Here is a 57671-nt window from a genome sequence, read left to right on the forward strand (position 1 = left end):
ACCTCTCTCTTTGGACTCAGGGTCAACATACAAGGAGCGAGCCTGCTCGCGATGGGTGCCAACGATAATGCGCCAAGCCTGACTGAACTCGGTGCCTGGACGTTCTTCGCCAGCAGGCTGGCTCTTACAGGGGTTAGCTGTGATTGGGCAATTTCAGCTGATATCACGCCGAACTCGCACCACTCCCATTTTCAAGCCAAACGGGCGGAACACAGCGTTCAGCGACTTCAGGGTCTGATTGCCTTCGCCGTGCTCGATATGCACCAACGTGCGCACGGAAATCTTGCACATTTTGGCAAATTGGGTTTGGTGCAAACCGGTGACTTCCGTGCGCAAACGCCGGACGGCTTCACCGATTTCGAGAGTGCCTTGCGCCAATCCTTCCTGGATGCTTTCGATCAACAGAGCCCGGGCGTCAATGGTAATGGTCATTTCAGCCCCCAGCTTTTCAAACGCTGCTCAAGGTTTCTCAAGGCAATAGCCGGATGGTTCATTGTGGCTTCGGGAAGGCCATCAGCGGCAAGCATATCGGGCAAAGCCATGAACCGGGCAGCGTCTTCCCGCAGGCCTTCATACAGTGCTTGCGGATCGCCAATCTGCGCCAATGAATCACACACTTCACGCCATTTCACTTCCCCCGCCACCTCAAGGCCTTTAGGCCACTTGGTCGTACGTGTGACACCTTCGTCGTCCATGACCATCGGCGCCAAATCGTAAATCGGTGCCAGACGGAAGGAATCGCTGCCGCGGATAATTGATGTATTGCGACCGTGGTTATCGGAATTGCCCAGAATCTTGTTGATCAAGTCTCGTCGCAAATATTCAGATATCAGCTCGGGGATTTGCTCTTCCTGCCCGGCCTGCGCCCAAAGTCGGGCCAGGAGCTGGATCACTTCCAGATGGTTCATGTAACTGCCTGGCACCACAACACCCGCCAGCGAGTAGATCGACTCCACTGCAGAGCGCTCAACCCCCAGATCATTCACACTTCGATCGAATCGCTTCATCCACAGGCTGGGTTTGGTCGCCTGCTCAAACGCAAGCCCGTCCAATGCGATCGTGTCGATTCCCAAGGCGTGCAATGCCTTGTAGTAGTGAAATTCGCTTTTGAGAATGATCTGATCGGTCTGAGTAGCCCGGTTGCGAGCGAACTTTACAAACCAGTGTTGCTCCACTTGATCGTCGCTCAATACAGCGTCTGGATACAGCAATCCATCCCGCCCCCGGGACATGAGCAGCTTGGGAGCCTCCCCTCCTGCGCCCGTCGCGCCACCAATGGCCGCACCCTGTTCATAGGCGTACTCGAGAAACGTACTGTCTCGAGCGATCACTTCGTCACGTCGAAATCCCATCGCGGGTCTGTCATCTACAGCCTCAGCAGACTCTTTGATACGCATGTTACCTATCGGCGCGGGAGTGCTGCGTCCCAGTAAAAACAGATCAGCGCTGATACCTTCAGGTTTGTCCTGACCTACCCGACTCATGAGAAACCGCTTGGCCGCGCCCGCCGGCGCTATATCGTGCAGGAAAGCCGGGGCTTTTTTCAGCGAAGCGCTTTCCCAGCTCAGCGGCAATCTGGCACTCACCGCTTTGTTGAAAGGCGAGTCGACAAATTCGAGATTATCCGCCACGTATCCAGTCTTGTAGCCAAACCGGCAGGGCCCCTCAAAACCTTTCTCTGGGTCCGCAAACACAAGCGTCATCGCATCTTCCCAACGACCCGAGGCATATAGTTGAAGCGTCACTGAATACATGGGATATCCGCAATTTAATGCACATTATTGCCAGTCAAATGCGCCTTGATTGCAATATAGTGCAGATTCTCTGACATCACGTAGAACTCATATGCAAAGAAATGCAGATTTTTAAAAAATGTAGCGGTAAATCTGCACTTAAATGCAGATCTCACTGCAAAGCCCGACATCAATTTGTAAAAACCCTCCGCTATACAGGACGCCCTGCTTATAACAAAAGGCCGTCCATCATGACCTCCCCGCCCCAGCATTTGGCACTTGTCATCAGCCTGGTGATCAGTACAGGCACCATTGCCGCGCCGTACAAAAACCTGCAGATCGACACGGCCACCACCACTGCGCAAACCCTCGGCGGTGCAGACACATTGACGATCTCCGCGCCAGGCAGCATTACCCATGCCGGCAAGGCCGTCAGCCTCAAGGACGGTACGGCCGGTGTCGGCGTGGTGATCGATAACGCGGGGCAGATCGTTTCTACCGGTGGACGGGCGATCGACAGCAGCGGCGACCTGACCCAGGCGCGCAACTACAGCATTTACAACCGCGCCGGTGGCCAGATTCTCGGCTTCAACGACGCGTTGCGCATCGACAGCAACTTCGTCAGTGGCAGCCTGTTGATCGATAACAGCGGCATCATCCGCTCGACAACCGGCCAAGGCCTGGACCTCGATGCACTGCGCAGCACCGGGGTCACGACCACCATCATCAACCGCGCGGGCGGGCTGATTCGTGGTGATGCCAGCGACGGCATGAAGACCGGCGCCAATGCGAGCATTACCAACTATGGCGAGATTTCCACCGGCGACTCGCACAACGCCGACCAGAAATTCGACGGCATCGACATCGACTCGGCCAGCGGCGTGACAGTGACCAACTACGGCACCATCACGGGGGGACGCCACGGCATTACCACCGATCTGGGCGCGACCCTCACCAACTATGGACATGTTACCGGGCGCAACGGCTCCGGTTTCGGTTCCGACGGCGATGGTACGGTGATCAACCACGGCACCATCACCGGCGCCTATTCCGGCCTGCAAGCCAATGGCGACGGCGATGGCGTAGACATCGACAACATCGCCCACATCGAAAACTACGGCACGATCCAGGGTGTTGGTGCCGGCGGTGTGGACAAGAACGGGTTCACCAACGGCAGCGAAGGGATCGCATTGGGCGGTGGTTATGTGCTGAACGCCCAAGGCGCGATGATCAGCGGTGCCACAAGTGCCATTCTGGTTGACGACGGCAGCGGCGGCTCGGGCCTCGCGGCAACCGCGCTGGAAAACTTCGGCACCATCCAGGGTCTCGATGGTTTCGGCGTGAAGTTCGTCGGCGAGTTCGCTGACAGCGTCGTCAACGGCGGCACCATCAGCGGCAGCAATGGCTTGGCTTTGGACCTTGGTGGTGGTAACGACAGCCTGAGCTTGCGCAACGGCAGCCGATTCATTGGGACTGTGGACGGCGGCAGCGGTTACGACCGTGTAGTGATGGACGATGCGTCGGGCGGCAGCTTCGGCAACAGTCGCCACTTCGAATGGCTGGAGGTCGAGCAAGGGGTATGGACCCTGAACGGCAGCGCAGATTTCAGTGACGGTGGTGCGATACGTAACGGCGCAACGCTGATCAACCAGGGTGGCATCAGCGGCAGCATGACTGTCGATGCAGGTGGCGTGTATGCCGGCGGCGGTTCGGTGGGCAACTTGATGGTCAATGGCACTCTGCTGACCAACAGCCAACTCGGCACTGCGACCGTCACCCACGACTTGACCATGGGTAGCGGCTCGACAATCGCATACGGCGTAAATGCAGATGGCAGCAGCGCACCGATCATGGTCGGCGGCACGGCCAATCTCAACGGCGCGACGCTGGCCGTAAACCCCGGCAGCGGCACCTATCCGTGGCAAAGCCATTACACCGTGTTGCAGGCAGCGGTCGTGAACGGCACCTTCGGCAATGTCACCAGCGATTACGCGTTTATCACGCCAACCTTGGCTTATACGCCAACCCGGGTCGACCTGACCTACACCCGTAACGATGTCGCCTTCAACGAATTCGCCGTCACCGGTAATGGCAGTAGCGCCGCCAACAGCCTGACCTCCCTCGGCAAAAACAATACGCTGTACAACGCCTTGCTCAACACCACCGGCGCAACCGCGGGTGCAGCCATCGAGCAGCTCAGCGGTGCCAGCAACGCTGACCTGGCCAGCGCAACCCTCGGTGTCAGTAACCAGATCGGCGCCAGCATGCTGTCGGCGATGCATCAGATGGGCGGCCGTTCGGCTTTGCTGGTGGGCCTCGATCAACGGGACATGCCGGTCCTCGCCGCGAACGGCGTCCCCCGTGATGCTCGCAACCTCAATGACCCGAATGCCCAAGGCCGACTCTGGCTGCAAGCCATTGGCGGCTACGGCAAACTCGACGGCGAACACGGCAGCAGCGGACTTGAACAACGCAGCAAAGGCACGGTACTGGGCGCCGATTGGGCGCTCGATGGGCAATGGAAACTGGGTGTGCTTGGCGGTTATTCAAAGACCGATCTGGAAGCCACAGGCGTCGATGGCAATGTCGAAAGCTGGCACGCCGGCGTCTATGCGTTGCGCCAAAGCGGCCCGTTGGCTCTGCGCCTCGGCGCGGCATATAGCGGTCATCAGGGTGAAAGCAAACGCACCGTGGCATTCAACGGTTTCAGCGACCGGCCCAAAGGTGATTACGACGCCGACAGCCAACAGGCATTCGCCGAACTCGGGTACGCCATGGGCAACGGTCGCCTCAGCGCCGAACTGTTCGCCAACCTTGGCTACCAGCGCTATCACCGCGACAGTTATGAAGAAAAAGGAGGCGCTGCGGCCCTGCACGTCGACGGTCAAACCGAGGACAACTTCAGCACAACCTTCGGCCTGCGCCTTGCGCACCTGAACAGCCTCGAGAACGGCATGAGCCTCACCCCGCGCATGACTGCCGGCTGGAAACACACCTACGGCGATGTCAGCAACTCGACACGCCAGGCCTTCGTGGTCGGTGGCACAGCGTTCAGTGTGGATGGCAGCTCACTGGATCGCGACAGCCTGGTGCTGGAAGCCGGACTGGATGTGGGCATTTCGGCACGCCATAGCGTCGGCGTTGGCTATTCCGGAGAAATCGGCAGCAACAGTCGCAACCATGGAGTGATCGGGCAGTGGCAGATTAGTTTCTGACAGCCCGCTGGCCGCACTCGTCCTGATTTTTTGTAAGAACAATCGTCTTCTTTCTCAGATAAATACAGCCACCTTTAGGTGGCTGTATTTTTTCTGCGCCCCATTCCGACATCAGCCGCAGCACCTGCGGATGCGCCTGACATCGATATTTTTCACTGCCTTTTAGAGTTTGGCTTCCTGTCAAAAGAGGCCGTACTCGATGCCCGTTCAACACAAATACCGACCGAAACATCTGGCGCTGGCGATTGCGCTCGCAGTGGGTTGCGCTGAAATTTCACTTGCCCAGCAAGTGTCCATCGATACCAGCATTGCTCCGGATGCAACACCGGAGCAGCTCATGGCGGCACTGGATGCATTCATCAATGATCCCACCACTGACAAACAGACCATTGGCAAAGCAGCGGATGGCGTTAACCGGACATTCGGCGATGGAAATGACCTGGTCATTGTATCTGGCCGAGGCGCCCTTTCCGGGTTGATTGACGGTGGTGGCGGGGACAATTTCCTGCAACTCGATACCGCGAGCGGTGGCACATTGGACGACAGTCGACGTTTTGCAGGTCTGGAGCTCAAACGCAGCACCTGGACCGTGAATGGCTCCGGTGATTTCAACATTGGGGTCTTGATTCGTTCAAAAGCAACGCTAATCAACGAAGGGCACATTCTGGGTGGGGCACTGACCCTGGGAACGCTGGTCAACAATGGGAAGATTGGCGGCGGCGCGACGGTGCGACCGGGAGGTTTCCTGAACAACCCGGGCTTTATCGAAGGCGACGTCGAGGTTGAAGAAAAAGGCGTTTTTGCGGGCAGCGGCTTGACCGGTTCCCTCACCGTGAATGGAAAACTTTCTGTCAACAGTTTGCACGGTGCACCAAAGTTCAAAGGTGACTTGAATCTCTCGAAAACCGCCGAGTTGAGCTACGAGATCGATGATGGGCTCAACAGTGAAACGATTGTGGTCGATGGCACCGCCAACCTCGGCGGCGCCACACTGAACATCGTGGCGGCATCGGGTGATTACCCGCTGATCAGCGAAAAAACCATCCTGGCTGCCAGCAAAGTCGAAGGCGAATTCGGGAAAGTTCTCAACAATCTTGCGTTCCTCACACCCAAGCTCGACTACCAGGACAAGACTGTAGGCTTGATCTTCGTCCGCAACAACGTGTCGATGGCCAATGCCGCCATCACGGATAACGGCAGGGAACTCGGAAACAGCGTTAACGATATGGAGCTCCAAACACCCTCTGCCGCAGAAGACCCGAATCTATCCACGGATGCCGATTCATCCGTTCCTGCCTTAATTCCAACTACTGCCGATGAGAATCTGTCGACAGCCGCGACGGCAACTACCACTGAACAGCCTGCCACAGCCGCAATACCCGCTGCCAATAACCAGATCGTCACCATTGCAACGGCATCTACCACTGACAAATCCGTCGCCTCACTACCAAAGGCACCCATCCCCACAAACGCTGCGGTCGCAGCCCTGCTCCGCGCTGACAAACAGACCGCATCTATTGCCATCGAGCAACTGGCCGCCAGCCAAAACGCCAACCTCGCGAAGGCGACCCTGAACAGTGACAGCCCAATCAGCGCAACCATGCTCTCAGCCATGCGTCAGCTGGACAGTGCCAGTGGCTATGGCAACGCCACGAGGCGCAATGCACCACGCCTGGCTGCCGGCAGCGAAGACAATGGTCGGGTCTGGCTGCAAGCATTGGGTCATGGTGGGACCCTGGATCGCGATTACGATGCTCTGAAACACACCACCCACGGGCTGGTAATCGGAGCGGACTGGGGTATTGCAGAGGACTGGCGGCTGGGTGTTATCAGCGGCAAATCCGACACGCGCCTGAACAGTCGCGGACTCGACGGCAATCTCGACAGCTGGCATGTGGGAGCCTACGCCCTGCGTCAAAACGGTCCCCTGTCAATGCGACTGGGTGCGACCTACAGCAGCCACGATGGCAGCACTAAACGACGGGTTGCCTTCAAAGGTTTCAGCGACCGCCCCGAAGGCCGCTACGATGCCAGCACCCAGCAGGCTTTCGCGGAATTGGGTTACAACCTGGGCCGGGCGAATGTCAGCATCGAACCGTTTGCCAGCCTGGGCTACCAACGCTATCAGCGCGATACCTTCACGGAAAAAGGTGGTGCAGCGGCACTGAAGGTACACGGTCAAACGCAGAACAATCTGAACAGCACATTCGGCCTGCGACTGGCGAAGCTCACCGCGCTGGATAACGGCATGCAACTGACCCCGCGGTTCAGTGCTGGCTGGAAACACATCTACGGGGACGTCTACAGCGATACTCGCCAACAAATAGTTACGGGTGGAAAAAACTTCACTGTTTCCGGCGTGCCACTGGATCGTGACAGCCTGCTGGTCGATGCCGGGCTGGACCTTGGATTTTCAGCGAAACACACGCTGGCCGTCGGCCTCACGGGTGAGATCGGCACCGACAGCCGCAACCACGGCGTTACAGGTCAGTGGCGAATGAGTTTCTGAGAGCCCAAACCCGAGGCGAAAAAAAGGGGAGCACATGCTCCCCCGAGGTTTAAAGCGGTAGATCGAGGCTGTTAACTCAGCCTTCGATTTCGATCAGGATTTCGCCCGGGTTCACCCGGTCGCCCTTGGCCACGTGAATGGCGGTGACTTTACCGGCGATGGCCGCCTGCACTTCGGTTTCCATCTTCATCGCTTCGGTGATCAGCACCGCTTGGCCAGCCTTGACGGAGTCGCCTTCCTTGACCAGCACATCGACGATGTTGCCCGGCATGGTGGTGCTGACGTGGCCCGGAGCTGTGGCTTGCTTGCGCTTGCTGCTGCCGCCGCCGACAAATTCGTTGAGCGGTTCGAACACCACTTCTTCCGGCATACCGTCGATGGACAGGTAGAAATGCCGCTTGCCTTCGGACTTGACGCCAACACCGGTGATATCGACGCGGTAGGTTTCGCCGTGCACGTCGATGACGAACTCGGTCGGTACGCCTTCGCCGCCAGCCGATGCAACACCACCGGCCTCAGGAATCGGCAACAGCACTTCAGGTGTCAGGGTGCCGGCAGCACGTTCCTCGAGGAACTTGCGACCGATATCCGGGAACATCGCGAAGGTCAGCACGTCTTCTTCGGACTTGGCCAATGCACCGATGTCAGCGCGCAGCTTGGCCATTTCCGGTTTGAGCAGATCGGCCGGACGAACGTCGATTACCTCTTCGCTGCCAATGGCCTGGCGACGCAGCTTCTCGTTCACGGTGCCCGGTGCCTTGCCGTAGCCACCTTGCAGGTAAAGCTTCACTTCGTTGGTGATCGTCTTGTAACGCTCACCGGCCAGCACGTTGAAGAACGCCTGGGTGCCGACGATCTGCGAAGTCGGGGTCACCAACGGAGGGAAGCCGAGGTCTTCACGAACGCGCGGGATTTCGGCCAGCACTTCGCCCATGCGGTTCAGCGCGCCCTGCTCCTTCAACTGGTTGGCGAGGTTGGAAATCATCCCGCCCGGCACCTGGTTGACTTGCACACGAGTGTCGACAGCGGTGAATTCGCTTTCGAACTGGTGGTACTTCTTGCGCACGGCGTAGAAGTACAGGCCGATTTCCTGCAACAACTCCAGGTCCAGGCCTGTGTCGAATTCGCTGCCTTTGAGCGCAGCCACCATCGATTCGGTGCCTGGGTGGCTGGTGCCCGAGGCGAAGCTGGAGATCGCGGTGTCGATGTGGTCGGCACCGTTTTCAATTGCCTTGAGCTGGCACATCGTCGCCAGACCGGCGGTGTCATGGGAGTGGATGAACACGGGAAGCGACTGTTCGGCTTTCAACGCCCGCACCAGTTCACCGGTGGCGTATGGGGTCAGCAGGCCGGCCATGTCCTTGATCGCCACCGAGTCGCAACCCATGGCTTCCATTTGCTTGGCTTGCGCCACGAAAGCATCAATCGTGTGCACCGGGCTGGTGGTGTAGGCGATGGTGCCCTGAGCGTGCTTGCCTGCGGCTTTCACCGCTTCGATCGCCACGCGCAGGTTACGCACGTCGTTCATCGCGTCGAAGATGCGGAACACGTCGATGCCGTTGACCGCGGCCTTGGCAACGAAAGCTTTGACCACGTCGTCGCTGTAGTGGCGATAGCCCAGCAGGTTCTGACCGCGCAGGAGCATTTGCAGACGCGTGTTAGGCAGTGCCGCGCGCAGTTGGCGCAGACGCTCCCACGGGTCTTCTTTAAGGAAACGTACGCAGGCGTCGAACGTCGCCCCACCCCAGCACTCCAGCGACCAGTAGCCGACTTTGTCGAGCTTGTCGCAGATCGGCAGCATGTCTTCGGTGCGCATGCGGGTCGCCAGCAGCGATTGGTGGGCGTCGCGCAGGATGGTGTCGGTTACATGGATCTTCTTGGACATTGTTCTATTCCTCACAGGCCTGCGTGGGCGGCGATGGCGGCGGCGATGGCCAGGGCCAGCTCTTCGGGTTTGCGCTTGATCGAGTAGTTGGTCAGTTCAGGGTGGCTTTCAACGAAGCTGGTGTTGAACTGGCCGCTACGGAATTCCGGGTTACGCAGGATTTCCTGGTAGTACGCGGCGGTGGTCTTGACCCCTTGCAGACGCATGTCGTCCAGAGCTCGCAAGCCACGGTCCATCGCCTCTTCCCAGGTCAGCGCCCACACCACCAGTTTCAGGCACATGGAGTCGTAGAACGGCGGAATGGTGTAACCGGTGTAAATCGCCGTGTCGGTACGCACGCCGGGACCGCCGGGCGCGTAGTAACGGGTGATCTTGCCGAAGCTCGGCAGGAAGTTGTTTTTCGGGTCTTCGGCGTTGATCCGGAATTGCAGGGCAAATCCACGGTGGTGGATGTCTTCCTGTTTCACCGAAAGCGGCAGACCGGAAGCGATGCGGATCTGCTCGCGGACGATGTCGATGCCGGTGATTTCTTCGGTGATGGTGTGTTCCACCTGCACCCGGGTGTTCATCTCCATGAAGTACACCTCGCCTTCAGCGAGCAGGAACTCCACAGTACCGGCGTTCTCGTAACCCACAGCCTTGGCTGCACGCACCGAAAGGTCACCGATATAGGCGCGCTGTTCAGGGGTCAGTTGCGGGCTCGGGGCGATCTCGATCAGCTTCTGGTTGCGGCGCTGGATCGAGCAGTCACGCTCGAACAGATGCACGACGTTGCCGAAACTGTCGCCCAGGATCTGCGCTTCGATGTGCTTGGGATTGACGATGCATTTTTCCAGGAACACTTCAGCGGAACCAAACGCCTTGGTGGCTTCGGAGATCACGCGAGGGAACGCCTGTTCGAGCTCTTCGCGGCTGTTGCAGCGACGAATGCCGCGGCCGCCGCCACCGGAAGTGGCCTTGAGCATCACCGGGTAGCCGATACGATCGCCTTCGGTCAAGGCTTCTTCGATGCCCGAGACGTTGCCTTCGGTACCTGGGGTAACCGGCACGCCAGCCTTGATCATGCTGCGGCGGGCTTCGGTCTTGTCGCCCATGCGGCGAATCACTTCAGCCGATGGACCGATGAATTTGATCCCGCGTTCTGCGCAGATGTCTGCCAGTTCAGCGTTCTCGGAGAGGAAGCCGTAGCCGGGGTGCAATGCATCACAACCAGTTTCCACGGCCAGGTTCACCAGCTTGCGCGGGTTCAGGTAGCCCGCCAATGGCTCGGCGCCAATGCTGTGGGCCTCGTCCGCACGCTTCACATGCAGGGCATGACGGTCGGCATCGGAATAGATCGCGACCGAGCGAATGCCCATCTCGGCGCAGGCACGCACGATGCGTACGGCAATCTCACCACGGTTGGCGATCAGGATCTTTGTTATCACTTGGAGGTTCCCTTGAGCCGGTGGTACCCACGACCTGCTAGACCAGGTCGACGCGTGACCAAATGTTTCAATTTGGTCGCAGCCCCACACTAGCGCCCACAAGGGATTAACAAAAATGAATAATTATTGGGTCATGCATAAGTAAAGACTTATAGTTGCTGCATCAGCCAGCGGCGAGGGGACTAATAAAATGCGTAAGTCATTGATGCGTATGACGTTGCGTCAGTTGCAGATCTTCAATGAAGTCTGCGATTTGAGGTCCTACAGCCGCGCAGCCGACGAAATGTCGCTCACACAACCGGCCGTAAGCCTGCAGATTCGCCAACTCGAAGAACTGGTTGGCCAGCCATTGTTCGATTACGTCGGTAAAAAACTCTACATGACCGAAGCGGCCGAAGCACTGCAACGCGCCAGCCGGGACATTTTCGGGCGCCTGGAAAACCTCGATATGCAGCTATCGGACATGCAGGGCTCCCTCCAGGGTCAATTGAAACTGGCGGTGGAATCGAGCGCCAAGTACTTCGTTCCGCACTTGTTTGCCGCGTTCAAGCGCCAGCATCCGGAGGTCAACCTGCAATTGACGGTGGTCAACCGGGGGCAGGTGATTCGACGCCTCTCGGACAACCGTGACGACCTGGTCATCATGTCCATGGTGCCACAGGACATGGGTCTGGAATTCCTGCCATTCCTGAACAATCCGATTGTCGCCGTGGCGCCACCGAATCATCCACTGTGCCACATGGGCCCCCTGCGCCTGCAGGATCTGGAACCTTATACCCTGCTGCTGCGCGAGCCCGGTTCGGGGACACGCCTGGCGTGCGAAGAGTACTTCAAGGAAAAGCGCGTGCACTTCAACCAGACACAGGAAGTGTCATCAGCCGAAGCTCAACGCGAATGCGTGCTGGCGGGTCTGGGCGTGGCGTTGTTGACGCGCCACGCCCTGAACCTCGAACTGGCGACCGGTGGGTTGATCGAGTTGCCGGTCGAAGAACTGCCGCTTTATCGCAGCTGGTGTCTGGTGCAAGCCAAGGCTAAACGGCTGTCACCGGTGGCTCACGCCTTCCTTGCGTTCGTGCGCAGCGAGCGGGTGCAGATCAGCGGCCTGGTTGAGCGCTTCGCCGGGAAGCTGTCGGCGCAGCCTGCCAATAATTGAGCTCGAAATCTTCAGGAAAATCGCCAATCTCGGCCAGAAGCTGACGGCGCTCGCAACGATCTTCAATAGCGCGGCGAAACTCCATGCGCCGTTGATCTTCTTGTTGACGACGGGTTTTGACAGCGCTGTTGCGTTCTTCGTAAGGCAGGGCCATTTCAAGTCTCCCAAGACGAGTACGGGAGTTTCAAGATAGACGTGGGGGATGACGGTTTGGCGGCTTGATGGTTACAGACCGATGAATGTTGTTTGGTCCTGTGGCGAGGGAGCTTGCTCCCGTTCGGCTGCGCAGCAGTCGCACAATTTTGGGGCCGCTTCGCGACCCAGCGGGAGCGAGCTCCCTCGCCACAGGGGGCCGCGCGGGCCTTGAAGTCAGTCGTCCAGCGCTTTCACCGATTTGGGCGACAACCGCAAGCTGCGCAAACTGCGTTTAACGCTCTTGAGGTGGTTGACCAGGCTCGGCCCGCGCGCCATTGCCACGCCCATCGCCAATACGTCGATTACCACCAAATGGGCAATACGCGAGGTCAGCGGCGTGTAGATTTCGGTGTCTTCGTGCACGTCGATCGCCAGGTTGACCGTCGACAACTCGGCCAACGGTGTCTGGCTCGGGCACAGGGTAATCAGCGAAGCGCCGCTCTCACGCACAAGATTGGCAGTGATCAATAGATCCTTGGAGCGCCCGGACTGGGAGATGCAGATCGCCACGTCTGTCGGTTTCAACGTCACCGCCGACATCGCTTGCATATGCGGATCGGAGTACGCCGCTGCGGTCAGCAACAAACGGAAGAACTTGTGCTGCGCATCCGCCGCTACCGCACCCGAAGCACCGAAACCGTAGAACTCGACCCGCTGCGCCTGGGACATCAGCGTCACTGCTCGCTGCAATTCCAGTGGGTCGAGCTTTTCTCGAACCTCCATCAGGGTATGCAACGTGGTGTCGAAGATCTTCAGGCTGTAGTCAGCCACCGAATCGTCTTCATGGATCGCGAATTGCCCGAAACTCGCACCGGCTGCCAGGCTCTGGGCCAGCTTCAGTTTCAGGTCCTGGAACCCGGAACACCCGATGGCGCGGCAAAAGCGCACGATGGTCGGCTCACTGATGCCTACGCTATGGGCCAGGTCGGCCATGGAGCTGTGCATCACAGCCGCAGGGTCAAGCAGCACATGATCGGCGACCTTGAGCTCCGACTTGCGTAACAGGTGACGTGACTGGGCGATGTGTTGCAGCAGATTCAAAGGGCTGGACTCTTTGTTATTGGCAGGTGCCGGGGATGTAGCACGCTTGTAGTTATACTACATGAATCGGCTTTTTGCCTGCTCAATGCGTTACCGAATCCCTCGATTTCTGGCGTCCGCGCCTCATGTAGCACTCATGACGCGGGGCCGAAACACTGGTTTTGAACTGGCAAATATTTACTTAGTTACTTGGCAATATATAAAACCAATGCGGCATGAGCACTCGATAACAACACACGCCGATTTACAAATCAAACTAACAAAATTCAACCAAAGCAAACTTCAGCTGGGTATATTAATTGCGCAGGAAGCGAATCAAAACTAAAGGAGCTACACATCATGACTATTAAAACCAAAGGCTGGACCGCACAGATCGACCGCATGCCAGGCGCCGCTTCGTTTCGCACCTATGGCATCGTAACCGTGGCGCATACGGGCATTACACCAAAGCTGGAAGTGAGCGAAGAGCAAGATAAATCCTATGACTTGCGCCTGGAACTTAAACTGGAAAACTCCAATGAAATTTCACTGCAAGTCGAAACCGACAAGTTTGTAGAATACAAAGTGCCGGGCAACTCTGATATTTGCAGCGTGAGCATCTTCTACGAAGGAAAGTTGCTGCACCATATCGATAAAGTATCGATCACCCACTAAGCATCAATTGCGCTTCCGGCAATTCAGGCGTCCCGCAGTCTCAGCTGCTGAGACCGGGACGCCTTCTACTCAACTGGCGGCCTGAGCATGCAGCAAGCCGGCCAGGGTTTCGGCCTCTACCGGGCGGCTGACCAGATAACCCTGCACTTCATCACAGTGTTCAGCCTTCAGAAACTCAAGCTGTTCGATCCGCTCGACGCCTTCCGCCACGACCTTCAATGCCAGGCCGTGCGCCATGGCGATGATCGCCCGAGTAATCGCCGCATCTTCGCTACCCTCCCCCAGGCCACGAATGAACGCTTGATCGATCTTCACGTAATCGACGGGAATCCGCTTCAGATAACTCAAGGACGAATAGCCTGTGCCGAAATCATCAATCGCCAGTTTCACGCCCAGATCACGTAATTGCTGGAACGTCGCAATGATGTGTTCGACGCTGTCCAGCAACTGGCTTTCGGTGAGTTCCAGCTCAAGGTAGCGCGGCTCCAGCCCGGTTTCTTCCAGGACCTGGCGCACCAGACTGACCAGCTTGCCCTGTCGCAGTTGGTGCACGGACAGGTTCACAGATACCCGAATCGCTTCAAGTCCCTGCCGCTGCCATTCACAGGCTTGCCAGCAAGCCTGACGCAGTACGAACTCGCCTATCGGACCAATCAGCCCGGTTTCCTCGGCCAACCCGATGAAATCCCCAGGAGGCACTCGGCCCATGGTCGGGTGATCCCAACGCACCAAGGCCTCGGCGGCATTCAACTTGCCCGTGGCAAGGCACAATTTCGGTTGATAAAACACCTTCAACTGCTTCTCTTCGACAGCCTTTCGCAGTTGGTTTTCCATTTGCAAACGCTCCAGCGTGCTGGCTTGCAAACTGTCGGTATAGAACTGGAAGTTGTTCCCTCCCAGATGCTTTGCGTGCTGCATGGCCATGTTCGACTGACTGACCAATGCCGAAATATCTCGGGCGCTGTCCGGCAATAAACTGATGCCCATCGACGCGCTGACCACCAGCTCATGCCCATCAATGGTCACCGGCAACCGCAACTTGCTCGCCAGACGCGTCGCCACCCGCGCCAGGCTCGACAGGTTGCCGTAAGCGTTGAACAGCACCGCGAATTCGTCACCGGACAGGCGCGCGATGGTGTCCGCTTCCGGCAATGCATTCACCAACCGTCGAGCCATCTTCTGCAACAACTGGTCAGCGATTTCATGCCCCAGGCTGTCGTTGAGCTGCTTGAAGCGGTCCAGATTGATGTGCAGCAACGCCAGGCTGCGATAACCGCCCTGACGCACCCGTTGATGCGCTTCGCTGAGTCGTTCGCGGAACATCGAGCGGTTGGCCAGGCCGGTCAGTTCGTCGTAATGCGTAAGATAACGCATGCGCTCTTCGGACTCTCGGCGCGCCGAAAGATCAGCGAAGAAGCCCACGATATGACTGACATTTCCCCGAGTATCGCGTACGGCGTTCAGCTGCAGCCATTGCGGATACATCTCGCCGTTCTTGCGGGTTTCCACCAGTTCGCCTTGCCAACTGCCCTGCTGTTCCAGCGCCTGGTGAATCGCCGCGTAATGCCTGCGCGCATCGCGGCTGCACGGTAATTCAACGACATTGCGCCCGATCATGTCCTCGATGTCGTAGCCGGTCACCCGACTGAAAGCCTGATTGATCGCGATAAGCTTGTAATTCGGATCGAAAATCACAATGCCTTCGCTGGCCGCTTCGAACACGGTCGCGGCCAGCTGCCGCTGCTCTTCCAGACCTTTGCTGACGCTGATGTCGCGACGGGTGCCGACCATGCGAATCACCCTTGCGTTTTCGCCACGCTCGACTGCCCGCCCGCGGTCCTCGATCCAGACCCAGTGGCCGTCGCCATGCCGCACGCGATATTCGATCTGATAGTCCTCGGTGCGCCCTTTCAAATGCTCGACCAGTGCTCTTTTTAGTCCGGGAAGGTCCTCCGGGTGCAGCCGCGGCTTGAGGTGACGCAAAATGCCCGTCACCTGTTCCGGCTCCAGGCCGAACAATTCCTGAATCTGCGTGTGGTGAACTTCGTCGGTTTGCAGGTTCCAGTCCCACAGCCCCAATTCGCTGGCCTTCAGGGCCAGCGCCAGGCGCGCTTCACTCTTGCTCAACGCCTGGCTGGCGGCGTCCAGTTCGAGGCTGCGCTGGGCAACACGGTTTTCCAGGTCGGTCTGGATTTCCCGCAATTCTTCTTCGGCACGCTGGCGTTGCTCAATTTCCTTGGCCAGCTTCTGATTGAGCTGGTCACTGCAACTTTGTGCCTGTTGCAGGTGTTCGATGAGCGCCTGATTCTGAAAACGTCGCATCAAGCCCCGATCGATCAAACGATTGACCTGCCAGGCAACCACGCTCAGTGCACCCAGCAGAATCAATCCAAACCAGCCCCAACCTTGCTGCTGCTCGTCTCCCCCCCAAAACATGTAAGCGATGGCCGGCAGCAGACAGGGCAAGGTGAACGAAAGAAAGGCCGGCAAACTGACCGCATAAGCCACACTGGCGGAAAGCGCCGCGGCACCGATGAGGCCGAAGACCCAGGCCTGCTGAATGAAGTTATCGGCGGGAACCAGGGCGATGCCGGCACCCGCCAGAGTCAGGCCGGTGAGGCCGGAGCCCAATAAAAACATGCGTAGCCAAATGGGGTGAGCCTGACGATTGGGAATGGCCGAATCGAAGGCGGCAACCTGAATCACCCGCAATGCCACCAGTGACAGCAGCCATACCAGCCAGACCGTGACCAGGAAGTAACGCTGCGGACTCCAGAGTAAACCGGCGCAGACCAGACCATTGATCAACATGAACAGCGTAGGCAGCAGAGAGCCCTGATACAGCAGACGCGTGCGTTCGACCGCCATCTCCATGGCGTATTGTTTACGAATAACCCGGGGCTGCGCAGTGGGGCCCGACAGGTCGAAGCTGAGGGTCATAGGCGATATTCTTGTTCTTATAATGATGAGCATGAGCCCGAAACGTCGACGGAGCATACACAAGCATCTGCCCTGACCAAACTGCTGCCGGTCAAAAAACAGACAAATCTGCCTGCCACCCGCCCCCGCGCAAATGCCGCCAGGCATGTAGCTGCAATGCTTACGGACAATGACTGACCGGTCGTCCCGCACATCTCTTTCATCGGCTAATGCAAAGCGGGATTTGCCCGGTGTGGCGCCGCCCCCTAGAATGCCCCGATGCGCGATGACCTCTCCCTTTTGCTGAACTCCCTCAACGATGCCCAACGTCAGGCCGTAGCGGCCCCCGTAGGCCGTCAGTTGGTCCTGGCCGGTGCTGGTTCCGGTAAAACCCGAGTGCTGGTGCACCGTATCGCCTGGTTGATCCAGGTCGAAAACGCGTCGCCCCACTCCATTCTGTCGGTGACCTTCACCAACAAGGCCGCTGCCGAGATGCGTCACCGCATCGAACAGCTGATGGGTATCAACCCGGCCGGCATGTGGGTCGGCACCTTCCACGGCCTGGCGCACCGCTTGCTGCGGGCGCACTGGCAAGAGGCAGGCCTGAGCCAGACCTTCCAGATTCTCGACAGTGATGACCAACAACGATTGGTCAAGCGGGTGATCCGCGAGCTCGGCCTGGACGAGCAACGCTGGCCGGCGCGTCAGGCCCAATGGTTCATCAACGGGCAAAAAGACGAAGGTCTGCGTCCGCAACACATTCAAGCCAGCGGCGACCTGTTCCTGGCGACCATGCGCAGCATTTATGAAGCCTATGAGGCTGCGTGTCTGCGCGCCGGTGTCATCGACTTCTCCGAACTGCTGCTGCGCGCCCTCGACCTGTGGCGCGATCATCCGGGCCTGCTGGCGCATTATCAAAAGCGCTTCCGGCACATTCTGGTGGACGAGTTCCAGGACACCAACGCCGTGCAGTACGCCTGGTTGCGCTTGCTGGCCAAGGGCGGCGACAGCCTGATGGTGGTTGGCGATGACGACCAGTCGATCTATGGCTGGCGCGGCGCGAAAATCGAGAACATCTACCAGTATTCCGAAGACTTCCCGGACGCCGAGACCATTCGTCTGGAGCAAAACTACCGTTCCACGGCCGGTATCCTCAAGGCTGCCAACGCCCTGATCGCCAACAACACCGGTCGCCTGGGCAAGGAACTGTGGACCGACGGCGGCGATGGCGAAGCCATCAACCTGTATGCCGCCTTCAACGAACACGATGAAGCACGCTACGTTGTCGAAACCATCGAAAGTGCGCTGAAAACCGGCCTGGCGCGAAGCGATATTGCGATTCTGTACCGCTCCAACGCCCAATCGCGCGTTTTGGAAGAAGCCTTGCTGCGCGAGCGCATTCCGTACCGCATCTACGGTGGTCAGCGCTTCTTCGAGCGGGCGGAAATCAAAAACGCCATGGCCTACATGCGCCTGCTTGAAGGCCGTGGCAACGATGCCGCGCTGGAACGGGTGATCAACGTACCCGCCCGCGGCATCGGCGAAAAAACCGTCGAAGCGATTCGCGAGCATGCACGCCACAGCGATGTGTCGATGTGGGAAGCGATGCAACAACTGGTAGCCAACAAGGGCCTTACCGGTCGCGCCGCCAGCGCATTGGGCGCATTTGTCGAGCTGATCGAAAACCTTGCCGCCAAGTGCATGGAAATGCCGCTGCACCTGATGACCCAGACCGTCATCGAGCAGTCGGGGTTGATCGCCTATCACGAAGCGGAAAAAGGCGAGAAAGGCCAGGCCCGGGTAGAAAACCTTGAAGAACTGGTCAGTGCTGCGCGTAACTTTGAAAACAGCGAAGAGGACGAGGACCTGACGCCACTGGCGGCATTCCTCGGCCACGCGTCGCTGGAAGCTGGCGATACCCAAGCCGACGAGCACGAAGACAGCATTCAGCTGATGACCCTGCACAGCGCCAAGGGTCTGGAATTCCCTTACGTGTTCCTGGTGGGCATGGAAGAAGGCCTGTTCCCGCACAAGATGAGCCTGGAAGAGCCTGGCCGTCTCGAGGAAGAGCGGCGCCTGGCGTACGTCGGCATCACACGCGCCATGCAGAACCTGGTGATGACTTATGCGGAAACCCGACGCCTGTACGGCAGCGAGACCTACAACAAGGTGTCGCGTTTCGTACGCGAAGTGCCAAAAGGTCTGATTCAAGAAGTGCGGCTTTCCAACAGCGTCAGTCGCCCGTTTGGCGGCAACCAGTCGATGAGCGGCGGCAACCTGTTCAGCGGCAGCGAGATTCCGCAGACCGGCTTCAGCCTCGGCCAGACCGTGCGCCACTCGATTTTCGGGGACGGCGTGATCCTCAACTTCGAAGGCGCCGGGGCCGCGGCCAGGGTGCAGGTGAACTTCAGCGAAGGCAGCAAGTGGTTGATGCTGGGGTATGCGAAGCTGGAAGCGATTTAAAGCAATTTTCTGTGGGAGCGAACCTGTTCGTTCCCACAGGGTTTTGCAACTTTCCTACAGAACTTATCCACTCTTCCTACAGACCAAAGTTAACAGGCCTTATTGCCCTGATTAAGCTGAACCCGACCTGTCAGGCAAAAGCCCGAAACACTCTGCCGCTAGCCAGTAACACTTCAGCTGTGCAACATGGCGCGCGTGCCTTCCACAAATGGGAATTCCCTCTATGAAACGTTTTCTTAGCATCGCCATGGCGTTGTGCATCGGCCTGACGATGAGTCTCGACGTCAATGCCGCCAAGCGCTTCGGTGGTGGCAAAAGCGCAGGCGCTGCGCCAACTCACCAGACCAGCCAGATGGCTCCTTCTTCTCCAGGCATGGGCGGCGCTGCGGCGACCGCTGGTGCTGCCGGTGCCGCTGGCGCCGCTGCCAAGGCCGGTGGCGCTTCGCGCTGGCTCGGCCCACTGGCCGGTATCGCCGCCGGTGGCCTGCTGGCGTCCATGTTCATGGGCGACGGCTTCCAGGGCATGCAGATCTTCGACATCCTGATCATGGCGGTCATCGCGTTCCTGGTCTTCCGCTTCATCGCCGCCCGTCGTCGCAAGCAGCAGGAGCAGTTCGCACCAGCCGGTCACGCGCCGATGCAGCGTGAAGCTTTCGAACACAAGCCTGCCGGCGGTTCGATCTTCGGCGGTTCTGCAGCACCCGTCGCCGCTCGTCCGGTCATCAATGCTCCAGCCTGGTTCAATGAACGCAACTTCATCGAAGCAGCGCGCAATCACTTCCAGTCCCTGCAACAACATTGGGACGCGAACGAAATGGACAAGATCGCCGAGTTCGTCACCCCGCAGATGCTGGAGTTCCTCAAGCGCGAACGTGCCGATCTGGGCGACGGCTTCCAGTCGACCTACATCGACAACCTCAATGTGCAACTGGACGGTGTGGACGATCGCGCCGACAAGACCATCGCCACCCTGACCTTCAGCGGCGTGTCGAAAACCTCGCGTTTCGACCAGGGCGAAGTGTTCAGCGAAAGCTGGAACATGGAACGTGCACAGGGCGAAAACCAGCCTTGGCTGGTCGCAGGTATCCGCCAGAACGGCTGATTACCCTCCGCGCTTCACTTGCGGTAATAAAAACCCCAGCCTCGGCTGGGGTTTTCTATTTCGCGGTTGCATCTATAGCGAGCTACTGTATAAACCGCCCCATATAAACCGCGCCATACAAGCAAGAGGATCCCGGACGTGGAAGAAATCATCGAACAACTGCGTGAAGCCAATGAACCGGTACCGGTCCCCTTGGAGTTGCCTGACGAAGACCTGCTGGTGGAAATTGAAGAACAATTGTTCATCGACATTCCGTTCGTCTTCAGAGAGTTTTTGCTGACCGTCAGCGACGTGGTCTACGGCAGCCTGGAGCCGGTGACCGTCACCGACCCGCAATCGCACACCTATTTGCCGGACGTTGCCGCCAACGCCTGGGATGCCGGCGTGGATCGCAGCCTGATCCCGATCTGCCAGGACGGCGACGACTACTACTGCGTCGAAGAAGACGGCACCGTGGTGTTATGGTCCGCCGAAGAAGAGCTGGTGACAGAAGAAACCTGGGAATCGGTATGGCATTGGGCGCGGGACGTCTGGCTGGAAAGCTGAGTCAGCTAACGCCCGGCCGGGTCAGTGCCCTGGCGAATCCTTGTGATTGTCCAGCGTATCCAGCAAGGCTACCTGCATCCGCGTGTGGACGCGGATGAACCAGCGCCACAGCAACGCCGCCACAGCGGCCGCAACCACGGCAATCAGTAGCAGCAACTTGTTGGTCGGCAAAATACTGGCCGACAAGGCTGCCAATAACAGAAAAATCACCAGCAGCGAGAGAATCGGGATCACTTCGGCGATCACCCGACGCACTCGCTGCGTGTGGCGCCCCGCCATCTCCGGTTTCACGCCCATCTCAGCCAACAGCATCGACAGCGCCTTGAGCTTGCGATACGCGGCAATCAGGAATGGCAGCGACAACAGCAGCGCTCCTCCCCAGATCAATGCCTTCTGCCAACTCGGATCACTGATCCAATCCTGCAGATAAGTGGAAATGCGTTCGGCAAAGTAAGCGCCCGCGAAGAAGATCGCCACCACCAACGCCAGATTGACCCCCACTTGCAGCAAGATCCTTCGGATCATCGACGCCAGCAGCGCTCCCTGGCCCTGTGGCTGGATGCTGCGCAGCCATTCGCCATACATCCCCAATACGCGTCCCAGTCGCTGCGGCATCACCGCCGCCAGTTTGATCGACAGCGGATCGGCGGCACGAATCAGATACGGCGTCAGCAACGTAGTGATCACCGATACCGCTACCGCCACCGGATAGAGGAAGTTACTGGTGACCTGCAGGGTCATGCCCAGCGAAGCGATGATGAAAGAAAATTCGCCGATCTGTGAAAGGCCCATCCCGACGCGCAGTGAGGTACGTCCGTCATTGCCGGCGATAAAGGCACCGAGCCCACAGGACAGCATTTTGCCAAGAACCACTGCCACGGTGATGACCGCAATCGGCCAGGCGTATTGCAGCAGGATCAGCGGGTCGAGCATCAACCCGATGGCAACGAAGAAAATCGCGCTGAACAAGTCGCGAACCGGCTCGATCAGGCGCTCGATTTTCAGCAATTGCCGGGATTCAGCCATGATTGCGCCGATCAGGAATGCGCCGAGCACCATGCTGTATTCGAGCTTGACCACCAGCAGACAGAAGCCGAAACACAGGCCCAGCACGGTAATCAGCAGCATTTCGTTGCTTTCGAATTTCGCCACATAGGCCAACAACCGCGGCACCAGCAAGATGCCGATCACCAGGGCGACGATCATGAACAGCGAAAGCTTGCCAACCGTAGAAAACACTTCGCCGGAGCTGACCGTGCCACTGACTGCGATGCTCGAGAGCAATGCGATGATGCCGATGCCGAGGATGTCTTCAACGATCAGCACACCGAAGATCAATTGCGCAAAACGCTGGTTTTTCATCTTCAGGTCGTTGAGTGCCTTGACGATGATGGTGGTCGAGGAAATCGCCAGGATTGCACCCAGGAACAGCGAATCCATGGTGTTCCAGTCAAACCAGCGACCGATTTCGTAGCCGATCCAGATCATCAGCACGATTTCCAGGAACGCCGCGATAAATGCCGTGGCGCCGACCTTGAACAGTTTGCGCAAGCTAAATTCGAGGCCCAGGCAGAACATCAGGAAAATCACCCCGAGTTCCGCGAGGGTCTTGATGGTTTCTTCGTCATGGATGAGGCCGAACGGCGGGGTGTGCGGGCCAATGATGAACCCGGCAACGATGTACCCCAGCACCACGGGCTGTTTGAAGCGGTGGAAAAGAACGGTCACCACACCTGCGACCAACATGATCACTGCCAGGTCCTGAATAAAACTGATGGCATGCATGGTGTGAGGCTCCTTGGGTGACGCTGCTCATACATCGGGCGTGGGAATCGTCCGAGCGAGCAGAATGAAAATCCGCTATCCGCGTAGGCATTTTGCCCTTGGGGATGGGCTTTTGAAGGGTAACACCGCGACTTCCAACCGAAAGGCGGTGCAATATATGGAAACAGATCGATCCGGCGTGACGGCGATCAGCCGCCCGGCGTCCCGATAACTGTTGGTTTGAAAAAACCGCCGAGGCACCCGTAGAGGTGCGTCCCCTCAAACCTGGCCTTGAACCGTGAGAACGCTATGGAACCCGGAAACGCCCAACTGTCGATGACAGTATTGATGACCCCCGACATGGCCAACTTCTCTGGCAATGTTCACGGCGGCACCCTGCTCAAATACCTCGATGAAGTGGCCTACGCCTGCGCCAGCCGTTATGCAGGTCGCTACGTGGTGACCCTGTCGGTGGACCAGGTGATTTTCCGTGAACCGATCCATGTCGGCGAACTCGTGACGTTTCTCGCCTCGGTCAACTACACCGGCAACACGTCCATGGAAGTGGGCATCAAGGTGGTGACCGAAAATATCCGTGAGCGCTCAGTGCGTCACACCAACAGCTGCTTCTTCACCATGGTCGCGGTGGATGACCAACGTAAACCCGCCCCGGTGCCGCCACTGCAACCGCAGAACAGCGAAGACAAGCGTCGCTATATGCAGGCGCAGCAACGCCGCCAGATTCGCCAGGAACTGGAAAAGCGTTACCAGGAAATCAAAGGCGACGCGTAAAGCAAAAAAATCGCAGCCTGCGGCAGTTCCTGCAGAGGAATTCAGATCCCCGCAGGCTGCGATCTTTTTTGCACTTCGATCAAAGGCTGATCGATGTCGCCTCGAACCGCACCCGCGGATGGGCAATCCGATCCTGCGCGCGCACCAGCTCCAGCTCATAGCTGGCGCAGGCCTGAGTCTCGAGCAACACCTCGTGCACCGCCGATGCGGCGAACTCGAAAGCTGCCAGCAGGCTATCGCCCAATAGCACACGCGCCAGGAACAACCCGGACGTCAGATCACCAACGCCCACAGGTTGGCGCGGAAACGCCAACAGCGGGCGTTGCAGGTGCCAACTGCCTTGCGCTGTCACCAGCAGCATTTCGAAGACGTCCGGGTTTTTTCCCGGGTAGTCCAGATGTTTGACCAACACCGCCTTCGGCCCGCGTGCCAGTAACAAGCGCGCCATCGCCAGGCAATCAAACAGCGATTGCGGCTTGCGCCCCGAGAAGCTGTCGAGTTCCAGTTGGTTCGGACACATGAAGTCAGCCACGGCGGCGGCTTCTTCCAGCAGAAAATCGCTGACTTCCGCGGGCACGCTGCAGCCCTTCTCCGGATGACCCATGACCGGATCACACAGGTACAGCGCGTTGGGATTCATCGACTTGATCCGCTCCACCCCTGTGAGAATCGCCCGGCCCTGCGCCGCGCTGCCGAGATAGCCCGAGAGCACTGCGTCGCAATTGCCCAGCTCGCCAATCGCCGCGATGCCTTCGACCAGATCAGGGATCTGGTGCGGCGCCAGCACGTCACCGGCCCACTGCCCGTACTGTGTGTGGTTGGAGAACTGTACGGTGTTCAGCGGCCAGACATTCACCCCGACCCGCTGCATCGGGAAAACCGCGGCACTGTTGCCAGCGTGACCGAACACCACGTGGGACTGGATAGCGAGCAGATGGGGTGTACGTTTCATGCGGTGAGATTTCCGTAAAACGATTGAAATTCGAGCGGCGCAGTATGCGACTAAACGCAGCCTGTACGACAGACCGGCGACGCAGTTAAGCTGACACTATCTTGTTGGAGCGCCCTGTTGATGCTGACCCTTGGAAATATTTTCGTGCTGATGCTGCTCGCCACTGCTGGCGCCTGGCTTTGGCACAACCACGGCTTGCGCGAACGTGCGTTGGAGCGGGTCAAGCAGCATTGCAGCAACCTGGGGATCGAGTTGCTCGATGGCAACGTGGCGCTGAAAAAAATGGGCTTCATCAAGGATGCCGCTGGCCGGAGACGTCTGGCCCGTGTGTATAACTTTGAATTCACGGTCACCGGCGAAACGCGGCATAACGGCACCATCACTCAGTTCGGTGCCCACAGCGCGCAAATCGAACTGGCGCCGTACCCGATGCCGTTTGACAACACGCCCCCTGTGGTCGATGTGGTCAAGCCAAGCGCTCAGGTGATCGAGCTGAATCATTGGCGGCAGGAACACAACAAGTGGCGGTCGTGATCTTCAATGCCTCCGGCAGTTGGCCAGGCCTCTTTGCAGCACTTCGAGGTCTTGCGGCGCACTGAAAATCAATTCAATCCGCGAATCCTTACGCCATTCACTCGGTTGCCACGCCACCACGGAATTATCCAGCGCGTTGGCCGATATCCAGCCTTTGTCACTGTGAATAACCAGCTTCGCACGCCGCCAGCAATGGCTTTCAAGCCAGCGCGCAACGAGAGCGGCCTCAAAGACCTGGCTCGGATGCCAGCGCCAGCCGATGCTCCAGCCCCCCTCCTGTTCCTGGCTTAAACAGATCGGCAGAACCGGGTCGCTCCAGATCGCCGCGAGCTGCGCCAGACTTTTCGGCATCACAAAGTTATCCACACCCGCCACCGCTCGCGAAACCAGTCCGGGCAACTCACTCAAAGACAGCGCAGCTTGTTGCGTCCAATGCAGTTTACGCATCGGCAACGTGGCGGCAATTCGCTGCCGGTCCGCTTGCGCAAGTCCTTCAGACTTGTTCATCAGCAACAATCCCGCACTGTTCAGCGCCTCCTGTTGGGCCTCAGGCAGCGGCTTACCCGCTACAAGCGCTTGCGCATCGAGTACCAGCACACAGGGTTGCAGACTCAACACGCCTCGCCATGGCGGCTCGCTCAACTGCTTGAGCAAATTCATCGGATGCCCCAAGCCGGAAGGCTCGATGAACAATCGATCCGGCCGCGCCTTGCGCAGCAAACGCCCGAGACCGACCTGAAATGGCGCACCGTTGACGCAACACAAACACCCCCCGGCCACTTCCCCCAGTGCGATACCATCGTCTTCCTGGGTGAGCAGTGCAGCGTCGATGCCAATCTGACCGAACTCGTTGATCAGCACTGCCCAGCGTTCATCCGCGGGACGTTGCGCCAGCAGGTTCTTGATCAGGCTGGTCTTGCCGGCCCCCAATGGCCCGGCGATGACATGGGTGGGAATATTCTGCAACATGATCGAAGGTTTCTGAGGAGGTAAGGATGCGGTGGATTGGATTGGCGTTTCTGCTGACGCTTGCCAGTGGTGAAGCGCTGGCGCAGGCCTGCGTTGTCCATAGCCAGGCGGAACGACTCGACGTCAAAGTCTGCCAGCAGAACCGCAACATCCCGCAAAAACTGTTCGCCGACGGCTTCTGCCAACCGAACCTGGCCGGGCAGAAGGTCGACGTGCAATACGTCGACCAGTGCCCTGCAGGAGCGTTCGGCGTGTGCAGCAACGCTCAAGTCGCCAATATGCCTTACCGGCAGGATATTCACTATTACGGCGTGGCCACCGATGCGGCGTATTTGCAGCCGTACTGCGAAGCGCAAAGCCAGGGCACCTGGCTGAAGCCTTGAGCGGCGTGCTGCTCCAGCGTTGTTAAGCGACAGCAGCAACCCACGACTTCTGAACGGGGTCAATGGAAAGCTCAGGCGGCCTCTTCATGCCAAGGGCCAAAGGGGTCCGGGAGCATTCGCCAGCCTTGGACTCCCAGCGCCATTTCAGCGTCTGTCAGCAAGCAATCGTCGAGCTCTGCAGTGAGTTGTTTGAAGTCGATGTTCTGACCGATGAAGACCAGTTCCTGGCGGCAATCTCCTGTGTCGCTGGTCCAGTTTTCCATAATGGCGGCTGTGCTTTCCTCTTCCTGCGGCCATTGGTTGTTCGGCACAAAGCGCCACCAGCGCCCGGCGAAACCATGGCGCACCAATCCTCCCGCCTGGGACCAGCTTCCGGCATCCATATGTTTGCTGGCCAGCCAGAAGTACCCCTTGGAACGCAGCAGTTTGCCATTGACCCATGGCCGGTCAATGAAACTGAAAAAGCGTTGCGGATGAAAGGGGCGACGTGCCCGATAAGCGCTGGAGGCAATGCCGTACTCTTCAGTTTCAGCAACATGTTCGCCGCGTAACTCACGCAACCAGCCAGGCGCTTGAGCGGCTTTGTCGAAGTCGAAGCGACCGGTATTGAGGATTTTGCCAAGCGGTACTTCGCCCATGACCATTGGAATGATCTCAGCCTGGGCGTTGAGCCGTTTCAGGATCGCCATCAGCTCATCCCGATCGCCACTGCTGATGAGGTCGATCTTGCTGATCAGGATCACATCAGCGAACTCCACCTGCTCGATCAGCAGGTCGGTGATCGCGCGTTCATCGTCTTCTCCCAGCGTTTCGCCTCGGGATGCGAGGCTTTGCGCGGCTTGGTAATCGATCAGGAAATTCATGCCATCGACCACGGTGACCATGGTATCGAGCCGCGCAATATCCGTGAGGCTTTGCCCGTTTTCGTCGCGGAACGTGAAGGTTTCCGCGACGGGTAGCGGCTCGGAAATGCCCGTGGATTCGATCAACAGGTAATCAAAGCGTCCCTCATTGGCAAGCTTGCCGACCTCCTCCAGCAAATCCTCACGCAAGGTGCAGCAGATGCAGCCATTGCTCATTTCAACGAGTTTTTCTTCGGCGCGATTAAGGCTGACATCGCGCTGCACCTCGCCGCCGTCGATGTTGATTTCACTCATGTCATTGACGATCAACGCAACCCGAAGGTTTTCTCTATTACGTAGTATGTAATTAAGAAGTGTACTTTTTCCGGCCCCTAAAAAGCCCGACAGGACCGTGACAGGTAGGCGATTTGCCATCAGTTGCTCCTCATAGAAAGCCCGGTCAACCCTCGGGGCTTGCCAAACATGAAAAATTCTTCACGAATAACGATCGCGATAATCATGTTATACCATAACATTGTGATGGTGTTTCGATGATGGGCTCGCTCATGAGGGGCTAACCCTGCCTGATTGGGTAAGGCGAAGCATCGTTGCGATACCTCATAGCCAATCCCGGCATTGGGCAATTGAGCCTGCTTTCGGATGACCATCCGGACGAATCGAACCTCGACAAATGTCTACATGACAGCGGACGGGATTTGGTTCTATGGTTAAACCGCTAGCGCGTGTGATCGAAGTATTCGAGAACAATAATCATGATCCAGATCACCCTGCCCGATGGTTCATTGCGTGAGTACGACCAACCACTGACCGTGCATGAAATCGCCGCAAGTATTGGCCTGGGGCTGGCCAACGCGGCGGTGGCCGGACGCGTCAACGGCGTCTTGGTGGATTGCGAATTCCTGGTCGCAGCCAATGCCCGGGTCAGCATAGTCACGCCGCAGGAGCCGGACGGCCTGGAGATCCTGCGCCGGTCCTGCACGCTGATGCTGGCGATGGCCGTCAAACAACTTCATCCGCATGCGCAAATGCGCGTGGGCTCGGCACTGGGTGACGGGTTCTTTTGCGAGTTTGCCGTCGAGCGAGCCCTCGCCGCGACCGATCTGCCGCTCATCGAAGCGCGCATGCAATCGTTGGCAGCAACCAACCATTCAATCCGCCGCAAGGCGACATCGTCGTCGGAAAGTCTTTCGCTCTATCGCCTCGGTGAAACCGAGTACTGGACCACCGGCCCGCATGTCCCAACCACCAGGGTACTGCAGGCATTCGCCCTGGATCACGTCAGCGGCACCTTGCAACAACGGGTCTATGGAACGTGCTGGTCCAGTCATCAGGAGCTGCAGTATTGGCGCCTGCCAGCGCATGTGATGGTCGTCAGCATGGATGATCGCCAGGCCCACTACGCGCACACCGTTACCGAGACGTTACGTCGTGGCGGCGTTCGCGCCCTGTCGGACCTGCGTAACGAAAAGGTCCGCTACAAGATTCGCCAGCACCGCCAAACCGTGCCGTACCTGGTGGTCGTGGGGGAAAAGGAAAAGGCGGGTGGCTTTGTCAGTGTGCGCAGTAACAGCGGGGAGGATTTTGGCAGGATGAAGGTTGAAGCGGTGTGTGAATGGCTGAGCTCCACCGGCATGGCCGGTGGTTGAAGCTCCCAAGGGCGTGACCCGTGGGAGCCTGCACCCCGCGAATTTTTTATGCCCGAGGTTTAACTGTGCCGCAATCCTGCCCCAGCCATACAGCGCGGGTATCGAGGCTACCCTTTTGCTGAATGCCGGTGGCATTGAACGTGCCATTGACCTTGGTGGTGAACTCACGGTCACTGAGGAACGTGGCGACACCCGCGCCCTGCGCTTTTGGACAGCTGAAACGGAATTTCCACTGATTGCCGGTGCGCTCGGTGATTTCCTGCTTGCAGCCTGATTGCGGATCGGTCAGCGGAATATTGTCGGTCTTGACCTGTTCCGGCGTCAGGCACGCGCGAATGCCTTTGCCCCCCATGGTGATGCCCTGTTTTTCCAGCTGTGCCCGTTGTTCAGGGGTCATCTGGCTTTGTATCTGACCGAGGATCAGTTGCAGATCCGGCAGGTTCTGGTCATCGACCTTCATGTTGCTCGAGGTCAATTCCCACAAACCCGGTTGCAGCATCTGCGCCTGAGCGGCCACAGGAAGTGCCAAACCCAGCGTGATGGCCAAACCCAGCAGACGAACGTTCATCGTGTAACTCCTGATCATTGGTGGCCGTTAGACGTCAGCCGCAAGCTTCGGTTCATGGGCCAATTAAATAGCGACATTCTGCCCGGAACATGGTCTGTTAAGCATTGAATCTTCAGGAGCAAGGCTGCCCCCATGGATTATTTCGGACCGCATATTTTTGGCTACACCATCGCCCTGCTGCACTCCCTGGGCACGATTGCAGCAATTCATGCCGTGTTGACCGTTCGAACCGCTCAGGGATCGATTGCCTGGGCGCTGTCACTGGTCTTCATGCCTTACCTGACACTCATCCCCTATCTGGTGTTCGGTCGCAGCACCTTCGATGGTTACATCAAGGCCCGACGTCAGGCCAACGAAGAAATGCGCAAGGCAATTTCTGAGCTCAACTGGCGGCCGTGGGTTGAAGAGGCGCTAACCGCTCGTGCTTCCACCGCTTACGCGTCGTTAAGGGCCATGCCCAAGCTGGGGCGCATGCCGTGCCTGGCCAACAACGACGTACGACTGTTGATCAATGGCCGGGCAACGTTCGATGCGATTTTCGATGCCATCAGCCAAGCCCGGGAAGCGGTGCTGATCCAGTTTTTCATCATTCACGACGACCGTCTCGGCCAGCGCCTGCATAAACTGTTGTTGGAAAAAGCAGCTGAAGGCGTGGCGATCTATCTGCTCTATGATCGAATCGGCAGCCACTCTTTGCCACACAGCTATGTTCAGTCACTGCGTGACGCCGGTGTCGAGGTCAAAGCCTTCGCCACTCGCAGCGGCTGGTTGAATCGATTCCAGGTCAACTTCCGCAACCACCGCAAGATCGTGGTGGTCGACGGCGTTATCGGCTTCGTCGGGGGGCACAACGTGGGCGACGAGTACATGGGGGAGAAACCACCCTTGGCGCCCTGGCGCGATACTCATGTACAGGTGCGTGGACCGGTAGTGGCCTGCATGCAGGAATCCTTCGCCGAAGACTGGTTCTGGGCAGCCCGTTCGTTGCCGCCGCTTATCCTGCCGGAGGTGTACCCGGACGACGGCGTACTGTGTCAAATGCTCGCCAGCGGCCCGGCGGATCCCTACGAGACCTGTTCGTTATTCTTCGTCGAGGCCATCCACGCGGCGACAGAACGCGTGTGGATCACCAGTCCCTACTTCATACCCGACGAAGCCGTCTTCGCCGCCCTGCGACTGGCGGTATTACGTGGTGTCGATGTGCGAATTCTGTTGCCGTCGCGGCCTGACCACCGAATCGTCTACGCCGCCTCCAGCCTCTATGCCTTTGAAGCCGTGCGCGCCGGCGTACGGGTTTTCCGCTATGAGCCGGGTTTCCTGCATCAGAAAGTGGTGTTGATCGACAGTGAGATCAGCGCCATTGGCAGCGCCAACATGGATAACCGCTCGTTCCGGTTGAATTTCGAAGTGATGTTGCTGACGGTCGACAGCACATTTGCCGGCGAAGTGGAGCAGATGCTCAACGATGACTTTGCCCAAGCCCACGAAATCGCCAAAGAGGAAGGCCGGGAGACTCGCCACCTGCAACAGGTCGGTATGCGGGTCGCCCGGCTTATTTCACCGATACTTTAAGGATTGTAGATATCGTCCCGCGTCCATGGCAGTTCATGACTGCCATCGGCATGCGCCTTCACCGCGAGAATCTGGTGCAGATTGATCCAGCCGCGAGCGAAGGCATAGGCGCACCCGGCCAGGTATAGACGCCAAATGCGTAACGCCTGTTCAGGCACCAGTTTGGCGGCGGCTTCAAGGTTGTCTTCCAGGCGTTCGCTCCAGTGATCCAGCGTGCGCGCGTAATGCAGGCGCAGACTCTCGACATCGACGATCTCCAGACCCGCTTCACTGATCTCGGCAGAGATCATTGCCAGGTGCGGCAACTCGCCGTTGGGAAATACGTATTTTTCGATGAATTCTCCAGCCCCCCGTCCTACCGGGCGCCCGTCGGTGTGTTTGGCGGTGATCCCGTGGTTCATCACCAGGCCACCCTCCTTCACTGCGCCGAACAGGGTTTTGCAGTATTCGGGAAGATTCGCGTGCCCCACGTGTTCGAACATGCCAACGCTGACGACTTTATCGAATCGGCCGTCCTGCGGCAGGTCGCGGTAGTCGAGCAATTGCAGTTCGACCAAATCCTCCAGGCCTTCAGCCTTGACCCGCTCCCTGGCCAGCGCGAGTTGTTCCTTGCTGAGCGTGATGCCGAACACCTTCGCGCCGAATTCACGGGCCGCATAACGTGCCAAACCACCCCAACCGCAGCCGACATCCAGAAGATACTCGCCAGGTTGCAGTCGCAACTTGCGGCATAGATGACGGAATTTTGCTTGTTGAGCCTGCTCCAGCGATTCACTGCCGGTCTCGAAGTACGCGCAGGAATACGCCATGTCGCTGTCGAGCCACAGCTGATAAAAAGCATTGGAGAGGTCGTAATGGTAGGAGATCGCCTTGGCGTCAGTTTCCTTGTCGTGGACGGTACGCACAGGCTGGCTGCCATCGTCCTCATCCAGCAACGCCTGACTCCATTCATCGCAGACGCGGATGACGTCGCTGATGGCGCCTTCCAGCTCCAGTTTGCCTTCGACAAATGCCGCGCCAAGCGCATCCAGGCTGGGATGGGTGAACTGGGTAACCATTTGTGGGTCCTTGACCACAATCGTGACGCTGGGCGTCGGCCCCAGATTGAACTCATGGCCATCCCAGAGTCGCAGGCGTAGCGGTAACTGCAGATTCTGTAAGGCCGGTGGAAGTTGCGCGAGCATGGAGATTCCCCCCTTGTTTCAGACGTCTGATCAGAGGGTAGACCATCTTGGAAAAATAGCAGGCTACACAATTAATCGCCGTTTTCCATGATTCGCGCCGTAATGACTCATAGGGAGCGAATGCACAAAATGCCGTGCCCTCACTTAAATGACTACGGCCACGACGGACAGTTCTAACAATTGTTACCCGTACTGCGCTAGTGGATGAAAATGTTCTCAGCCCAGCATTTGTTCCACGTGGAACCACACTGAATTCTGCGCAGCGAAGGCGAAGCCTTGACCGGAATGCCTCGGACGCACATATTACGCTCGTAATTTTACTCAAAGGCTACGGTTACCCCTCCGATCCCTTTCAATCCAGGAGAAGATCCATGAGCACTTACGACGTCGTGATACTCGGCGGTGGCCCCGGCGGTTACAACGCAGCGATTCGCGCGGGTCAACTCGGTTTGAAAGCGGCTTGCGTGGAAGGGCGCGCCACCCTTGGTGGCACCTGCCTGAATGTTGGCTGCATGCCGTCCAAGGCATTACTGCATGCCTCCGAACTCTACGACGCAGCCATGGGCGCAGAATTCGCCAACCTCGGCATCGAGGTCAAACCGAGCCTCAATCTCGCGCAGATGATGAAGCAGAAAGATGAAAGCGTGACTGGGCTGACCAAGGGCATCGAATTTCTCTTTCGCAAAAACAAGGTCGACTGGATCAAAGGTTGGGGCCGAATCGACGGGCCGGGCAAAGTCAGCGTCACGGATGCTGCTGGCGGCACGACCGAACTGAGCGCCAGGGACATCATCATCGCCACGGGCTCCGAGCCGACTCCCCTGCCCGGTGTCGAGATCGATAACAAACGCATCCTCGACTCCACGGGTGCCCTGTCGCTGACGGAAGTACCGAAACACCTGGTGGTCATCGGCGCCGGCGTGATTGGCCTGGAGCTTGGCTCGGTATGGCGGCGTCTGGGCGCGAAGGTGACAGTGGTGGAGTTCCTCGATCGAATCTGCCCTGGCGTGGATGGTGAAGCAGGTAAAACCCTGCAACGCTCCTTGAGCAAACAGGGGATCAGCTTCAAGTTGAGTTCGAAAGTGACGAGCGCAACCACATCTGACACAGGTGTGCAGCTCAACGTCGAACCGGCCGCTGGTGGAACCGCCGAAGTGCTCGACGCTGATTATGTGTTGGTGGCCATCGGACGCCGACCTTATACACAGGGCCTGGGCCTGGAGAACGTTGGCTTGGCCACGGACAAGCGCGGCATGCTCGCCAACAAGGGTCACCGCACCGAAGTCGCTGGCATTTGGGTCATTGGTGACGTGACATCAGGTCCGATGCTCGCGCACAAGGCTGAAGACGAAGCCATGGCGTGTGTCGAGCAGATCGTTGGCAAGGCCGGTGAGGTTAATTACGAGCTGATCCCCAACGTGATCTACACCAAACCGGAACTGGCCAGCGTTGGCAAAACCGAGGAACAACTGAAGGCCGAGGGTCGTGCCTATAAGGTTGGCAAGTTTCCCTTCACCGCCAACAGCCGGGCGAAAATCAATCACGAGACCGAGGGCTTTGCCAAAGTGCTGGCCGATGAGCGCACCGACGAGATCCTCGGCGTGCATCTGGTAGGCCCGAGCGTCAGTGAAATGATTGGCGAATATTGCGTGGCCATGGAGTTCAGCGCGTCAGCCGAAGACATAGCCCTGACCTGCCATCCGCATCCGACCCGTTCTGAAGCCTTGCGACAGGCCGCGATGAATGTGGAGGGAATGGCAACCCAGATGTAACAACATCAAAAGCTCGCAGCCTGCGGCAGGCGGCGAGCTATTCACTTCAGCCAGGCAAATGCGTCAACGGAAGCGGGCCCGGTGCTTTCACCGTATGGATCGCAAAGTTACTGCGGATATCGCTCACACCCGGCAACTTCAACAGGCATCCGGTGAGAAAGCGGTCGTACGCGCGCAGATCCGGCACCACCACTTGCAACAGAAAATCCGATTCCCCGGACACCAGAAACGCCGAGATCACCTCAGGCAAAGCCGTGACCGCCAGGCGAAACGACTCGGCCTGTTCGTCGTTGTGACGCTCGACCTTCACGCCAACAAACACCGTCAACCCAAGACCGGCTTCATCGCGATCGAGGTTGGCCTGATAACCGCGAATCACCCCGGCTTCTTCGAGCATGCGTACCCGTCGCAAACAGGGCGACGCCGACAGGCCGATCTCTTCGGCCAATTGCACGTTGGTCAAGCGACCATCGCGCTGCAGTGCAGCGAGAATCTTGCGATCGTAGGCATCCAGTTTCATGTTTGGCAGATTCCGATGGTCATGTGTTCTGTTCATGGCAGATTATGCCAACAAAGCCCAATCTTGAAGCAAACTACGCAAGCACCTGCCCTGCCCTTGCGCCCTACACTGGCCCTACCAAATCGACAACAAATGGGGTGCAACATGGCAGGACTCTGGCTGTTTTTCATGGCACTGGCCGTGGTGTATCTGTTGCCTGGTCCTGACATGATCCTGCTGTTGCAGACCGGTGCTCGTCAGGGAAAAGGAGCGGCACTCGCCACAGCGGTGGGACTCGCAGTAGCCCGCGGCTGTCACGTTGTACTGGCGGCGCTGGGGCTGGCGGCATTGTTCAAAGCGGCGCCCTGGACATTCGACGTGGTGCGACTGGCGGGTGCCGCGTATCTGCTGTGGATCGGCATTCAATGCCTGCGAACGACGATGCTGCCGGCCTTGCACAGCCATCAACCGATACAGAAAGCCCGCTGGCGCGAAGCGATCCGTCGCGGTCTGTTGACCAACCTGCTCAACCTCAAGGCGCTGCTGTTTTGTTCCGTGTTACTGCCGCAATTCATCAACCCACAGGCCGGGCCGGTGCTCGCGCAATTTGCAGTGTTGGGTGGTGTGCTGGTCGGCGTCGGTTTGCTCTTCGACAGCACCTATGCCCTGATCGGTACAGCGCTCGGCCGCTGGTTGCAACGCAGCCCTTCGGCCCAGCGCTTGCAGCAATGGTTATTCGGTAGCCTGTTGATCGGTTTCGCCGTACGGCTGACCTTTGTGCAACAGGCTTGAACCTTACTGCGCTTTACGGCGGCGGCGATTGATCAGCAACAGTGCCGCTGCCGTGACCGCAACAACGCTGCCCACCTGCAAAGGCGTCTTGTATGGACGCAATGCAGAGCGAGCGGCATCGGTAACCTGGGTGACATAGCGTTTATCGGCGTTCTCGAAATCGGGATACGGGCATTGGTTGCCAAAGTCCGCCGCCCATTCCACAAAAGGCCCGTCTTTGACATAGCGTTGGTAGAGCGCACTTTGATCTGCAAGGCTGCTGTTCCAACCGGCCGCTTCACAGAGCACAGCAGCAAATGCCTGACTGGTATGCGGCAGATTATCCGCAGCGCGATTGGCCAATTGTGTGGCGACAAAGCGGTAGTGATAACGCTGATCAGGCTGGGCAGCGCTGGCCTGCTGACGCTTCACTTCGTCTTCGGCCACCAGCGGCCCGACTTTCAACTCAGTGCTTTCAAGGCTGTAGTTGCCGGCGAAGGTGGCGAAATCCGGGGCCATCTCGTAACCGAGAATATCCATCCCCCACTCACGTGCAGTCCACGCAGCGTTGAACAGAGCGGCGGCGCGGCGGGTCGGCCACCAAGCGGCATCGGCCGCCAGGCGTTGCTCGCCATACAGCCTGGCCTTGTGGCGCAACCCGTCGTTATCGAAATAGGCGGGCGCATCTTCATAATGCCCTTCGCGTAACAACCGACGGCCCAGCAAATTGCGCAGGCTCGCTGCCACTGGCAAGGGCACATAGTTGTCGCGGTCATGCTGGCTGAGCGGGGGTGGCGCTGGAACCTGGGTGTCGACGTAATGCTTGAGTTCGTCGAGCGTCAGCACACGTTCGGCCACCGTCGCCGCGTCAAACCAGTAGATACTTTGGCTGCGATAAAGCTGGTCGAACGCTTGTAGATAATCCCCGCGTTGCAGGGCCAGAATCGCGCTTTCGCCATCAACCCGACATTTGGGTTGCAGCGTTTCATAATCGAAGTCCGGCGTTCGCCGATCGCCCCAGGATTCATTCTGAGGAAAGGCCTGCGCCGCCTTGGCATACGCCGCGGCCGCAGCAGTTTTATCACCATCACGCAGCGCCAGCTTGGCGCGTAACCACCACGCCAGCCCACCATCACCTGCGTGTTCAACGAATGCCTTGGCGCTGGCGAAATCGCCCTGTTGATAATTTACCGCCGCCAGACGATCCGCATTATCGAGGCTGCCCAGCGTGCTGTTTTGCAGCAATTTAATCAGCTTCAATTCGTTTGCCGGTTGTTCACCGAACGACCAGCCCAGTCGACTGATCAACGATGCTGTTACCAGTTGCTGTACCGGTTTGCCCTTGAGCCGTTCGGCCAACTGCTCTTCGGGCATGGCCGCCAAGTCAGCCACCAACAGCTTGAGTGAGGTATAGCCCACCGCCGAACCGTGCAGGTTCTGCGTGGCATAGAGTTCGATGGCCGTGTTCCAGTCGCCGGCGGTGCGGGCTACGCGGGCCTCTTCGCCGAGACTGGCCACACCCAGTTCCAGCGGATCACTGAAGCCGTCGATACTCAGTTGCCGTGTTTGCTCAAAAGCCTTGCGAGCTTGCGCCAGCAGATCAGGAGCCGCACCGGCCCCGGCACTCATGACGAATCGCGCCCGGCCCAGCGAGTACGCTGCCCAGGTACTGCGCAAAGCGCGTTGATCCGCGGGCAGCGCCAGCACTTTTTCGAAGTATTCGGCTGCCAGCCCATGGTCACCCACGTTGAACGCCACCGCACCGGCCAGATAAAAACGGATTTCGTCGGGCAAGTTCGCGCCCTGTACTTCAACCTGCGAGGCATTGGTCAGGCTACGCAGCTGCTTTACCAATGCCTGCTGCGCCGGCGTCAAACCCGCCTGTTCAGCCTGGTTGCGTTGCTCTGAGTAGTCTGGCCCATCCATGCTGTAAGTGGTTGCGCTGACGTTATTCAAACCGGCAATCCGGTGCCCGAGTCGGCTGATCTCGAAGTTGAAGTTGCCCTCCGGCAGCTCCGCCAACGATTGACCACGGTTATCCAGCAGGCGCATCGGGAAATCCGGCCCGCATGCCAACGCCGAACCCAGTGGCAGGCTGAGGCTCAGGCAGAGCAGATGACGCGGCCAGTTACGGGTGAACATTCGAAGCTCCTTGATCAATATTGCTGCAGCGAGCCCAACCAACGGCGCGTTGTCCGCCGGCTGCAATCCGCCCCTCACGCAAGCGGGTGAAGGTAAGCAGATCCGGGCCTTGTTGCAACGTATAACCGGCGAGTGCATCGGCGCCATCACAGCCTTGCACTGCGACAGTGATGCGTTCGGGCCAGGCGCTGTCGAGGTTGCCCTGATTGATCAGGCTCACGTCATACAGGCCCTGGTGCTCCGTGAAACTCAGCGTAAGCCGACTATGGAGCGCATCTCCCCGCGACACGGCGCGCAAAGTAGTCAGGCTCCACGCCCGCCGGTCGTTGGCCAGCGGCAGGCGAAACCAGATCAATCCGGCCAGATGATTCGGAGGGTCGTTTCGCAATTGTGCAGCGAGTTGACTCAATTGTTGGGGATCGGCCAGCAACTCCTGACGCTTGCCGTCACGTTCGATTCGAGTTTCGCTTTCCACGACCGGCGCACCGCCGTCATTCGGCAACAACGCCACACCGTATGCCGGCAGCGCCAGATAGAAAGGTTTTTTGGTTATTCGGCTCCAGACGTTCGTCCATTGCCGGGCTTGGTCGGGGTCGAACAAACCACGGCGAGGATCGCTCACCGCGTGAACCTGCAACACACTGCTGTCGACAACGGATAACAATGCGGGCAGCTGCGCACTGCCGAGCCACGCCGGTAACGCGGTGATGCTCAGTGGCATTGCGGCCGGCAGCACCGTGCGCAAATGCAGGAGAAACTCTCGATAGGCCGAAAGCCGCGCATTGCCGGTGTCGTGATCGATCTCCAGACCTGCGACAGTCAATCCTTGTGTCTGCCAGTCGCTGAGCACCTGCTGAATCTGCAGCGTGACTTCGTTCTGATCCAGCGACTTGAGCTGGCCATCGAGGCGAATCACTGCGATCAGCGGCCGACCATCGTGCTTGAGCAGCTCAGGGTCAATCAGCGCCCGATGCCATTGGGCCTGGGGAAATACCTGCAATGCCAGCACACGCAGGGTGGAAAAATCTGCGCGACTGTCGCGCAGCGCTGCTTCATGGGAGGGGGTCCATTGTCGCTGCCAGATGTACAGCTGCTGATCGAGCGGGGGCGCCTCCCGCTGATCGCAGCCATTGAGCAGTGTCAGTGCAGTCAGCAGCGACACCAGCCGAACGAAAAAAACCATAAAGCTCCTGTGAGTTGAACCCGCTCCTTCGTAGAAGCCTTTGTCAGCAACTACAAATCAAGTACCAAAGGCTGCGCGCCCTGAGCCGGAATTGCACAGCAAATCAACACCTCGCCCTCCTCCGGTATCTCCGCTGGTGGTTGTGGATAATGCACCTGGCCGCTGATCAAACGGGTTTTACAGGTGCCGCAAGAGCCACCACGGCAACTGAATTCGGGCTGCAAACCACGACTTTCTGCCAGCTCCAGCAAGCTGCCGCCCTCGGGTTGCCAACGCGCCTCTTTGGCGGAACGCTCGAACACCACCGGCACCGACGTGGTGGCGGCCGGTGGTTGCTCGATCACTATTGCATCCGGATCGGGCTGGCGGCGCAACGTCGAAGGGCCAAAGGTTTCGGCGTGAATCCGCACATCGCGGACGTCCAACTCACGCAGGCCGTCATACATCGCCTGGGTAAAACTGCCGGGACCACACAAGACGAAATCCAGCTGATCGTAGTCTTCAACTTCAAGCAATTCCGTGAGCCGTGCGACATCGATACGCCCGATCGAATCGAAGTCTTCACCTTCCAGGGCGCCCGGCTCCGGTTGACTGAGCAAACGTATCACCTTGACCGCATCACCGGCGTGCTCGAGCAAGCGATCCACTTCCGCACGAAATGGTTGATCCGCCAAGGTACGCGAACTCTGCAAAAACAAGGTCGGACGAATCCCACGGGTGCGCAAGCCTTGGTAGACCACTTCACGCAACATCGACAGCAGCGGCGTAATGCCCACTCCGGCAGCCAACAGTACCAGTGGCCGACGCTCATTGGCGGCCACAGTGAAATGGCCTTGGGGTGCTCGGGCTTCAAGCAGATCACCGACGCGAATGTGTTCATGCAGGTGTGAAGACACCCGTCCATCACGCTTCACGCTGATACGGAAAAAATCATCCGATGGGGCACTCGACAGACTGTAAGTGCGGATATGCACGTCACCATCAATGTTGAACCGCAACGGTAAATGCTGACCGGCCTGAAACAACGGCAGCCCTGCTCCGTCAGCTGGCTCCATGTAAATCGAGCGAATGTTCTGGCTTTCCGCTTCGATTCGTACGACACGCAATGGCCGCCATTGATCACCTAAAGCCTTGGCTTGCAGGCGAGCTTTGGCTTGCTCCCAAGTACCTGTTAGCAGACTGGTGGGTGAAACGCCGTCGAAACGCCATCGCAATGCAAGAGCACCAGGTCTGCGAACAACATGTTCCACGTGGAACGTCCACAAACGTTCGGCACCTTGAAAGGCCTCTACCTGTGGTCCTTCCAGGATAATTTCGGTGCGCCCGCTGAGTTGCAGCAGGTCACCCGAATTGAAATCAATGAATAACAAACCGGCCTTTGGATTGACCCGCAAGTTGCCCAAAGTGTTGAAAAAAAGGTTGCCCGCAAAGTCTGGAATGGTCAGGCAATTCCCTTCGATGTGAACGAAACCTGCCTGTCCGCCACGGTGTGAAACATCCACCGAGCGAACGCCATCGACGTCCACATAGCTGGCGACAAAAAAGGTATCAGCCTCGGCGATCACAGCTCTGGCTGCTGCGTCCAGTTCATTGAGGTACTGCGCGGGACGCGTTGATGCATCCGCCAGCGGCACCGAGCGAAACTGCCGCAACTGTATGTACTGCGGGCAATTGCCATACGACTGATCAACCGTCACCGTAAAACCGTTAGCCGTCATTGCGCCGATATGACCGTTGATGCGGTTACGCCGCCGGGTGTGCAATTCAATACCCAGCAGGCCGATTGCCGCGCCGTCGCTCAATTGCGCCGGGTCTTCCGCTGCTGGCACGCTGTTGAACTGCAACAGTTGCGGCTCAGGTGAATGAGCAAAACCAGCCTCACCTTCAAGCACACTGGCCCACGGATTGTCGTTTGCATCCACCGCACCGTACAACATGAACGGCAATTGCTCGTAGAACGTGCGGTGCTGGTCCGGCATGTAATCGCGAATAACCCTGCGACCTACTGCCTCCATGCGCTCGCCAACTCCGATATGCGCCTGTAACTCTCTTTCGCCAGCATGCCACGGTGAACGGTCCATCACGGCTTCTCCCCTGCGCCAATGGCACAGCGTGAAGGGCCCGATCAGTCGGGCCACAAACGTCAGGCTGTTTTTTGCAGACCGGCAACCGTGCGCGGCATGCCGACAAAACCAGGCAAGGCTTCGACCCGTGCCAACCATGCGCGGATGTTGGCGTACTCGTCCAGCGACACATTGCCTTCCGGTGCGTGGGCAACGTAGCTGTAGGCTGCTACGTCGGCGATGGTAGGTTCGTTACCGACGAGAAATTCAGTGTTGGCCAATTCCTTATCGATGACCTTGAGCACGCTGTGGGCATAAGGAATCACCTCGTCAGGGTTATAAGGCGCACCAAACACCGTGATCAAACGCGCCCTGGCCGGACCAAAGGCGATAGGGCCAGCAGCGGCCGACAACCAGCGCTGGACTTTGGCAGCGCCGACCGGATCGGTGGGCAACCAACGACCATTGCCATATTTTTGCGCCAGGTAAACCAGGATCGCATTGGAATCCGCCAACACCACACTTTGATCATCAAGCACCGGAATCTGGCCAAAAGCATTGAGCGCCAGGAACTCGGGCTTTTTGTGTTCGCCTTTGGCGAGGTCGACCAAAATCAACTCGGTCGGCAGTTGCAGCAGGGACAGCATCAACTGCACACGATGGGCGTGGCCGGAACGGGGAAAATTGTAGAGTTTGATGGCTTGCATGATCGACTCCGCGCTTGAGTGGTGTTGTTCAGGGAGATCAGCACCTTGGGGGGCCATCTTCCATCAGTCACCAAAACAACAGAATAACCAACAAACGCAATCCATTATTTCATCCAGCGAAATAACGTATCAGACCTGCAGGGCTGGATGTTCCCTCAACGCCTTGACAGTAAAGTCGACAAAACTGCGAACCCGCGCCGCAGCCTTGCGTCCGCCCTGGTACACCACATGGATAGGCAAGGGAGGCATCTCGAAATTCGCCAGGACAATTTCCAGCTCCCCTGCCGCGACTTTGCGTGCCACTTGATAAGACAAGACCCGGGTGTAACCCAAGCCAAGGCAAGCCGCGGTGATCGCCGCCTGATTCGCCGTAACCACCAACCGGGGATCGGTGCGCACACTGATGGGCTCGCCCCCTTCCAGAAACGGCCAGCTGCGTAACTGGCCCGTCGCAGACGTCGCGATAACCGGTCCTCGAGCCAAATCCTGCGGGTGAGTCGGATGTCCATTAGCCGCCAGGAATGCCGGTGATACGCAAACCACCCGCCGCACCTCACCCACGCGAATGGCGTGCTGATTGCTATCCGGCAGCTCACCGATGCGCACAGCCACATCGATGCCCTCCTCCACCACATTCACCACACGGTCAACCAACAGCGCATTGATCGTGACGTCCGGGAACTGCGTAAGAAAATCCACCATCAATGGAGTGACAAACAATTCACCAAACAACACCGGCGCCGTGATTGTCAGTTGCCCACGCGGCTGAGCATGACTGCCTGCCGCTGAATCCTCGGCCTCCTGCACTTCGGCAAGAATTCTGCGACAGTCTTCAAGATAACGCTGGCCGGCCTCACTCAGATGCACACTGCGCGTAGTGCGTGTGAGCAACGGCGTGCCAATGCGTTTCTCCAGCGCCGCCACCGCCCGGGTGACACTGGCCGCCGACAACCCCAACCGCCGCGCTGCCGCGGAAAAACCCTGGTCCTGGGCGACCGCGGCGAAGACCTGCATTTCCTGAAAGCGGTCCATGGAGTGTCCTCGATTCAGATAAAAAAATCGCAACCCTTGGGCTGCGATTTTGGAGGTTGAATCAGCTGTGGATAACTTATTCCACAGTCACCGATTTTGCCAGGTTACGCGGCTGGTCGACGTCCGTACCTTTGAGTACCGCAACGTAATACGACAGCAGTTGCAGCGGGATGGTGTAGAGAATCGGCGACAGGATGTCGTGGATGTGCGGCATCTGCACAACATGAGTGCCTTCACCGTTGGTCATGCCAGCCTTCTCGTCGGCGAAAACGATCAATTCACCACCGCGGGCGCGAACTTCCTGGAGATTGGATTTCAGCTTTTCCAGCAATTCGTTGTTGGGTGCGACGGTCACCACCGGCATGTCGTTATCCACAAGCGCCAGCGGGCCGTGTTTCAGCTCGCCGGCCGGATAGGCTTCGGCGTGGATATAGGAGATTTCCTTGAGCTTGAGCGCTCCTTCCATCGCCACCGGGAATTGCGCGCCGCGACCGAGGAAAAGCGTGTGGTTTTTCTCGGCGAACAGCTCGGCGATTTTCTCGACGGTGCTGTCCATTGCCAGCGCCTCACCAAGGCGAGCCGGCAAGCGACGCAGCTCCTCGACCAGGGTCGCTTCGACGCCCGCGGTCAACGTGCCACGAACCTGGCCCAACGACAGGGTCAACAACAGCAGGCCCACCAATTGCGTGGTGAAGGCTTTGGTCGATGCCACACCAATTTCGCGTCCAGCCTGAGTCAGCAGCGTCAGGTCGGATTCACGCACCAACGAGCTGATGCCGACGTTGCAGATCGCCAGACTGGCAAGGAAACCCAGCTCTTTGGCGTTGCGCAGCGCTGCCAGGGTGTCGGCGGTTTCGCCAGACTGAGAGATCGTCACGAACAGCGAGTCTGGCTGCACCACGACTTTGCGATAGCGGAATTCACTGGCGACTTCGACCTGGCACGGGATGCCGGCCAACTCTTCAAGCCAGTAACGGGCAACCATGCCGGCGTGATAACTGGTGCCACAGGCGACAATTTGCACATTGCGTACTTTGGCGAACAACTCAGCGGCTTGCGGGCCGAAAGCCTGCACCAGTACCTGATTCTGACTCAAACGCCCTTCGAGAGTGCGCTGCACCACGGACGGTTGTTCGTGGATTTCCTTAAGCATGTAGTGACGGAACTCGCCTTTGTCGGCAGCTTCAGCGCCGTCGCTGTATTGCACGGTCTGACGCTCTACCGCTTGGCCGTTCACGTCCCAGATCTGCACGCTGTCGCGACGAATCTCGGCGATATCGCCCTCTTCCAGATACATGAAACGATCGGTGACCTGACGCAGGGCCAATTGGTCAGACGCCAGGAAGTTTTCTCCCAGGCCCAGGCCAATCACCAGCGGGCTGCCGCTGCGCGCGGCAACCAGACGGTCCGGCTGCTGGGCTGAGATCACCGCCAGGCCATAAGCGCCATGCAGCTCCTTGACGGTCGCCTTGAGGGCCACGGTCAGGTCGCGCAGCTCCTTGAGTTTGTGGCTCAGCAGGTGGGCGATCACTTCGGTATCGGTGTCGGAAGTGAATACGTAACCCAAGGCTGTAAGTTGTTCGCGCAGCGCCTCGTGGTTTTCGATAATGCCGTTGTGAACAACAGCCAGATCACCGGAAAAGTGCGGGTGAGCGTTGCGCTCGCACGGCGCGCCATGGGTGGCCCAACGGGTGTGGGCGATACCCAGACGACCCACCAGAGCTTCTTCGGCCAGTGCCTGCTCCAATTCGCTGACCTTGCCCGGGCGGCGCATGCGCTCGAGTTTTTCGTCATTGGTATAGACCGCTACACCGGCACTGTCGTATCCACGGTATTCCAGGCGCTTGAGGCCTTCGACCAGGATCGCGGTGATGTTACGTTCTGCGACTGCGCCAACAATTCCACACATGTTATTTCTCCTGACTGACTGCCGCGCAAATCAAATTGATGCCGCGGGCCTGAATCTGAACGCGTGCCTCCACCGGCAGACGATCATCGGTAATAAGGGTATGGACGCTGCTCCAGGGCAGTTCCAGGTTGGGAATCTTGCGGCCGATCTTGTCGGCTTCCACCATCACGACCACTTCGCGGGCGACTTCAGCCATCACCCGGCTCAGCCCCAACAATTCGTTGAAAGTGGTTGTACCGCGAACCAGATCGATGCCATCGGCACCGATGAACAATTGATCAAAGTCGTAAGAGCGTAGTACTTGCTCGGCAACCTGCCCCTGAAAGGACTCGGAATGCGGATCCCAGGTACCACCGGTCATCAGCAACACCGGCTCATGTTCCAGTTCGCTCAGTGCGTTGGCGACATGCAGGGAATTGGTCATGACCACCAGGCCCGGTTGTTGACCGAGTTCCGGAATCATCGCCGCCGTCGTACTGCCGCTGTCGATGATGATGCGCGCATGTTCGCGGATTCGCGTCACTGCCGCGCGGGCGATGGCTTGTTTGTATTTGGAGACAGGCTGGCCCATATCGGCCACCAATTCCTGGGGCATGGTGATTGCACCGCCGTAACGACGCAGCAACAGGCCGTTGCTTTCGAGTGCAGCCAAGTCCTTGCGAATCGTAACTTCAGAAGTCTCGAAGCGCTTGGCCAACTCGTCCACGCTGACTTCGCCCTGTTCATTGAGCAAAGCAAGGATGTTATGGCGGCGTTGAGGAGTGTTGCGCTTCGACATGGCTAGATAAGTTTCGATTCGAAAGATAACGGAAGCAATCAAAACCTATCGATGAGACTTCGTCAAGCGCGGCGCGATAAAAAGATCTGTGGATAAAAAGCTTCGCGGGCAAGCCTCGCTCCTACAGATTACTCACAACACTGTAGGAGCGAGACTTGCCCGCGAAGGCGTTTTCACGAGTTGTGGGTAACTCAGCTTTTCTTCACTTTCTCCGGCCGTTTCCAGCCATCAATGTTCTTCTGACGGGCACGGCCAACGGCCAGCTGAGATTTATCCACAGTCGACGTAATGGTCGAACCTGCCGCTGTGGTCGCGCCATCGAGGATATCCACAGGTGCCACCAACGAATTGTTGGAACCGATGAACACGTCCTCACCCAACACGGTTTTCCACTTGTTGGCGCCATCGTAGTTGCAGGTGATGGTGCCTGCGCCGATGTTGGTGCGCGCACCGACTTCCGCGTCGCCCAGATACGTCAGGTGACCGGCCTTGGCGCCTTCACCCAAGTGTGCATTTTTCAATTCGACAAAGTTACCCACATGCGCCCGCGCTTCCAGCACGGTACCCGGGCGCAAACGCGCAAACGGGCCGGCGTCGCTGCCTTCACCGAGAGTTGCGCCTTCGATATGGCTGTTGGCCTTGATCACCACGCCTTTGCGCAGGGTGCTGTCCTTGATGACGCAGTTCGGGCCGATCACCACGTCGTCTTCGATGACGACTTTGCCTTCGAGAATCACGTTGATGTCGATCAGCACATCCCGGCCCACGGTCACTTCACCGCGAACATCGAAACGTGCGGGGTCGCGCAACGTCACGCCTTGGGCCATCAAACGGCGACCGGCGCGCAGCTGATAGTGACGCTCCAGTTCGGAAAGCTGCTTGCGGTCGTTGGCGCCCTGCACTTCCATCGCGTCGTGGGGTTGCTCGGTGGCTACGACCAGGCCATCGCTGACTGCCATTTCGATCACATCGGTCAGGTAATACTCGCCCTGAACGTTGTTATTCGACAGACGCCCAGTCCAGTCGGCCAAGCGATCCGCTGGGACCGCAAGGATACCGGTGTTGCCTTCGTTGATGGCGCGTTGAGCTTCGGTGGCGTCCTTGTGCTCGACGATGGCAGCAACCTTGCCGTCAGTGTCACGAACGATTCGGCCGTATCCGGTTGCGTCGTCCAGTTCGACGGTGAGCAGACCCATTTGTCCTGGCACTACAAGCTTGAGCAAACGCTGCAGGGTTTCAACTTCAATCAATGGCACATCACCGTAGAGAACCAGCACGGTATCTGACTCAATGAACGGTACAGCCTGGGCCACGGCATGGCCGGTCCCGAGTTGTTTGTCCTGAAGGACGAAATTCAGATCGTCAGCGGCCAAACGTTCACGCACAGCATCGGCACCATGGCCGATCACCACGTGGATGCGTTGTGGATCAAGTTGTCGGGCGCTGTGGATAACATGGCCAAGCATCGAGTTGCCGGCAATCGGGTGCAAGACTTTCGGCAAGGCCGAACGCATACGCGTGCCTTGGCCAGCAGCGAGAATAACGATTTCAAGAGACATGACTGGCTACCAATCCTGGGTGGTCAGCGGCTGCGACCAAAGTTATAAACAACGGAAAAGAAAAAAGGGTAGCCGAGGCTACCCTTTTTAATCAATCACACAACAAGCGCAACCTTAGTGGCCGAACTTCTTGCGGATCTGCTGGACGGTGCGCAGCTGGGCTGCGGCCTCGGCCAGACGTGCGGCAGCAGAACCGTAATCGAAGTCCGCGCCTTTTTCATGCAGAGCCTTCTCGGCGGCCTTGACGGCCTCCTGAGCAGAGGCTTCGTCCAGGTCGGCAGCACGTTGCACGGTGTCGGCAAGAACCTTGACCATGTTCGGCTGAACCTCGAGGAAACCACCGGAGATGTAATACACCTCCTCTTCCCCGCCCTGCTTGACCAGGCGGATCGGACCTGGCTTCAGATTAGTGATCAGCGGCGCGTGACCCAGGGCGATACCAAGATCACCCAGTGCACCGTGCGCAATCACCATCTCGACCAGACCGGAAAAGATTTCCCCTTCCGCGCTGACGATATCGCAATGGACTGTCATAGCCATCTGATTGCCTCAACCTAAATTAGCGCCCGTTGCCGGGCGCCGGGATTACAGTTTCTTGGCTTTCTCGATCGCTTCTTCGATGCCGCCAACCATGTAGAACGCTTGTTCTGGCAGGTGGTCGTAGTCACCGTTGAGGATGCCTTTGAAGCCAGCAATGGTGTCTTTCAGGGAAACGTATTTACCCGAAGCACCGGTGAAGACTTCAGCCACGAAGAACGGCTGCGACAAGAAACGCTGGATCTTACGAGCACGGTTTACCAACTGCTTGTCGGCTTCCGACAGCTCGTCCATACCCAGGATCGCAATGATGTCCTTCAGTTCTTTGTAACGCTGCAGAACGTACTGAACGCCGCGAGCGGTGTCGTAGTGGTCCTGGCCGATCACGTTCGGGTCCAGCTGGCGCGAAGTCGAGTCGAGTGGATCGACCGCCGGGTAGATACCCAGGGAAGCGATGTCACGGGACAGAACGACGGTGGCGTCCAAGTGGGCGAAGGTGGTCGCTGGCGACGGGTCGGTCAAGTCGTCCGCAGGTACGTATACCGCTTGGATCGAAGTGATCGAACCTTCCTTGGTCGAAGTGATACGTTCTTGCAGAACGCCCATCTCTTCAGCCAGGGTCGGCTGGTAACCTACTGCCGAAGGCATACGGCCCAGCAGTGCGGATACTTCAGTACCGGCCAGGGTGTAACGATAGATGTTGTCGACGAACAGCAGAACGTCGTTACCTTCGTCACGGAACTTCTCGGCCATGGTCAGGCCGGTCAGTGCTACGCGCAGACGGTTTCCCGGCGGCTCGTTCATCTGACCGTAAACCAGTGCCACTTTGTCCAGAACGTTGGAATCCTTCATCTCGTGGTAGAAGTCGTTACCCTCACGAGTACGCTCACCCACACCGGCGAACACGGAATAACCGCTGTGCTCGATGGCGATGTTACGGATCAGTTCCATCATGTTTACGGTTTTGCCTACACCGGCACCACCGAACAGACCGACTTTACCGCCCTTGGCAAACGGGCAAACCAGGTCGATAACCTTGATGCCGGTTTCCAGCAGGTCGTTGCCGCCTGCCTGTTCAGCGAACGAAGGCGCTGCACGGTGAATGCCCCAACGCTCTTCAGTGGCGATTGGACCGGCTTCGTCGATCGGGTTGCCCAGAACGTCCATGATCCGGCCCAGAGTTGCTTTACCAACCGGTACGGAGATGGCTGCGCCAGAGTCGGTAACTTCCAGACCGCGCTTCAAGCCTTCGGTGGAACCCATCGCAATGGTACGAACCACGCCGTCGCCCAGCTGCTGCTGAACTTCCAGGGTGGTCCCGGCCGCGCTTTGTACAGTCAGCGCGTTGTAGATGCTCGGTACGCTGTCGCGTGGAAATTCCACGTCGATAACGGCGCCGATGATTTGAACGATACGTCCGCTACTCATAGCTGGATCCTCTGAATATTTGAACCGTTAAACCGCGGCAGCGCCGCCGACGATTTCCGAGATCTCTTGGGTGATCGCAGCCTGACGCGCCTTGTTGTAGACCAGCTGCAAATCGCTGATCAAATCACCGGCGTTGTCGGTAGCGTTCTTCATCGCGATCATCCGCGCAGCTTGTTCAGCCGCGTTGTTCTCGACCACCGCCTGGTAGACCTGCGACTCCACGTAGCGGACCATCAAGCCGTCAAGCAGCTCTTTGGCGTCCGGTTCGTAGAGATAGTCCCAGTGGTGCTTGAGGTCTTGATCCGGGGTTGCCACCAGTGGAATCAACTGCTCCACGGTAGGCTGTTGCGTCATGGTGTTGATGAACTTGTTGGACACCACGGACAGGCGGTCAATACGGCCGTCCAGGTAGGCATCCAGCATCACCTTGACGCTGCCGATCAGATCATTGATCGACGGCTCTTCACCCAGGTGGCTGATAGCTGCAACGACGTTACCGCCGAAGTTGCGGAAAAAGGCCGCACCCTTGCTACCAACGACACACAGATCGATCTCGACGCCGTTTTCGCGGTTTACCGCCATGTCCTTGACCAGGGCCTTGAACAGGTTGGTGTTCAAGCCGCCGCACAGACCACGGTCACTGCTCACTACGACATAACCGACACGCTTGATTTCGCGGTCGATCATGAACGGGTGGCGGTATTCCGGGTTGGCGTTGGCCAGATGCCCAATTACCTGGCGGATACGCTCCGCATAAGGACGGCTAGCAGCCATGCGCATTTGTGCCTTGCGCATTTTGCTGACCGCCACTTTTTCCATGGCGCTGGTAATCTTTTGCGTGCTTTTGATGCTCGCAATCTTACTGCGAATCTCTTTTGCGCCTGCCATGTAACACCTATCAGGTTAGCAAGCGGGAGCCTTGCGGCTCCCGCTGCGGCTTACCAGGTTTGGGTGGCCTTGAACTTCTCGATACCGGCTTTCATGCCAGCGTCGATTTCGTCATTGAAGTCACCTTTCACGTTGATCTTCGCCATCAAATCGGCGTGATCGCGGTTGAAGAAAGCAATCAGCGCTTGCTCGAAGCTGCCGATCTTGGCGATTTCAACGTCAGTCAGGAACCCACGCTCAGCGGCATACAGCGACAGCGCCATGTCAGCGATCGACATTGGTGCGTATTGCTTCTGCTTCATCAGCTCGGTAACGCGCTGACCATGCTCAAGTTGCTTACGGGTCGCTTCGTCCAGGTCAGAAGCGAACTGGGCGAATGCCGCCAGTTCACGGTACTGAGCCAGAGCGGTACGGATACCACCGGACAGCTTCTTGATGATCTTGGTCTGAGCGGCACCACCCACACGGGATACCGAAACACCGGCGTTCACAGCAGGACGGATGCCCGAGTTGAACATGGCCGATTCCAGGAAGATCTGACCGTCGGTGATGGAAATCACGTTGGTCGGAACGAACGCGGAAACGTCGCCAGCCTGGGTTTCGATGATCGGCAGTGCGGTCAGGGAACCGGTTTTGCCGGTCACTGCGCCGTTGGTGAACTTCTCTACGTATTCTTCCGAAACGCGGGATGCGCGCTCCAGCAGACGGGAGTGGAGATAGAACACGTCGCCTGGGTAAGCTTCACGGCCTGGTGGACGGCGCAGCAGCAGGGAAATCTGGCGGTAAGCCACTGCTTGCTTGGACAGATCGTCATAAACGATCAGCGCGTCTTCACCGCGGTCGCGGAAGAATTCACCCATGGTGCAACCGGAGTACGGTGCCAGGAATTGCAGCGCAGGAGATTCCGAAGCACTGGCAGCCACGATGATCGTGTTGGCCAGGGCGCCGTTTTCTTCCAGCTTGCGAACCACGTTGGCGATGGTCGATTGTTTCTGACCGATCGCAACGTAGACGCAGTAGATGCCGCTGTTCTTCTGGTTGATGATCGCGTCGATCGCCAGAGCGGTTTTACCGATCTGACGGTCACCGATGATCAGCTCACGCTGGCCACGGCCGACAGGGATCATGGCATCGACAGCCTTGTAGCCAGTCTGTACAGGCTGGTCTACCGACTTACGCCAGATCACGCCTGGAGCAACTTTCTCGACCGCATCGGTCTCGGTGTTGTTCAGCGGACCTTTGCCGTCAACTGGGTTACCCAGTGCGTCGACTACGCGACCCAGCAGTTCCTTACCGACTGGAACTTCGAGGATGCGGCCGGTGCACTTGGCGCTCATGCCTTCAGCCAGAGTCGTGTACGCGCCCAATACCACGGCACCTACAGAGTCTTGCTCCAGGTTGAGGGCCATACCGTAGACGCCGCCCGGAAACTCGATCATCTCGCCGTACATGACGTCGGCCAGACCGTGAATCCGCACGATACCGTCAGATACGCTGACGACAGTGCCTTCGTTACGGGCTTGGGAGGTCACATCGAGCTTGTCGATGCGGCCCTTGATAATTTCACTTATTTCGGAAGGATTGAGTTGCTGCATTGCTCTGCTGCCCCTTCAAACTCAAGATTTCAATGCTTCGGCAAGTTTCGCGATTTTGCCGCGAATCGAGCCATCGATAACCAGGTCGCCGGCGCGGATGACAACGCCCCCAATAAGGGATTTGTCTTCCTCGACTTGCAGGCGCACTTCCCGGTTGAGTCGTGCACTGAGAACCTTGGCGAGTTTGTCTTGCTGTTCTTGGTTCAATGCAAAAGCACTGGTCACTTCAACGTCTACCGATTTCTCTTGTTCGGCCTTGTACAGGTCGAACAGAGCGGCGATCTCCGGCAACAGCGGGAGACGGTCGTTTTCGGCAACGACGTGGATGAAGTTCTGTGCCTTGGCATCAAACTTGTCGCCGCACACGTCAATGAACGTGGCGGCCTTTTCTGCGCTCGTCAGTCGCGGGGCCTTGAGCACGCGCTGCATGGTGTCGTCTTCCGACACCGCTGCAGCCAGGCCGAGCATGGCTGACCAATTGGCCAGTTGCTGGTGGGCCTGAGCGTGCTCGAAGGCCGCCTTAGCGTAAGGTCGGGCCAACGTGGTCAGTTCTGCCATGATCGCCCTCGCTTAGATTTCAGCAGCCAGTTGGTTAACCAGCTCTGCGTGCGCGTTTTGATCGATTGTGGCACCCAGGATCTTCGCAGCACCGCCAACGGCCAGGCTACCCACTTGGGCGCGCAGCGCGTCTTTGACGCTGTTCAGTTCCTGTTCGATCTCGGCCTGAGCCTGAGCCTTCACACGGTCAGCTTCGACGCGAGCCTGTTCACGGGCTTCGTCGACAATCTGGGTACCGCGTTTCTTGGCTTGCTCGATGATTTCAGCTGCCTGAGCTTTCGCTTCGCGCAGTTGCTGACCCGCTTTCTCTTGGGCCAACTCCAGGTCGCGAGCTGCACGGCTGGCAGCGTCCAGACCATCAGCGATCTTCTTTTGACGTTCGTGCAGAGCCGCGATGACCGGGGGCCATACGAACTTCATGCAGAACAATACAAAAATCAGGAACGCAACGGACTGGCCAATCAGGGTCGCATTAATGTTCACGCCAACACCTCGCAGTTACGTTGTCCATCACACCAAATTACCCGGAAGATCCGAGTAATTAGCCAGCGATCTGACCAACGAACGGGTTCGCAAAGGTGAAGAACAGAGCGATACCAACACCGATCATGGTTACGGCGTCGAGCAGACCGGCAACGATGAACATTTTAACTTGCAGCATTGGAACCATTTCTGGCTGACGCGCTGCGCCTTCCAGGAACTTGCCGCCCAGCAGGCCGAAACCAATTGCGGTACCCAGTGCGCCCAGGCCGATCAACAGTGCAACAGCGATAGCGGTTAGACCAACTACAGTTTCCATCTTTCCTCCCGACTTTTACGTCGTATGGTTTAGGTTTTTTAGATTAAAGCGGTAAAACAAATCGTTTCAGATGCTCCGTCAGGAGCACCTTCCCGTTTTACCGGGAAGGACATCAGACTAGTCGAGACTGGTCTTAATGGTTTTCTTCGTGTGCCATCGACAGGTAGACGATGGTCAGCATCATGAAGATGAACGCCTGCAGAGTGATGATCAGGATGTGGAACACAGCCCACGCCCACTGCAGAACAACGCCCAGGCCACTAAGCCAGAGCAGACCGCTGCCGAACATCACAGCAATCAGGATGAAGACCAGTTCGCCGGCATACATGTTGCCGAACAGACGCAGAGCCAGGGAGATCGGCTTGGCGATCAGGGTCACGAATTCCAGCAGGAAGTTCACCGGGATCAGCAGGGCTTGAACGAAGATGTTCTTGCTGCCGAACGGGTGCAGGGTCAGCTCGCCGATGAAACCGCCGAGGCCCTTGACCTTGATGCTGTAGAAAATGATCAGTGCGAAAACCGAGAATGCCATGCCCAGAGTCGCGTTCGGGTCGGTAGTCGACACGGCGCGGAACGGGATGTGGGCATCGCCGGAGATCAGGATGGCCAGCTGAGGAATCCAGTCGACCGGTACCAGGTCGACGGCGTTCATCAGGAACACCCAGACGAAGATGGTCAGTGCCAGCGGTGCAATCACCGGGCTACGGCCATGGAAGCTGTCTTTCACGCTGCCATCGACGAATTCGACCAATACTTCAACGAAGTTCTGCAAAGCACCTGGCTGACCGGAGGTCGCCTTCTTTGCCGCCATGCGGAAAAGAAGAACGAAGATCAGACCCAATGCGACAGACCAGCCGAGGGTATCGACGTGGAAAGCCCAGAAGCCCATTTCCTTGGCTTCTGCTGCGGTGTGGGCAAAGCCCCAGCCGCCGGTAGGGTGCTGACCGAAGGTCAGGTTCTGCAAGTGGTGCTGGATATAGCCCGAAGCGGTTGTTTCTGCCATGGTTGCCTCAAACGCCCTAAGGTCTCGAAAGTCTTGTTCTCATCAGCAGGGGAGCGAACCAGCTGACCGACTGAGTCAGCACGAAGGCACCGAATACTGCAATCGGCGCCAGTGGCTTCACACCTGCAAACACCAGTGCAAACAGCACTGCCGTCAAAATCAGTTTCCCCGCCTCGCCGGCATAAAACGACCGGACGATGGACTGGGCTGCTCGGGCGCCGGAAAACCGAAATGCCCTGTGAGCGAAATACACATTGGGCAGCAAGGCTATCAGGCCTCCGCAAAGTCCCGAGTACCCGGCAACGACTCCGTGCCATTGCCAGAGCGCCAAAGCGGCAATGAGCAAGACCACGAATTGAGCCATTAACACCGGAAAAACCGCCAGGCGATGGAAAGGCAAGCGGTTTGGCGTGCGGGTTTCCATCGTTATTGCTCTCCAATGGTCGGCTGCCGAAATTCAATAACTTGGCATAATTTGTGCCGACAAAATGCGCGCAGAGTATAGGGGCGGTTCTGCCCCTATTCAACTGTCAGGTAGTGATTTCCGACTGCACGCTACATGAGGAAATGTTTCAGCGGATATGTGCGAGTACGCCTTGAAGCTCATCGAGTGAGTTGTAACCAATCACTAACTGCCCTTTGCCCTTCTTCCCGTGTCGAATCTGCACCGCAGAGCCTAGGCGCTCGGCCAGACGCTGTTCCAGGCGGGCAATATCCGGGTCCGGTTTTGCAGGTTCGACGGGCTCCGGTTTGCCACTCAACCACTGGCGAACCAGTGCTTCAGTCTGGCGCACAGTCAGCCCGCGTGCGACAACATGTCGCGCCCCTTCAACCTGTTGATTGTCCGGCAAACCGAGCAATGCACGGGCATGCCCCATTTCCAGGTCGCCATGGGACAACATGGTCTTGATGACTTCCGGCAGCGAAATCAGGCGTAACAGGTTGGCCACGGTCACCCGTGACTTACCCACCGCTTCGGCCACTTGCTGCTGGGTCAGCTGGAATTCCTGCTGCAGACGCTGCAAAGCCACTGCTTCTTCGATCGGGTTGAGGTCTTCGCGCTGGATGTTCTCGATCAGAGCAATGGCGATGGCGGTTTCATCCGGCACATCGCGCACCATCGCCGGAATGGTTTCCTGCCCGGCCTGCTGGCTGGCGCGCCAGCGCCGTTCACCAGCGATGATTTCAAAACGACCGCCGCCGATCGGGCGTACCACGATCGGTTGCATCACACCTTGGGCCTTGATCGACTGCGCCAGCTCTTCCAGAGCTTGAGGATCCATATCGCGACGCGGCTGGTATTTACCGCGCTGGAGCAGGTCCAGGGGCAGGTGTTGCAACTCACGATGATCGGCTTGCGCCGCTTGTTCTTCCAGCGAGCTGACGGTCGGACCACTCAGCAGTGCATCCAGTCCACGTCCGAGACCTCGTTTCTTGACGGCCATGGGGATTCCTTAAGTTGCCTGAGCGGCGGCGATGCGTGAGTTTTTGCGCTGACGACGAACCATTTCGCCCGCCAGGGCCAGATAGGCAATAGCGCCCCGCGATGCTTTGTCGTACGCCAGCGCCGGCATGCCGTAGCTTGGCGCTTCGGCCAGACGGATGTTGCGCGGAATGACCGTGTCGTACAGCTGGTCGCCGAAATGTTCTTTGAGCTGAGCCGAGACATCGTTCATCAGGCTCAGGCGTGGGTCGTACATGGTGCGCAACAAACCTTCGACCTTGAGGTTCGGGTTCAGCAGTTCAGCGATACGCTTGATGTTATCCACAAGGTCGCTCAAACCTTCGAGTGCAAAATACTCGCACTGCATGGGGATAATTACGCCGTCGGCGGCCACCAATGCGTTCAACGTCAGCATCGACAAGGACGGCGGGCAGTCGATCAAAATGTAATCATAGTTTTCACGGATCGGCGCCAGCGCACTGCGCAGACGACTCTCCTTCATCTGCATTTCCAGCAGAACCACTTCCGCGGCCGTCAGGTCACGGTTAGCCGGCAACAACTGGTAACCACCATGCTCGGAATAGTGCATGGCCTGGGCCAGGTCGCATTCACCGATCAACAGGTCGTAGACCGAGTTTTCCAGGCCGTGTTTATCCACACCGCTACCCATGGTGGCGTTGCCCTGTGGATCGAGATCGATCAACAACACCCGACGCTTGGTGGCGACGAGGGATGCTGCGAGGTTGATGCAGGTAGTGGTCTTGCCCACACCACCTTTCTGGTTCGCTATCGCGAATACCTTAGCCATTCTTGCTTGTGTTCCCAATCATGCCGTGCGGCGCAGTATCAGCAGATGGCGTTGGCCTTGGCAACCGGGTACGGCCAGGGCGTGTTCGCTATCGAGGTGGAAGTCTGCCGGCAATGCTACCAGCTCATCGGCGGGATGAACGCCCTTCATTGCCAGCCAACGGGTGTCGGCGTCGCCAAGGTGGCGAGTCCAGTTTGTGAAGTTTTCCATGCTGCTGAAAGCCCGGGAGATGATCCCGTTAAAAGGCTCTGCAGGCTGGAATGCTTCAACGCGACTGTGGATAACTTGCAGGTTATCCAGTTTGAGTTCGAGTTTGACCTGGGTCAGGAAGCGGGTTTTCTTGCCGTTACTGTCCAGGCAAGTCACTTGCGCCTCAGGAAACAGGATGGCCAGCGGGATGCCAGGCATGCCGCCACCACTGCCGACATCCAGCCAGCGACCGTTTTCGATGAATGACATCACGCTCAGGCTATCGAGCAAATGACGCGAGACCATTTCGTCGGGATCACGAACCGCGGTCAGGTTGTAGGCCTTGTTCCATTTGATCAACAGAGCCAGATAGCCCAGCAGCTGCGCATGCTGGGTTTCTGTCAGCGTGACACCAAGCTGGCGGGCACCTGTGGATAACTCATCTGCGTGTTGCGAAGTGACCAACGAACTCAAGCGCTTTGCTCCAACTGACGGCCCGCGCCGCGTTTTTTCAAATGAATCATCAACAGCGAAATGGCTGCCGGCGTAACCCCCGGAATCCGCGACGCCTGGCCCAGGGTTTCCGGACGGGTCGCACCGAGTTTGCTCTGGATCTCTTTGGAGAGACCGGAAATATTCGTGTAATCGATATCCACAGGCAGTTTGGTGTCTTCACTTGCGCGCAGACGGGCAATTTCATCCTGTTGACGATCAATGTAACCGGCGTACTTGGTCTTGATTTCGACTTGTTCGGCCACTTGCGGATCTTCTGCGCCGTTACCGGTTACGGCAATCAGACCAGCGTAGTCGATTTCCGGACGGCTCAAGAGATTGAGCAAGTTGTATTCGTGGGTCAACGGCGTGCCGAATTTTTCGGAAATCGCATCGCCTTGCTCGGTACCCGGGCGGACCCAGGTGCTCTTCAGACGTTGCTCTTCCAGTTCGATGCTTTCGCGCTTTTTGCAGAAAGCCGCCCAACGAGCGTCATCGACCAGACCCAATTCACGACCTTTTTCAGTCAAGCGCAGGTCGGCATTGTCTTCGCGCAGAATCAAACGGTATTCGGCACGGGAAGTGAACATCCGGTACGGCTCTTGGGTGCCAAGGGTTATCAGGTCGTCGACCAACACCCCGATATACGCCTCATCGCGACGCGGACACCAGGCATCTTTGCCCTGCGCACGCAGCGCAGCGTTGGTGCCGGCCAGCAAACCCTGGGCGCCGGCCTCTTCGTAACCGGTGGTGCCGTTGATTTGCCCGGCGAAGAACAGACCGCCGATCACCTTGGTTTCCAGGCTGTATTTCAGGTCACGCGGATCGAAGTAGTCGTACTCGATGGCATAGCCCGGACGCACGATGTGCGCGTTTTCCATGCCGCGGATCGATTGCACGATCTGCAATTGCACGTCGAACGGCAAGGATGTGGATATCCCGTTCGGATACAGCTCGTTGGTGGTCAAACCTTCCGGTTCGATGAAGACCTGGTGGCTTTCCTTGTCGGCAAAGCGATGGATCTTGTCTTCGATCGACGGGCAGTAACGCGGGCCGACGCCTTCGATCTCACCTGCAGCGGAATACATCGGCGAACGATCGAGGTTCGCGGCAATGATTTCGTGGGTGCGGGCGTTGGTGTGAGTAATCCAGCAACTGATCTGCCGAGGATGCTGTTCCTTGTTGCCCATGAACGACATCACCGGGATTGGCGTATCGCCGGCTTGCTCGGTCATCACCGAAAAATCCACGGAGCGGGCATCGATTCGCGGCGGTGTACCGGTTTTCAGGCGACCGACGCGAAGCGGCAATTCACGCAAACGGTGCGCCAGGGCAATCGACGGTGGATCACCGGCACGGCCACCGGAAAAATTCTGCAGGCCAATGTGGATAAGTCCACCGAGGAACGTACCGGTGGTCAAAACCACCGAATCGGCAAGAAAACGC

The 57671-nt window shown here is 58.1% G+C and carries 49 protein-coding genes (1 of these 49 running past the window's edge); 14 read left to right on the top strand and 35 right to left on the bottom strand.

Features of this window, described 5'->3' with window-relative positions; all coding sequences use genetic code 11:
- Positions 1-153: 153 nt before the first annotated feature.
- Together D8U18_RS17320 and D8U18_RS17325 are read right to left on the bottom strand one after the other, a co-directional pair.
- Positions 154-432, bottom strand: a complete 279-nt coding sequence (locus D8U18_RS17320; RefSeq protein ID WP_056854327.1) for a helix-turn-helix transcriptional regulator — start codon at positions 430-432, stop codon at positions 154-156.
- On the bottom strand, positions 429-1754 hold the full coding sequence (locus tag D8U18_RS17325; protein ID WP_056854326.1) for a HipA domain-containing protein: 1326 nt from the start codon (positions 1752-1754) through the stop codon (positions 429-431). The genes D8U18_RS17320 and D8U18_RS17325 overlap by 4 nt, the downstream gene beginning before the upstream one ends.
- A 230-nt stretch (positions 1755-1984) precedes the next feature.
- Here D8U18_RS17325 and D8U18_RS17330 point away from each other — a divergent pair, with 230 nt between their 5' ends.
- Together D8U18_RS17330 and D8U18_RS17335 are read left to right on the top strand one after the other, a co-directional pair.
- Entirely contained in the window at positions 1985-4948 is a 2964-nt protein-coding gene (locus D8U18_RS17330) for an autotransporter domain-containing protein (RefSeq protein ID WP_131108077.1), read from the top strand.
- Positions 4949-5147: 199 nt separating this feature from the next.
- Entirely contained in the window at positions 5148-7457 is a 2310-nt protein-coding gene (locus tag D8U18_RS17335) for an autotransporter outer membrane beta-barrel domain-containing protein (protein WP_131108078.1), read from the top strand.
- A 76-nt stretch (positions 7458-7533) separates the two neighbouring features.
- On the opposite strand, the gene oadA is transcribed toward D8U18_RS17335, so the two are convergent.
- Positions 7534-9342: a sodium-extruding oxaloacetate decarboxylase subunit alpha gene (gene oadA, locus D8U18_RS17340; protein ID WP_056854323.1), complete on the bottom strand. Its 1809-nt coding sequence runs from the start codon at positions 9340-9342 to the stop codon at positions 7534-7536.
- Positions 9343-9353: 11 nt separating this feature from the next.
- Positions 9354-10769 (bottom strand): acetyl-CoA carboxylase biotin carboxylase subunit, encoded by a 1416-nt coding sequence (locus D8U18_RS17345; RefSeq protein WP_131108079.1) that lies wholly within the window; start codon positions 10767-10769, stop codon positions 9354-9356.
- Between the two features lie 190 nt (positions 10770-10959).
- On the opposite strand from D8U18_RS17345, the gene D8U18_RS17350 reads away from it, so the two are divergent.
- Positions 10960-11922 (top strand): LysR family transcriptional regulator, encoded by a 963-nt coding sequence (locus D8U18_RS17350; RefSeq protein WP_130903496.1) that lies wholly within the window; start codon positions 10960-10962, stop codon positions 11920-11922.
- Here D8U18_RS17350 and D8U18_RS17355 read toward each other — a convergent pair.
- Both D8U18_RS17355 and hexR read right to left on the bottom strand, forming a co-directional pair.
- Positions 11864-12076: a hypothetical protein gene (locus D8U18_RS17355; protein WP_130903495.1), complete on the bottom strand. Its 213-nt coding sequence runs from the start codon at positions 12074-12076 to the stop codon at positions 11864-11866. The genes D8U18_RS17350 and D8U18_RS17355 overlap by 59 nt on opposite strands.
- 215 nt (positions 12077-12291) lie before the next feature.
- Positions 12292-13158, bottom strand: a complete 867-nt coding sequence (hexR, locus tag D8U18_RS17365) for a transcriptional regulator HexR (RefSeq protein ID WP_007954250.1) — start codon at positions 13156-13158, stop codon at positions 12292-12294.
- Between the two features lie 339 nt (positions 13159-13497).
- On the opposite strand from hexR, the gene D8U18_RS17370 reads away from it, so the two are divergent.
- On the top strand, positions 13498-13812 hold the full coding sequence (locus D8U18_RS17370) for a hypothetical protein (protein WP_131108080.1): 315 nt from the start codon (positions 13498-13500) through the stop codon (positions 13810-13812).
- 69 nt (positions 13813-13881) lie between these two features.
- Here D8U18_RS17370 and D8U18_RS17375 read toward each other — a convergent pair whose 3' ends face one another.
- The gene (locus D8U18_RS17375; RefSeq protein WP_056854319.1) at positions 13882-16752 is read right to left on the bottom strand and encodes an EAL domain-containing protein; all 2871 of its coding nucleotides are present in this window, start codon (positions 16750-16752) and stop codon (positions 13882-13884) included.
- A 258-nt stretch (positions 16753-17010) separates the two neighbouring features.
- Here D8U18_RS17375 and uvrD point away from each other — a divergent pair, with 258 nt between their 5' ends.
- From uvrD to D8U18_RS17390, 3 genes are all read left to right on the top strand, one after another.
- A complete protein-coding gene (gene uvrD / locus D8U18_RS17380; protein WP_130931301.1) occupies positions 17011-19194 on the top strand; it encodes a DNA helicase II in 2184 nt (727 codons plus the stop codon).
- A gap of 223 nt (positions 19195-19417) precedes the next feature.
- On the top strand, positions 19418-20296 hold the full coding sequence (locus D8U18_RS17385; RefSeq protein ID WP_056854317.1) for a Tim44 domain-containing protein: 879 nt from the start codon (positions 19418-19420) through the stop codon (positions 20294-20296).
- A 138-nt stretch (positions 20297-20434) separates the two neighbouring features.
- The gene (locus D8U18_RS17390) at positions 20435-20842 is read left to right on the top strand and encodes an SMI1/KNR4 family protein (RefSeq protein WP_014720555.1); all 408 of its coding nucleotides are present in this window, start codon (positions 20435-20437) and stop codon (positions 20840-20842) included.
- Positions 20843-20863: 21 nt separating this feature from the next.
- On the opposite strand, the gene D8U18_RS17395 is transcribed toward D8U18_RS17390, so the two are convergent.
- Complete coding sequence (locus D8U18_RS17395) at positions 20864-22627, bottom strand: cation:proton antiporter (RefSeq protein ID WP_056854316.1); 1764 nt, start codon at positions 22625-22627, stop codon at positions 20864-20866.
- Positions 22628-22915: 288 nt separating this feature from the next.
- Here D8U18_RS17395 and D8U18_RS17400 point away from each other — a divergent pair, with 288 nt between their 5' ends.
- Positions 22916-23398, top strand: a complete 483-nt coding sequence (locus tag D8U18_RS17400; RefSeq protein ID WP_041073853.1) for an acyl-CoA thioesterase — start codon at positions 22916-22918, stop codon at positions 23396-23398.
- A 79-nt stretch (positions 23399-23477) separates the two neighbouring features.
- Here D8U18_RS17400 and pdxY read toward each other — a convergent pair whose 3' ends face one another.
- The gene (gene pdxY, locus D8U18_RS17405) at positions 23478-24350 is read right to left on the bottom strand and encodes a pyridoxal kinase PdxY (protein WP_130906608.1); all 873 of its coding nucleotides are present in this window, start codon (positions 24348-24350) and stop codon (positions 23478-23480) included.
- 120 nt (positions 24351-24470) lie between these two features.
- Between pdxY and D8U18_RS17410 the strand changes: the two genes are divergently transcribed.
- A complete protein-coding gene (locus D8U18_RS17410) occupies positions 24471-24884 on the top strand; it encodes a DUF3301 domain-containing protein (RefSeq protein WP_131108081.1) in 414 nt (137 codons plus the stop codon).
- Positions 24885-24887: 3 nt separating this feature from the next.
- On the opposite strand, the gene D8U18_RS17415 is transcribed toward D8U18_RS17410, so the two are convergent.
- The gene (locus D8U18_RS17415; protein WP_131108082.1) at positions 24888-25853 is read right to left on the bottom strand and encodes a CobW-like GTP-binding protein; all 966 of its coding nucleotides are present in this window, start codon (positions 25851-25853) and stop codon (positions 24888-24890) included.
- A 26-nt stretch (positions 25854-25879) separates the two neighbouring features.
- Here D8U18_RS17415 and D8U18_RS17420 point away from each other — a divergent pair, with 26 nt between their 5' ends.
- On the top strand, positions 25880-26236 hold the full coding sequence (locus D8U18_RS17420) for a hypothetical protein (protein ID WP_056854312.1): 357 nt from the start codon (positions 25880-25882) through the stop codon (positions 26234-26236).
- Between the two features lie 71 nt (positions 26237-26307).
- On the opposite strand, the gene zigA is transcribed toward D8U18_RS17420, so the two are convergent.
- Positions 26308-27513: a zinc metallochaperone GTPase ZigA gene (zigA, locus tag D8U18_RS17425; protein ID WP_131108083.1), complete on the bottom strand. Its 1206-nt coding sequence runs from the start codon at positions 27511-27513 to the stop codon at positions 26308-26310.
- A gap of 338 nt (positions 27514-27851) precedes the next feature.
- Between zigA and D8U18_RS17430 the strand changes: the two genes are divergently transcribed.
- A complete protein-coding gene (locus D8U18_RS17430) occupies positions 27852-28745 on the top strand; it encodes a His/Gly/Thr/Pro-type tRNA ligase C-terminal domain-containing protein (RefSeq protein ID WP_056854309.1) in 894 nt (297 codons plus the stop codon).
- Between the two features lie 46 nt (positions 28746-28791).
- Here the strand turns inward: D8U18_RS17430 and D8U18_RS17435 are convergent, their stop codons facing one another.
- Positions 28792-29313, bottom strand: a complete 522-nt coding sequence (locus tag D8U18_RS17435; protein ID WP_056854308.1) for a DUF3617 domain-containing protein — start codon at positions 29311-29313, stop codon at positions 28792-28794.
- A gap of 132 nt (positions 29314-29445) precedes the next feature.
- On the opposite strand from D8U18_RS17435, the gene cls reads away from it, so the two are divergent.
- Positions 29446-30885: a cardiolipin synthase gene (gene cls / locus D8U18_RS17440; RefSeq protein ID WP_130905470.1), complete on the top strand. Its 1440-nt coding sequence runs from the start codon at positions 29446-29448 to the stop codon at positions 30883-30885.
- On the opposite strand, the gene cfaB is transcribed toward cls, so the two are convergent.
- Positions 30882-32069 (bottom strand): C17 cyclopropane fatty acid synthase CfaB, encoded by a 1188-nt coding sequence (cfaB, locus tag D8U18_RS17445; RefSeq protein ID WP_130905471.1) that lies wholly within the window; start codon positions 32067-32069, stop codon positions 30882-30884. The two genes, cls and cfaB, sit on opposite strands and share 4 nt — an antisense overlap.
- A gap of 371 nt (positions 32070-32440) precedes the next feature.
- Here cfaB and lpdA point away from each other — a divergent pair, with 371 nt between their 5' ends.
- A complete protein-coding gene (gene lpdA / locus D8U18_RS17450) occupies positions 32441-33841 on the top strand; it encodes a dihydrolipoyl dehydrogenase (RefSeq protein ID WP_131108084.1) in 1401 nt (466 codons plus the stop codon).
- A 46-nt stretch (positions 33842-33887) separates the two neighbouring features.
- On the opposite strand, the gene D8U18_RS17455 is transcribed toward lpdA, so the two are convergent.
- A complete protein-coding gene (locus D8U18_RS17455; protein ID WP_056854304.1) occupies positions 33888-34361 on the bottom strand; it encodes an Lrp/AsnC family transcriptional regulator in 474 nt (157 codons plus the stop codon).
- A 144-nt stretch (positions 34362-34505) separates the two neighbouring features.
- Here D8U18_RS17455 and D8U18_RS17460 point away from each other — a divergent pair, with 144 nt between their 5' ends.
- A complete protein-coding gene (locus tag D8U18_RS17460) occupies positions 34506-35132 on the top strand; it encodes a LysE family translocator (RefSeq protein WP_131108085.1) in 627 nt (208 codons plus the stop codon).
- 3 nt (positions 35133-35135) lie between these two features.
- Here the strand turns inward: D8U18_RS17460 and D8U18_RS17465 are convergent, their stop codons facing one another.
- The 21 genes from D8U18_RS17465 to mnmG all read right to left on the bottom strand — a co-directional run.
- Positions 35136-37253 (bottom strand): hypothetical protein, encoded by a 2118-nt coding sequence (locus tag D8U18_RS17465; RefSeq protein ID WP_131108086.1) that lies wholly within the window; start codon positions 37251-37253, stop codon positions 35136-35138.
- Positions 37240-38436, bottom strand: a complete 1197-nt coding sequence (locus D8U18_RS17470) for a DUF3142 domain-containing protein (protein ID WP_131108087.1) — start codon at positions 38434-38436, stop codon at positions 37240-37242. The genes D8U18_RS17465 and D8U18_RS17470 overlap by 14 nt, the downstream gene beginning before the upstream one ends.
- Positions 38437-38486: 50 nt before the next feature.
- Complete coding sequence (locus D8U18_RS17475; RefSeq protein WP_131108088.1) at positions 38487-40517, bottom strand: pyridoxamine 5'-phosphate oxidase family protein; 2031 nt, start codon at positions 40515-40517, stop codon at positions 38487-38489.
- 62 nt (positions 40518-40579) lie between these two features.
- Positions 40580-41206, bottom strand: a complete 627-nt coding sequence (locus D8U18_RS17480) for a glutathione S-transferase (RefSeq protein ID WP_131108089.1) — start codon at positions 41204-41206, stop codon at positions 40580-40582.
- A gap of 129 nt (positions 41207-41335) precedes the next feature.
- Positions 41336-42238, bottom strand: a complete 903-nt coding sequence (locus D8U18_RS17485) for a LysR family transcriptional regulator (RefSeq protein ID WP_056854298.1) — start codon at positions 42236-42238, stop codon at positions 41336-41338.
- Between the two features lie 76 nt (positions 42239-42314).
- Positions 42315-44147: a glutamine--fructose-6-phosphate transaminase (isomerizing) gene (glmS, locus tag D8U18_RS17490; RefSeq protein ID WP_131108090.1), complete on the bottom strand. Its 1833-nt coding sequence runs from the start codon at positions 44145-44147 to the stop codon at positions 42315-42317.
- A gap of 1 nt (position 44148) precedes the next feature.
- Positions 44149-44925, bottom strand: coding sequence for a DeoR family transcriptional regulator (locus tag D8U18_RS17495; protein WP_056854272.1), 777 nt, complete (start codon positions 44923-44925; stop codon positions 44149-44151).
- Positions 44926-45116: 191 nt separating this feature from the next.
- Entirely contained in the window at positions 45117-46484 is a 1368-nt protein-coding gene (gene glmU / locus D8U18_RS17500; RefSeq protein WP_082557575.1) for a bifunctional UDP-N-acetylglucosamine diphosphorylase/glucosamine-1-phosphate N-acetyltransferase GlmU, read from the bottom strand.
- 114 nt (positions 46485-46598) lie between these two features.
- Positions 46599-47024 (bottom strand): F0F1 ATP synthase subunit epsilon, encoded by a 426-nt coding sequence (locus D8U18_RS17505; protein ID WP_131108091.1) that lies wholly within the window; start codon positions 47022-47024, stop codon positions 46599-46601.
- Positions 47025-47069: 45 nt separating this feature from the next.
- A complete protein-coding gene (gene atpD / locus D8U18_RS17510; protein WP_056854270.1) occupies positions 47070-48449 on the bottom strand; it encodes a F0F1 ATP synthase subunit beta in 1380 nt (459 codons plus the stop codon).
- Positions 48450-48476: 27 nt separating this feature from the next.
- Complete coding sequence (atpG, locus tag D8U18_RS17515) at positions 48477-49337, bottom strand: F0F1 ATP synthase subunit gamma (protein WP_008045673.1); 861 nt, start codon at positions 49335-49337, stop codon at positions 48477-48479.
- A 50-nt stretch (positions 49338-49387) separates the two neighbouring features.
- Entirely contained in the window at positions 49388-50932 is a 1545-nt protein-coding gene (gene atpA, locus D8U18_RS17520) for a F0F1 ATP synthase subunit alpha (RefSeq protein WP_131108092.1), read from the bottom strand.
- A gap of 21 nt (positions 50933-50953) precedes the next feature.
- Positions 50954-51490, bottom strand: a complete 537-nt coding sequence (locus D8U18_RS17525; protein ID WP_056854268.1) for a F0F1 ATP synthase subunit delta — start codon at positions 51488-51490, stop codon at positions 50954-50956.
- Positions 51491-51502: 12 nt separating this feature from the next.
- Complete coding sequence (locus D8U18_RS17530; RefSeq protein ID WP_056854267.1) at positions 51503-51973, bottom strand: F0F1 ATP synthase subunit B; 471 nt, start codon at positions 51971-51973, stop codon at positions 51503-51505.
- 58 nt (positions 51974-52031) lie between these two features.
- A complete protein-coding gene (gene atpE / locus D8U18_RS17535; RefSeq protein ID WP_003097235.1) occupies positions 52032-52289 on the bottom strand; it encodes a F0F1 ATP synthase subunit C in 258 nt (85 codons plus the stop codon).
- A gap of 133 nt (positions 52290-52422) precedes the next feature.
- Positions 52423-53292, bottom strand: coding sequence for a F0F1 ATP synthase subunit A (gene atpB / locus D8U18_RS17540; RefSeq protein WP_015097443.1), 870 nt, complete (start codon positions 53290-53292; stop codon positions 52423-52425).
- A 16-nt stretch (positions 53293-53308) separates the two neighbouring features.
- Entirely contained in the window at positions 53309-53716 is a 408-nt protein-coding gene (locus D8U18_RS17545; RefSeq protein ID WP_056854266.1) for a F0F1 ATP synthase subunit I, read from the bottom strand.
- Positions 53717-53864: 148 nt separating this feature from the next.
- Entirely contained in the window at positions 53865-54737 is an 873-nt protein-coding gene (locus tag D8U18_RS17550) for a ParB/RepB/Spo0J family partition protein (RefSeq protein WP_056854265.1), read from the bottom strand.
- A gap of 9 nt (positions 54738-54746) precedes the next feature.
- Entirely contained in the window at positions 54747-55544 is a 798-nt protein-coding gene (locus tag D8U18_RS17555) for a ParA family protein (protein ID WP_056854264.1), read from the bottom strand.
- Positions 55545-55562: 18 nt separating this feature from the next.
- On the bottom strand, positions 55563-56207 hold the full coding sequence (rsmG, locus tag D8U18_RS17560) for a 16S rRNA (guanine(527)-N(7))-methyltransferase RsmG (RefSeq protein ID WP_056854263.1): 645 nt from the start codon (positions 56205-56207) through the stop codon (positions 55563-55565).
- Positions 56204-57671, bottom strand: partial view of a tRNA uridine-5-carboxymethylaminomethyl(34) synthesis enzyme MnmG gene (gene mnmG, locus D8U18_RS17565; RefSeq protein WP_056854262.1) — the 3' portion only. It continues 431 nt past the right edge of the window; 1468 of the gene's 1899 nt are visible here — the last part of the coding sequence; the start codon falls outside the window, past its right edge; it ends in the stop codon at positions 56204-56206. The genes rsmG and mnmG overlap by 4 nt, the downstream gene beginning before the upstream one ends.

Origin of the sequence: Pseudomonas sp. Sample_10 (assembly GCF_004321495.1) — a bacterium.
In the GTDB taxonomy this organism is placed as follows: domain Bacteria; phylum Pseudomonadota; class Gammaproteobacteria; order Pseudomonadales; family Pseudomonadaceae; genus Aquipseudomonas.

What these genes read in the sequence shown, in the direction of transcription:
- D8U18_RS17355 (WP_130903495.1), bottom strand. Translation starts at nt 12,076, where the DNA reads ATGGCCCTGCCTTACGAAGAACGCAACAGCGCTGTCAAAACCCGTCGT.
- D8U18_RS17555 (WP_056854264.1), bottom strand. Translation starts at nt 55,544, where the DNA reads ATGGCTAAGGTATTCGCGATAGCGAACCAGAAAGGTGGTGTGGGCAAG.
- pdxY (WP_130906608.1), bottom strand. Translation starts at nt 24,350, where the DNA reads ATGAAACGTACACCCCATCTGCTCGCTATCCAGTCCCACGTGGTGTTC.
- D8U18_RS17420 (WP_056854312.1), top strand. Translation starts at nt 25,880, where the DNA reads ATGCGGTGGATTGGATTGGCGTTTCTGCTGACGCTTGCCAGTGGTGAA.
- cls (WP_130905470.1), top strand. Translation starts at nt 29,446, where the DNA reads ATGGATTATTTCGGACCGCATATTTTTGGCTACACCATCGCCCTGCTG.
- atpE (WP_003097235.1), bottom strand. Translation starts at nt 52,289, where the DNA reads ATGGAAACTGTAGTTGGTCTAACCGCTATCGCTGTTGCACTGTTGATC.
- D8U18_RS17395 (WP_056854316.1), bottom strand. Translation starts at nt 22,627, where the DNA reads ATGCATGCCATCAGTTTTATTCAGGACCTGGCAGTGATCATGTTGGTC.
- D8U18_RS17460 (WP_131108085.1), top strand. Translation starts at nt 34,506, where the DNA reads ATGGCAGGACTCTGGCTGTTTTTCATGGCACTGGCCGTGGTGTATCTG.
- D8U18_RS17475 (WP_131108088.1), bottom strand. Translation starts at nt 40,517, where the DNA reads ATGGACCGTTCACCGTGGCATGCTGGCGAAAGAGAGTTACAGGCGCAT.
- D8U18_RS17435 (WP_056854308.1), bottom strand. Translation starts at nt 29,313, where the DNA reads ATGAACGTTCGTCTGCTGGGTTTGGCCATCACGCTGGGTTTGGCACTT.
- D8U18_RS17370 (WP_131108080.1), top strand. Translation starts at nt 13,498, where the DNA reads ATGACTATTAAAACCAAAGGCTGGACCGCACAGATCGACCGCATGCCA.
- atpG (WP_008045673.1), bottom strand. Translation starts at nt 49,337, where the DNA reads ATGGCAGGCGCAAAAGAGATTCGCAGTAAGATTGCGAGCATCAAAAGC.
- glmS (WP_131108090.1), bottom strand. Translation starts at nt 44,147, where the DNA reads ATGTGTGGAATTGTTGGCGCAGTCGCAGAACGTAACATCACCGCGATC.
- D8U18_RS17430 (WP_056854309.1), top strand. Translation starts at nt 27,852, where the DNA reads ATGATCCAGATCACCCTGCCCGATGGTTCATTGCGTGAGTACGACCAA.
- D8U18_RS17480 (WP_131108089.1), bottom strand. Translation starts at nt 41,206, where the DNA reads ATGCAAGCCATCAAACTCTACAATTTTCCCCGTTCCGGCCACGCCCAT.
- D8U18_RS17350 (WP_130903496.1), top strand. Translation starts at nt 10,960, where the DNA reads ATGCGTAAGTCATTGATGCGTATGACGTTGCGTCAGTTGCAGATCTTC.
- D8U18_RS17325 (WP_056854326.1), bottom strand. Translation starts at nt 1,754, where the DNA reads ATGTATTCAGTGACGCTTCAACTATATGCCTCGGGTCGTTGGGAAGAT.
- D8U18_RS17470 (WP_131108087.1), bottom strand. Translation starts at nt 38,436, where the DNA reads ATGGTTTTTTTCGTTCGGCTGGTGTCGCTGCTGACTGCACTGACACTG.
- D8U18_RS17550 (WP_056854265.1), bottom strand. Translation starts at nt 54,737, where the DNA reads ATGGCCGTCAAGAAACGAGGTCTCGGACGTGGACTGGATGCACTGCTG.
- D8U18_RS17525 (WP_056854268.1), bottom strand. Translation starts at nt 51,490, where the DNA reads ATGGCAGAACTGACCACGTTGGCCCGACCTTACGCTAAGGCGGCCTTC.
- D8U18_RS17320 (WP_056854327.1), bottom strand. Translation starts at nt 432, where the DNA reads ATGACCATTACCATTGACGCCCGGGCTCTGTTGATCGAAAGCATCCAG.
- D8U18_RS17545 (WP_056854266.1), bottom strand. Translation starts at nt 53,716, where the DNA reads ATGGAAACCCGCACGCCAAACCGCTTGCCTTTCCATCGCCTGGCGGTT.
- D8U18_RS17415 (WP_131108082.1), bottom strand. Translation starts at nt 25,853, where the DNA reads ATGTTGCAGAATATTCCCACCCATGTCATCGCCGGGCCATTGGGGGCC.
- D8U18_RS17330 (WP_131108077.1), top strand. Translation starts at nt 1,985, where the DNA reads ATGACCTCCCCGCCCCAGCATTTGGCACTTGTCATCAGCCTGGTGATC.
- cfaB (WP_130905471.1), bottom strand. Translation starts at nt 32,069, where the DNA reads ATGCTCGCGCAACTTCCACCGGCCTTACAGAATCTGCAGTTACCGCTA.
- D8U18_RS17375 (WP_056854319.1), bottom strand. Translation starts at nt 16,752, where the DNA reads ATGACCCTCAGCTTCGACCTGTCGGGCCCCACTGCGCAGCCCCGGGTT.
- atpD (WP_056854270.1), bottom strand. Translation starts at nt 48,449, where the DNA reads ATGAGTAGCGGACGTATCGTTCAAATCATCGGCGCCGTTATCGACGTG.
- D8U18_RS17465 (WP_131108086.1), bottom strand. Translation starts at nt 37,253, where the DNA reads ATGTTCACCCGTAACTGGCCGCGTCATCTGCTCTGCCTGAGCCTCAGC.
- zigA (WP_131108083.1), bottom strand. Translation starts at nt 27,513, where the DNA reads ATGGCAAATCGCCTACCTGTCACGGTCCTGTCGGGCTTTTTAGGGGCC.
- D8U18_RS17385 (WP_056854317.1), top strand. Translation starts at nt 19,418, where the DNA reads ATGAAACGTTTTCTTAGCATCGCCATGGCGTTGTGCATCGGCCTGACG.
- atpB (WP_015097443.1), bottom strand. Translation starts at nt 53,292, where the DNA reads ATGGCAGAAACAACCGCTTCGGGCTATATCCAGCACCACTTGCAGAAC.
- oadA (WP_056854323.1), bottom strand. Translation starts at nt 9,342, where the DNA reads ATGTCCAAGAAGATCCATGTAACCGACACCATCCTGCGCGACGCCCAC.
- D8U18_RS17455 (WP_056854304.1), bottom strand. Translation starts at nt 34,361, where the DNA reads ATGAAACTGGATGCCTACGATCGCAAGATTCTCGCTGCACTGCAGCGC.
- uvrD (WP_130931301.1), top strand. Translation starts at nt 17,011, where the DNA reads ATGCGCGATGACCTCTCCCTTTTGCTGAACTCCCTCAACGATGCCCAA.
- D8U18_RS17410 (WP_131108081.1), top strand. Translation starts at nt 24,471, where the DNA reads ATGCTGACCCTTGGAAATATTTTCGTGCTGATGCTGCTCGCCACTGCT.
- lpdA (WP_131108084.1), top strand. Translation starts at nt 32,441, where the DNA reads ATGAGCACTTACGACGTCGTGATACTCGGCGGTGGCCCCGGCGGTTAC.
- D8U18_RS17335 (WP_131108078.1), top strand. Translation starts at nt 5,148, where the DNA reads ATGCCCGTTCAACACAAATACCGACCGAAACATCTGGCGCTGGCGATT.
- D8U18_RS17485 (WP_056854298.1), bottom strand. Translation starts at nt 42,238, where the DNA reads ATGGACCGCTTTCAGGAAATGCAGGTCTTCGCCGCGGTCGCCCAGGAC.
- D8U18_RS17495 (WP_056854272.1), bottom strand. Translation starts at nt 44,925, where the DNA reads ATGTCGAAGCGCAACACTCCTCAACGCCGCCATAACATCCTTGCTTTG.
- D8U18_RS17505 (WP_131108091.1), bottom strand. Translation starts at nt 47,024, where the DNA reads ATGGCTATGACAGTCCATTGCGATATCGTCAGCGCGGAAGGGGAAATC.
- glmU (WP_082557575.1), bottom strand. Translation starts at nt 46,484, where the DNA reads ATGTCTCTTGAAATCGTTATTCTCGCTGCTGGCCAAGGCACGCGTATG.
- D8U18_RS17400 (WP_041073853.1), top strand. Translation starts at nt 22,916, where the DNA reads ATGGAACCCGGAAACGCCCAACTGTCGATGACAGTATTGATGACCCCC.
- atpA (WP_131108092.1), bottom strand. Translation starts at nt 50,932, where the DNA reads ATGCAGCAACTCAATCCTTCCGAAATAAGTGAAATTATCAAGGGCCGC.